We start from the raw sequence: 55,232 nt of genomic DNA on the forward strand, positions 1-55,232 counted from the left end.
ATGGTGGCCGAGAAGGAGCGGGAACTCGCGGGGGGAAAGAAGGGCTGCAAGCCCGGGGCGAAGCGGGGAGGCTGCCGGCGGCGGAAGTAGCCGCGTTCCCCGGAGGAAGAACGAAGAGCGGCGGCGGGCCCTTCCGGGCCCGCCGCCGTTTTCTGCCCCGTCTGCAGCTCCCCGCCGGCCCCGGCGGAAAGCGGTTTCCCCTTCTGCTGCTTACAGCCCGGCCTGGTCCCGGAGCTTTTCCACCATGTCGAGGCGTTCCCAGGTGAACTCCGGCTCCGTCCGGCCGAAGTGGCCGTAGGCGGCCGTCTTCTTGAAGATGGGCCGGCGCAGATCCAGGTACTCGATGATGTCCTTGGGCTTGAAGCTGAAGTTGTCCTCGATGATCTGGACGATCCGGTCCTGGGGGATGGCCTCCGTCCCGAAGGTGCGGACGTTGATGGACAGGGGCCGGGGCACCCCGATGGCGTAGGCCACCTGCACCTCGCATTCGCGGGCGAGGCCCGCAGCCACGAGGTTCTTGGCCACGTAGCGGGCCATGTAGGAGGGGGCGCGGTCCACCTTGGTGGGGTCCTTGCCGGAGAAGGCGCCGCCGCCGTGGTGGCCGCGGCCGCCGTAGGTGTCCACGATGATCTTGCGGCCCGTCATGCCGCAGTCGCCGAGGGGGCCCCCCACGACGAACCGGCCGGTGCTGTTGACGAAGAACTCCGTCTCCGCCAGGTGCTCCGGGTCCACGACCTTCTTGACCACCTCCTCGATGACCGCCTCCTTGACCTCCTTTTCCGAGACCGTGGGTTCGTGCTGGGCGGCCACCACGATGGAGTGGGCGGCCACCGGCCGGCTGTCCAGGTACCGGATGGTAACCTGGGTCTTGCCGTCCGGTCGGAGGAAGGGGAGGACACCGGTCTTGCGGACCTCGGCCAGGCGCCGGGCCAGCCGGTGGGCGTACCAGATGGGCATGGGCATGAAGTCGGGGGTTTCGTCGCAGGCGTAGCCGAACATGAGCCCCTGGTCGCCGGCCCCGATGTCGCCGTTGCGGTCCACGCCCATGGCGATGTCGGGCGACTGCTTGTCCAGGCTGACGAGGACGGCGCAGGTCTCCCAGTCGAAGCCCATGGAGGAGTCGGTGTAGCCGATCTCCTTGATGGTGCCCCGGACCACCTTGGGCATGTCCACGTAACAGTCGGTGGTGATCTCGCCGGCGATGACGGCCATCCCGGTGGTCACGAGGGTCTCGCAGGCCACGCGGGCGTTCTTGTCCTGGGCGAGGATGGCGTCCAGGATGGCGTCGGAGATCTGGTCGGCCACCTTGTCCGGGTGGCCCTCCGTGACCGACTCGGACGTGAAGAGGAAGTTGGGCATCATGTCGTGACGGGCTCCTTTGGGGAAAAGAGATGTGCCCCGGCCTGTGGGCCGGCCGGGCCGCCTCGCATCGCAAAAGGCCGGGCGCCGCGAACGGCCGCCCCGGCCCGGCGTCCGGGAAGAGTCGAGGCTTCCCTGGGTCTCCCGCGGCTATGTATGGCGGAGAGGGTGGGATTCGAACCCACGGTGCGCTTTTGGGCGCACACTCACTTAGCAGGCGAGCACCTTCGGCCTCTCGGTCACCTCTCCGTCCCGTTCGATGTCTGTGGCGGAGGGAGTAGGATTCGAACCCACGGTGCCTTGCGGCACAGCGGTTTTCAAGACCGCCGCCTTAGACCACTCGGCCATCCCTCCGCACGGGCCGCCCGGGCGGCGCCGAGTACTGAAACTACCTTGAGCGGGTTCCGCCTGTCAAGGTGGGCGTCCGCGCGGTCCCGCCCTATTTCAGCTGGGATCGGAGTGCCTCCCGCTGCATCACCCCGGCGTGGAAGCGCCCGTCCAGGAAGATGTAGGTCGGCGTCCCGGTGATGCCCTTTTCCCGGAGGAATCCGATGGTCGCCTCCACCTTCTGCTTCCCGCCGGGGCACTGGTTGTCGGAGCGGTAGCCCTTTTCCAGGCCCTCGAGGCCCTTCTTGTCGCACAGGATGGAGACGGCCTGCTCCTTGGCTCCCTTGTGGAAGGAGAGCGGGAAGAAGAGCACCCGGACCTCCACCTCGCCCGCCGCCGCCATCTCCTTCAGGATGGCCTCGGCCCGCTTGCAGTAGGGGCACTGGGGGTCGGTGACCAGGTAGAGGGCCGGGGCGCCGGCCTTCCCGAAGCGGAAGCCCACGAGTTCCTCGAGGCGCTTCATCTCGCCGGGGCCGAAGCGGTTGAGGTCATTCACGGCGGTCCGGGTGAGGTTCTCCCCGGTGGCGGTGTCGTAGATCTGGCCCGAGATGAGGTGCCGGCCGGCGCTGTCGATGTAGAGGACCCGCTTGGCGCCGTTCAGGCTCACCCGGAGCTCGCAGAGGCCCTCCACGGGACCGGCGGTGATGGAGAGGAGGGTCATGGGACGATTGAAGGCCTTCTGGAGGCTGTCTCGGACCGCGGCCGGCTGCGGGCAGAGGGTCTCGGCGGCGGCCGGGGCCGCGATGCAGCAGGCGGCCAGGGCGAGGACGGCGAGGCGGTGGAGTTTCATGGGGTGTCCCTCCTTTTTTGGGGGTGGTGTCACCGCGCCGGCGGGCGGCCGCCGGGACTAGTCCCCGGCGGTGCCCTCGGGCCACCAGGCGGGGCCGAGGCGGCGGGCCACGTTCAGGGCGCCGGGGAGGACCAGGGTGTTGTCGATGCCGATGGTCACGAGGAACCGCTGGATCTCGTAGGACCGGGTGCCGGCGTTGCAGACCAGGATGAGGCGCCGGTCGCGGGGGACCTCGTCGCGGCGGGGCCGGACCTCGTCGTAGGGGATGTTCATCCACCGGTCCGGGAACCGCTTCAGGAAGGGCTCGGCCTCCCGGGGATGGCGGAGATCCAGGACGAGCCACTCGGGGTGCCGGGCGGGATCGTCCATCCAGTCGAGGAATTCCGCCATCTCCACCGTGGCGATGCGGCCGGAGACCACGTTGTCGAGGATGTTGGCCGCGGTGTTCAGGACGTCCACCGCCGTGGAGAAGGGCGGCGCGTAGGCCAGCTCCATGGTACCGAAGTCGTCCACCGTGGGCCGGCGGGGGAGGAGCGCCGCCGCGGCGTCGATCCGGGCCATGAGCCCGTCGCCCATGGCCCCGACGCCCTGGACGCCCAGGACCCGCCGGCTGCGCCGGTCGGCCACCATCTGGAGGAACATGAGGGCCTGGGTGGGGAAGAAGTGGGCCCGGTCGGACATGACCGCCATACCCTCGGCGGCGTCGAAGCCCTCGGCCCGGGCCACCTCCGTGCTGAGGCCCGTGGCCCCCACGCAGATGTCGAAGACCTTCATGATGAAGGTCCCCACCACGCCGTCGAAGGTGCTGGGGATCCCGGCCAGGTTGTCCGCCACCACCCGTCCCTGCCGGTTGGCCACGGAGCCCAGGGGGGCGTAGGCCTTCTTGCCGGTGACGAGGTGCAGGGTCTCCACGCAGTCGCCGGCGGCGTAGATGTCGGGGTCCGAGGTCTGCATCCGGCGGTTGACCACGATGGCCCCCATGGGCGAACAGAGGAGCCCCGCCTCCCGGGCGAGTTCCCCTCGGGGCCGAACCCCCGCCGACATGATGACGAGGTCGGCCTCGAGGGTGCGGTTCGGGGTCACCACGCGGCGGACGCGGCCGCCGTCGCCCTCGATGCGCTGGGCGCCCTCGCCGGTGAAGACCTGGACGCCGTGCTCGCGCAGGTGGTGCTCCACCATGCGGGCCAGGGTCCGGTCCACCAGGCGCGGCAGCACCTGGGGCATGAACTCGATGATGGTGGTCTCGACGCCCCAGAGGTCGGTGAGGGCCTCGGCCATCTCGATGCCGATGGCGCCGCCGCCGATGACCACCGCCTTCTCCACCTGGCCCCTGGCGATGCGCTCCTTGATGGCGATGGCCTTGTGGAGGCTGCTGATGGTGAAGACGCCGTCCAGGTCACGCCCCTCCACGGGGAGCACATTGGGCCGGCTGCCCGTGGCGAGCACCAGCTTGTCGTAGGGGAGGACGCCGGTCTCCCCGGTCTGGACGTCCTGGATATGGACCTGCTTCTCCTTCCGGTCGACGGCGGTGACGCGGGTCAGGATGCGGACGTCGTCGATGCCCTTGGCGTCCCGGAAGAACCGGGCGTCGCGGAGCACGTGGAAGCTGGTCTCGCGGAGTTCCTTCTCGTCGGTGACGTCGCCGGAGACGTAGTAGGGGATGCCGCACCCCCCGTAGGAGATGAGGTCGTCCTGGTCGATGAGGGTGATGTGGGCGTCGGGGAGCAGGCGCCGGGCCCGGCAGGCGACCTTGGGGCCGGCGGCGACGGCGCCCACGACGACGATGCGCTGGGGCATGGAACGGACTCCTTTCTCGCAGCTGCCTGCGGTGTCACGTGGGTCGGGGCCCGGCGGCGGGCCGGGGCGTAGGTTAGCACAAGGGGCGGGGGGTGAAAAGGCCGTGCGCCGCGGCGAGGGGGCGGCGGCGCTAGCGGCCGGCGGCCCCCCCGGGGCCGGGCCCCGCCCGGGCCGTCCCGCGCAGGAGCTCCGCCAGGGGGCGCGTCGGGAGCCGGAGGAAGGGGGCCGGGTCGAAGCACGCCGCCCCCGGCGCGAGGTGGTTGGGTTCGAGGCGGTGGAGATCCACCTCCACCCGGAGGCCGCGGCCGGGGAGTTCCAGGCGCCAGCTCCGGGGATACGGCCCGATCCCGGGAAGCGGCTCCGGGTCCCCGAAGTCGGCCCGGAGGCCCGGCAGGCGGAGGGCCGTCACCATGCCGGCCCCGTCCACGGCGGCGAGTCCCCCGGGTCCGGAGAGCGGGAGCGCCAGGCAGGCGGCCGCGGCGCCGGCGGACCCCTCGGGGCAGGGGACGGCCTCCGGCGCCTGGCCGCGCCAGAGGAGCGCCGGGTGGACCAGGGCCGCGAGGAGATCGCGGAGCACGCCCGGCCGGGCGCCGTCCGGGAGGCCGGTGTAGACGGCCCCCTCGCCGGGCAGGAAGAGCCAGGCCGACCCGCGGGCCACCAGGAGGTCGAAGGCGGTGCCGCCGAAGGGACCGACCCCCGTGAGCCGGAGTTCCTCCACGCGCCCGGCCGCCGAGGCCCACCGGAGGACGCCCTTGAAGGCGGGCAGGCGCCGCCCGCCGACCCGGACCCGGAAGCGGCCCTCGGCCTCGAGGCTGGCGAGCCGCCGGCCCGAAAGGCGCAGGGCGGCGAGGGCGGATGCGCGGTCCGGCGCCGGCGGGGCCTGGCCCGGGCGCACCGCGCACCCGCCCGCGGCGGCCAGCAGGCACAGGAGGGCGAGGGCCGGGACGCGTGGCAGGCCGAAGGACATGCAGGTAGAATAGTGCAGGATGGCCGTTTCGGCCACGAATCCGCGCGCCGCCCGGCGCCCGTCCTTCTCCGGAGGCCCCGTGACCCAGGACATCGCCCAGGCCCTGGCCTACCAGGTGAAGCAGGAGATCGCCCAGCAGTACTTCGGCTTCCGGAAGGTCATCGAGCGGGACCGGCAGCGCCTCGAGGACTGGATCCGCCGCTTGAACCGCGACTACGAGGAGAAGGTGGGGCGCGACCTGGCCCGGATGTACACCCTCCTCCAGCGGCCGGAGCTCATCGACCGGTTCCTGGCGCTGGCGGGGTTCGAGGACCGGCCCTTCTACGATCCCTACGTGGCCGGGTCGCCCACCATCCGGCGGCGGCTGCTCCGGCGGATCCACCGCCACGGCTGGACGGACCGGGGGCGGTTCTGGCACCTGGTGGAGGAGAGCTACCGGCGCCTCTTCCGCGACGTCTACGCCTACCACGACGACTGGGAGGCGGCCCGGGAGGAGGCGGCGGTCATCAACGAGGAGATCCGGAAGTTCACGGAGAAGTTCGCCCTGGACGAGATCGTGGCCTTCATCCAGGAGCTGGACCGGCGCACCGAGGCCGTCTCGGTGCTCGGCGGGGAGACGGCCGCGGGGTCCGTGGAGGCGCTCCAGGAGAAGATGGCGCTGGCACCTCTTCCGCCCCTGGAGGAACGGGCGCCCCGGCTGCCCTACCTCCCGGCGCCGGACCGGATCCGGGACGACCTGAAGGCCCTGGCCTACGAGGCCTTCGCCGCCCAGGAGCCGGGCTTCCGCCGGCTGCTCCGGGAGGACGAGGAGGCATGAAGACCATGGGAGACCTGAGCGCGGCCTGGGAACGGGTCCGCGTGGAACTGGGGGCGGCCAGCTACGACATCCTCATCGGCCCGGGGCTCCTGGCCGAGGTGGGGGGCGACCTCCGCGAGCGGCCCCTCGGCCATCGCTACGTGGTCGTCACCGACGAGACGGTGGCCGACTACCTGGGGGCCGACCTCGAGCGGCTCCTCCGGGACGAGGGGCTCCGGGTGGACCTCCTGTCGTTCCCCGCCGGGGAGGCCTCGAAGCACATGGGCACGGTGGTGGACCTGGCCCGGCGCATGGTGGCCCTCGGCTGCGACCGCCGGAGCGTCGTCCTGGCCCTCGGCGGCGGCGTGGTGGGGGACGTGGCCGGGTTCCTCGCCTCCATCTACATGCGGGGCGTGCCCTGCATCCAGCTCCCCACCACGCTGCTCGCCCAGGTGGACAGCTCCGTGGGCGGAAAGACCGGGGTGGATCTGCCCGAGGGGAAGAACCTGGTGGGCACCTTCTACCAGCCCCGGCGGGTCTACGCCGACATCGGGGCCTTGGCGAGTCTCCCCCCGGCCGAGCTCCGAAACGGCCTCGCCGAGGTGGTGAAGTACGGCATGATCCGCAGCCCGGAGCTCTTCGCCCTCCTCGAGGCGCGGGGCCGTGAGATCCTCGATCTCGAGCCCGAGACGGTGGCCGAGGTGGTGGCCCGCTCCTGCCGCATCAAGGCCGAGGTGGTGGCGGCCGACGAGCGGGAGGGCGGTCTCCGGCGCATCCTGAACTTCGGCCACACCGTGGGCCACGCCGTGGAGGCGGCCTCGGACTACCGGCTGCCCCACGGCTCCGCGGTGGCCGTGGGCATGGCGGTGATCGCCCGCCTCTCCGTGGAGATGGGGCTCATGCCCCCGGCGGACGAGGCCCGGCTGCTCGCCCTCCTCGACGCCCTGGGGCTGCCCCGCCGGGTGCCCGACGGGATCGAGACCGGGCACCTCCTGGAGCTCCTCCGGCACGACAAGAAGGCCGATGCCGGCCGGGTTCACTTTGTGCTCTCGGAGGGGATCGGCGCCACCCGGATCACGCCGGAGGTGGACGAGGCGGCGCTGGCGGGTGCCGTGGACGCCACCCGCTCGGCCCCCTGATCCGCCGCCTCCGCCCGGAAGAAGGGGCCCGGGGGTGAGCCGGTCACGGTCCAGGCGGTGCCGTCCCACCGGGCGGTGACCGTCCCGTTCCGGTCGGTGCGGAGTACCGGGATCCCGGCCCGCCGGTACCGGGCCAGGACCTCCGGGGCGGGGTGGCCGAAGGCGTTCCGCCAGCCGGCCGAGCAGACGGCGACCCGGGGGCGGACGCGGGCCAGGAAGGCCGGGCTGCTGGCGGAGCGGCTTCCGTGGTGGGGCATCACCAGGATGTCCGCGGGAGGAAGCCCCGATTCGACGAGGCACGCCTCCCGCCGCCGGTCGATGTCGCCCGGAAGGAGCAGGGAGGCCGGGCCCGCCTGCACCCGGAGGACCAGGGAACGGGCGTTCCGGCCGCCCCGTCGGCTGCAGCCCCCGGCCGGGAGGACTTCCACCTCGGCCCCGCCGAGGGTGACCCGTCCCGGCCGTCGCCACACCCGGACGGGGACCTTCCGGGCCGCCGCCGCCTCCATGAGGAGCCGCCAGGTCTCGTCCCGGGATCGGTCCCCGTTGGCCCAGATCTCCCCCACATCGAACTGTTCCACCAGGGCCGGGAGCCCGCCCACGTGGTCCGCCTCCGGGTGCGAGGCCACCAGGACGTCGATCCGCGTCCGGCCGAGGGTGCGGAGGAAGGGGGCCACCACCCGGGCCCCCATGTCGTAGGCCGTCCCGCGCCGGCCGCCCCCGTCCACCACCACGACCTTCCCGCCGGGCAGTTCCACCACCTGGCTGGTCCCCTGGCCCACGTCCAGGACGTGGAGGACGAGGTCGCGCCCGGCCGGGTTCGGGGCGCCCGCGGCCCAGCCGGCGGCGAGGAGGAGGGCGCCGGCCAGGGAGATCGCGCCCCGCCGCCGCGCGCCCCGGCCGAGGGCCACGAGCCCCGCCGCCAGGAGGGCGGCGTAGGCCGTGACGGGGAGGATACCCGGCCGGGGGATCCAGGCGGCGGCCCCCGGCAGGGCGGCGGCCCGTTCCACCAGAGCGGCGACGGCGGAGAGCACCGGGGCGAGGCCCTTCCATGCGAGGGCCGCCGCGCCCGGCGCCACGGGCCACAGGAGGGCGGCGAGGAGGAGGGCCGGGAGCACGAGGCCGCCCACCACCGGGACCGCCGCCAGGTTGGCCGCGAGGCCCAGGGGGGAGAAGCGCTGGAAGTGCCAGGCCACCAGGGGGGCCGTGGCCGCCGTGGCCACCAGGGTGACCAGGACGCAGGCCCGGGCCCGCCGCCGGAACCATCCCGGGGTCTCGTCCGCGTCGCCGCCGGCGCCTCCAAGGAGCGGCGCGGCCAGCACCAGGAAGAAGACCGCGGCGAAGGAGAGCTGGAAGGAGACGTCGAAGAGGTAGCAGGGGTCGAGGAGGAGCAGCCCCCAGCCGGCCAGGGCCAGGGCGTTCAGGGGGGCCTGGGGCCGGTCGGCCAGGAGCGCCGTCCCGAAGGCCCCCACCATGAGGAGGGCCCGGAGGGCCGAGGGGCTGAAGCCGGCGAGACCCGCGTAGGCGGCCGCCGCCGCCAGGGCCGCCGCCGTCGCCGTCTTCCGGAGGTGGAGATGCTCCAGGCACCAGCGGGAGCGCCGGAGGCACCAGGCGAGCCCCCCGCCCGCGAAGAGCGCCACCATGGCGAGGTGCAGGCCCGAGACCGCGAGCAGGTGCCCGATGCCGGTCCGGGCGAAGGCCTCCCGGACCGCCGGCTCGAGCTCGGCCTTCTCCCCCAGGGTCATGGCCACGGCGAGGCCCCTGGCGGGCTGCGGGAGCCGGGCCCGGAGGGCGCCGAGGAGGCGGGCCCGGGTCCGTTCGAGCCGGAGGCGGGCCCGGGAGATCGCCCCGGAGGGGGCGGGGGCGGCCGCCCGGAGGAGGCGCAGGGGATGATCCACGAAGCCGGCCACCCGGACGTCCCGGGTCGCCCACCGGTTCTCCCGGTCGAAGGCCCCGGGCGCCCGGTGGTTGCGGATGGGCTTGAGCCGGCAGGCGAAGCGGATCCAGGCGCCCGGTTCGAGGTCCTCCGGCGCCAGCCCCCGCACCGCGAGGGCCAGCCGCCCGTGGAGGGGCCGGTCACCGGCGGGGTCGTGGAGCGCGGCCACGGCCACGAGGGCGAGGACCCCGTCCTCCGTGGCCACGGGGGCCCGAAGGACCTGGCCCGTGAGGACGTGGCGGCCGGGACGGGCCGAGAGGGCCACGAGGTCCGCCGAGGCCGCCCGGAGGGTGTCCAGCCGGTGATTCCAGGCGGCCTGGCCGAGGGCCGTGAAGAGGAGCACGGCAGCCGCGGCGGCGGGGAGGCGCCGATCGGCCGGCCCGAACCCCCGGGCGAGGGCGGCGAGCTCCGCCCCCCCGCCGATCCCGGCGGCGAGGGCCCACGCCCCGGCTCCCGGCCAGGACCGGCCGAGGGCGATGCCCAGGGCGAAGGCGGCCAGCGGGAGGAGCAGCCGCCCCGGGTCAGTCGTCCTCAAGGACGCGGACCCGCCGGACCTCCAGGGGGCGCGCCCGCCCGCCGCCCCCGGGGCGCGGGTCGCCCTCCAGCCGGTCGAGGAGGCGCAGGATGATGTCGATGCCGGCGAGGTTCACGCCGAGGTCCTTCCGCAGCCGCCGGATCCGGTGGAGCCGCCGAAGCGCCGCCTCGTCGAGGAGACACCGGCCCCCCACCCGGCGTACCTCCACCAGCCCCTCCCGGATGCAGCAGCGGACGAAGCCCGGGCTCAGGCCCACCTCCCGGCAGGCGATCTTCAGGGTGTAGGTGGTCGACACGGGGGCTTCACCTCGCGATGCCGATCTTCCGGCATGCGCCGCCACCGGCGCATGCCGGGCCGCTCGCTCAGGCTTCGGGGCCTCGTGACGGCGGGTCCATCCAGCTTAATCGCACTTGGAGAATCCGCAAGCGCGGCAGAGCAGGCACCCGCTCTCGGGTTCGAGCACCGATCCGCACTCGGGGCAGGCGAGGAGCGCGGTCTCCTTCTCCCGGGTCTCCACGTTGGCGATGCGCCCGAGCACCTTGGCCATGGCGTCCGGGCAGGACAGGAGCTGTTGCCCCTCCTGCCAGCTGGGCGACGGGCACCGGATGCCGGCCAGTTGCTTCACGATGGACTGGACGCGGATCCCGGACCGGAGGGCCAGGGAGATGAGGCGGCTTTCGGCCTCGATCTGGCACGCGGCGCACCCGCCGGCCTTGCCCATCTGGGCGAAGACCTCGCAGAGGTCCTGGTCGTCCCAGTTGACGGTGACATAGAGGTTGCCGCACCCGGTCCGCATCCGTTCCGTGACCCCCCGGGTCCGGAGCGGGCGGGGGCGGGGGGCGATCTTTCCGCCCGGGGCGGCGGCCGCGTCCGCGGTCTCCTTGGCCGTCTCCTTCTTCTTGAGGTTCAGGACCTGGACCGGCCGGCTCCCGTAGCGGTAGATGGTGAGGCCCTTGAGCCCCTGGCGCCAGGCGAGGAGGTAGGCCTTGCGGATGTCGTCCTTCGTGGCCGACTCGGGGAAGTTGATGGTCTTGGAGACGGCGTTGTCGGTGTGGCGCTGGAAGGCGGCCTGGACCGCGATGTGGTCCTCCGGGGCCACGTCCATGGAGGTGACGAAGATCCGCTGGATCTCCTCCGGGACCTCGTCCATGCCCTGGACCGAGCCCCGCTCGGCGATGCGCTCGAGGAGGGCCTCGGAGTAGGCCCCGGCCTTTTCCATGGCCTGTACGAAGAGCGGGTGGGCCTCCACCAGCTCCGTCCCGTCGAGCACCTTGCGGACGTAGCTCACGGAGAAGAGGGGCTCGATGCCGCTCGAGGCCCCGGCGATGATGCTGATGGTGCCCGTGGGGGCGATGGTGGTGGTGGTGGCGTTGCGCATGTAGGGGGTCTCGGGGGTGTCGTAGACGCTGCCCTTGTAGGCGGGGAAGTTGCCGCGCCGTTCGGCCAGCTCCGCCGAGGCGGCCTTGGACTCGCGGTTGATGAAGCCCATGACCTCCTCGGCCACCGTCCCGGCCTGGGCCGAGTTGTACGGGATGCCGAGCTGGATGAGGAGATCGGCGAAGCCCATGACCCCGAGGCCGATCTTGCGGGTGCGGAGGGTCATCTCCCGGATCTGCTCCAGGGGGAAGCGGTTGAGATCGATGACGTTGTCGAGGAAGTGGACCGCCCCGTGGACGGCCTCGCGCAGGGCGGGGTAGTCGATGGCCCCATCCACCACGAAGCGCCCGAGGTTGATGGAACCGAGGTTGCACGACTCGTAGGGGAGCAGCGGCTGCTCGCCGCAGGGGTTGGTGCTCTCGATCTCCCCGAGGTGGGGGGTGGGGTTGGCCTGGTTGATCCGGTCGAGGTAGACGATGCCCGGCTCCCCGCTGGCCCAGGCGGATTCCACGATGGTGTCGAAGACCCGGGTCGCCGGGATCCGGGCCACCTCCTGGCCCGTGGCGGGGTTGACCAGGCCGTAGTCTTCCTCGCGTTCCACCGCCTCCATGAAACGCTCGGTGAGGGCCACGGAGATGTTGAAGTTGTTGAGGCGGTCGGTCTGGGTCTTGGCGGTGATGAAGGCCTCGATGTCGGGGTGGTCCACCCGGAGGATGCCCATGTTGGCCCCCCGCCGGGTGCCGCCCTGCTTGATGGTCTCCGTGGCCACGTCGAAGATGGTCATGAAGGAGATGGGCCCGCTGGCCACGCCGTGGGTGGTCTGGACGCGGTCGCCCTCCGGGCGGATGCGGGAGAAGGAGAAGCCCGTTCCGCCGCCGCTCTTGTGGATCATGGCGGTGTGCTTCACCGCGTCGAAGATGCTCTCGATGGAGTCGTGGATGGGGAGCACGAAGCAGGCGGAGAGCTGGCCCAGCTCGCGGCCCGCGTTCATGAGGGTGGGGGAGTTGGGGAGGAACTTGAAGTCCGTCATGAGGCCGTAGAAGAAGTCGGCCACCTCGTCCACGTCCACGTCGGGGTCGTAGCGGAGGTCCGCCTGGGCGATGGTCCGGGCCACGCGGCGGAACATGTCCTCCGGCCGCTCGACGACCTTCCCGCGATTGTCCTTCCGGAGGTAGCGCCGGGCGAGCACCACCAGGGCGTTCTCGCTGAGCGGGAGATCGGTCTTGGGCAGTTCGGAGTCGAGCTTGGTGGACGGCTTGTTGGATGTCATTTTCCCCCCTAAAGATGCGCTAAAAGACACAAGATGTAGTGGTTGGAGAAAACCTCTGCGCCCTATTTTGTGGAGGCAGGGACAGCCTGTCAAGGGCCAATTTACCTTCTCGATGTTCCGCGCGGGTTTGGGTCCCGGAGGGCCGGATCCAGGCGGGCCTGGAGGCGGAACCGGTGCCTCGGCGGGGGCGCGGGGGCGGCTCAGGCGGCCTCCTGCTCGAGGTCCAGCAGGAGGCGTTTCAGGCGCAGGCCGGCGGAGAAGCCCGTGAGGGCGCCGCCGGCCCCCACCACCCGGTGGCAGGGGACGACGAGGGGCAGGGGGTTGGCGGCCAGGGCCCGGCCCACGGCCCGGGGGGCGGTGCCGAGTTCCCCGGCCAGCGCCCCGTAGGTCCGGGTCCGCCCCCGGGGGATGGCCCGGGCGGCCGTCCAGACCCGGTGCTGGAAGGGGGTCCCGCCGGGGTCCAGGGGGAGTCCCCCGAAGGCGTCCGGGTCGCCGGCGAGCCACGCCGCCAGGCGGCGGGCGAGATCCCGGTCGCGGGGCGACCGCGGCGGCGGCCCCCCGGGCGCCAGTCGGAGCGCCAGCCGCGCCAGGGCCCCGCCGCGCCAGGCGGGGCGGACGAGGAGCCGGGCCCCGCCGAGGGGGAGGGAGACGGCATCGCCCCACTCGGCCCGGCGGGGCCGGGGTTCAGAACCGGTGTTCATGGCCGGTGAAGGTGATGTCGCGGCGGCGGGCCCCCTCACGGAGGCGGACGCCCCGGCCCGCCACGATGCGGCCGATCCGGTGGGGCGGGCGGCCGAGGGCCCGTGCGGCGGCGGCGCGGACCTCGCCTTCCCGCCCCGGGGGGACGGTCCAGAGGAGTTCGTAGTCCTCGCCGCCGGCGAGGGCCCAGTCCAGGGGACGGCGGTCCAGGCGGCGGGCGGCCCGGCGGAGGGCCCGGGAGAGGGGGAGGCGGGCGGCGTCCACCTCGGCCCCCACGCCCCCGGCCTCGCAGAGGTGGGCGAGGTCCGTGGCCAGGCCGTCCGAGAGGTCGATGGCCGCGGTGACCGCCCCGGTGGCGGCCAGCGCCCGGCCGAGGCCGAGGCGCGGCTCCGGATCGAGCTGGGCGCGGACGAGTCGCCGGAAGGCCGCCGGGCGGGGGCGGTGCGGGCAGAGGCCGGCCTCGAGGAGGGCGAGTCCGGCGGCGGCCTCTCCCAGGGGGCCGGAGCAGTAGACGATGTCCCCGGGCCGGGCGCCGGCCCGGCCCATGACGCGGCCGGGCTCCGCCTCCCCCGCGAGGGCGAGGGTGAGGACCAGGCCGCCGGGGCTCCGCACCGTGTCGCCGCCCGCGAGGGCCGCCCCGAACGCCTCGAGGCGCTCGGTGAGCCCGGCGAGGAAGGGATCCCAGAAGGCCGGGTCGAGGCCCGCCGGCACCGCCAGGGAGAGGAGCGCCCAGCGGGGCCGCCCCCCCATGGCGGCGATGTCGCTCAGGTTGACGGCGGCGGTCTTGCGGCCGAGGCGGAAGGGATCCGTGGTCTCCAGTCGGAAGTGGACCCCCTCGGCCAGGGTGTCGGTGGTCAGGAGCAGGACGTGCCCCGGGGTGGGCGCCCCCACGGCGCAGTCGTCACCGATGCCGGCGACCAGGCCGGCGGCGGCGCGTTCCGCCGCCCGGGCGATGCGGCGGATGAGGTCCCGTTCCAAGTCAGCAGATGTCCATCTCGCTGAAGAAGTAAGCGATCTCGGTGCGGGCGGTCTCGGGGGCGTCCGAGCCGTGGACGATGTTCTTTTCGATGTCCGAGGCGAAGTCCGCGCGGATGGTGCCCGGCTTGGCCTCCTTGTAGTTGGTGGCGCCCATGAGCTCCCGGTTCTTCCGGATGACGTCCTCCCCCTCGAGGACCATGACCACGATGGGGCCGGAGGACATGAAATCGGTGAGGCTCTCGAAGAAGGGCTTGCCGCGGTGGACGGCGTAGAAGCCCTCGGCCTCGGCCTTGGTGAGGCGGAGCATCTTCATGGCGGCGATCCGGATGCCGGCGGCCTCGAACCGCCGGATGATCTCTCCGATGAGCTTCTTCTCCACTCCGTCGGGCTTGATGATGGACAGGGTGCGTTCCATTGGAATCGTCTCCTTCGTGCAACGTGGAATCTGCGGCGGAGGCCGCCGGGCCGGCAGTTCCTGCCTGCCGGGACCGCTGACTATAGCTTGAAAGGAGGCGTTTTGAAACCCCGGCCCGGGGCGGCTGTCAACCGACGGCCGCCCCGTGCGTTGACGAGGACAGAAGCGAAACCTTCGAGTGAACCGAAAGGAGGACACGACATGGATCGCACCACACGGACGACACTCATGGCCTTCGTGATCGCCGGGCTGCTCGCCGGCCCCGCCCTCTCCGCCCGCGCGGCGGACGACGCCGGTGACCGGATCGACCGGCGCCTCGATGCCCGCGGCGATCGGATCGATCAGCGCCTCGATGCCCGCGGCGACCGGGTGGATGCCCGCCTCGACGAACGGGGGGACCGGATCGACCGGCGGCTCGACGAGCGGGCCGACCGGGCCCGGGAGAACGGCCGGGAAGGGCTGGCCAACCGCCTGGACCGCCGCGGTGACCGGATCGACCGGCGCCTCGATGCCCGCGGTGACCGGGTGGACCGGCGCTTGGACCGCCGTGGCGACCGGATCGACCGGCGGCTCGATGCCCGCGGCGACCGGGTGGAGCGCCGTTTCGACCGGCGGCACGAGCGGCGAGTGCGCCGCCGGATTCATCGGTGACACCCGCGGCGACGATGAGTAGGGTGGCGGGGGGGCGGCCGGGCCGCCCCCGCCGCCGCATGCCATGCAGGAGGCCTTTGGCGTGCCGGAGACGGGAGGTGCCGACCCGGATCGGCGGGCGGCCCTGGATCGGTTTCTCGGGGAGGTCCAGGTCCGGGCCTTTCGGATGGCGCACTTCGCCACGGGCGACCGGGAGGAGGCCCTGGACATCGTCCAGGACGCCATGTTCGCCCTGGTCCGGGGCTACGGCGGGCGCCCGCCGGCCGAGTGGCGGCCCCTCTTCTTTCGCGTGCTCCAGAACCGCATCCGCGACTGGCACCGGCGCACGGCGGTCCGGCGGCGCTGGCGGCGCTGGCTGCACGGCCCGGACCGGGAGGGCGAAGGGGCGGCCGCGGGGGATCCCCTCCAGGAGGTGGCGGACCCCGGCGGACGCGACCCGTCCGACGCCGCCGCCGACCGCGCCGCCCGGGACGCCCTGGAGCGGGCCATCCGGGAGCTGCCCCTCCGCCAGCAGCAGGCCTTCCTCTTGCGGGCCTGGGAGGGGCTCGGCGTGGCGGAGACCGCCGCCGCCATGGGCTGTTCCGAGGGGAGCGTGAAGACACACTATTCCAGGGCGGTTCACGCCCTCCGCCGCCGGCTGGAGGCATACCGGCCATGAAGGGGAACGAAACGGACCGGTTCGTCGAAAGGACCCGCCGCCTCCTGGACCAGGGGGCGCGCGACATCGACGCCGCCACCCTGGCCCGGCTCGACCGGGCCCGCCGCCGGGCCCTGGCCGGGGAACGGCCGGCCCGCCGGCTCCTCCTCGATCTCCGCCGCCTGTTCCCGGCGGCGGCCCTCCTGGGGGCCGCCGCGGCGGCCGCCCTGGCCCTGGTCCTCCGCGTGGAGACGCCCCGGACGGCCGCCCCGCTGGCGGCGGCCCTGGAAGACCTCGAGGTCGTGACGGCGCCGGAGCCCCTGGACTTCTACGCCGACCTCGACTTCTACGCGTGGATGGCGGCGGAGACGGACGATGCAGGCTAGGGCCTTCCTGGCACTCCTCTGCTTGCTGGCGGCGGGGTGGGGCCCCCGGGCCGCCGCCCGGGCCGCCGGGAGCGGCGGCGAGGGGGAGGCCCCCCCGGTGGAACTCCTGGAGTTTCTCGGGGAGTGGGAAACGGACGACGGGCAGTGGGTGGCGCCGGAGGACGTGGAGCGGATGGATCTGCCCGAAGACCATGGAGCATGGAGGGACAGCCATGAAGACCCCTCGGCTTCCTAGCGGCCTCCTGGCCGGCCTCCTGGCCGCCTGTTGGATCCTCGCCGCCCCGGGCGCGGCGGGGGCGGCGGGCGCGGTCTCGTGGGACCGGCTGGCCCCGGAGGAACAGCGGGTGCTGGCCCCCCTGGAGCAGCGTTGGGATCGCCTTCCGCCCGAGCGCCGGCAGCGGCTCCAGAAGGGTGCCCGCCGGTGGCTGCGGATGGGCCCGGAGGAGCGGCGCCGGGCCCGGGAGCGGCTCGAGCGCTGGCGGCGGCTTTCGCCCGAGGCGCGGCAGCGGATCCGCGAGCGGTTCCGGCGGTTCAAACGGCTGCCGCCCGAGGAGCGGCGGCGGCTGCTCCGCGCCCGGGAGCGTTTCCGGCGGCTCCCGCCGGAGCGGCGCCGCCAACTCCGCGAACGGTGGCTGCGGATGGGCCCGGAGGAGCGGCAGCGCATCCGGGAGCGCCTGCGCGGAGGCGGCTCCAGGTCTTTCGGCGGGCGGGGGCGGCCCTGAGGGCCCGGGGCTCAGGCGTAGTGGAGGGCGAGCCAGACCGTGGGTTCGCCGGGGTCGGTCCAGGTCACCCGGTGGCGCCGGCGGGCGGGGATGGTGACGTGCCCGCCGGGGCCGAGCTCCACGGGCGCGTCCACACCCTCGAACTCCAGCCGGGCCCGTCCCCGGATCACCATGACCCACTCGTGGGTGTCGGACTCGAGCCAGCGGCCCTCCGGGGTCGCCTGGCCCCGCGAGACGATCCGTTCCAGGCGGAACGCCCCGGTCTCCAGCAGGGTCTCGAAGGTCTCTCGGGAGAGGTCCGCCGGAAGCTCCGCCAGGAGGTCGCCGGGGCGGAGCTCCTCAAGCATCCGCCGGCGCTTTTCGGCCTGCACCTCGGCGAGCCGGGTGTGGAGCTGGTGGCGGATCTCGTAGTTGGCCACCACGATGTCCTTCACCAGTCGTTCGAAGGCGAGGTCGTCGGTCTTGACGATCTCGTCGTAGCGGGCGTTGATGAGGGATTGTTCCGTGTCGCGGGCGAACCGGAGCACCGCCTCCGGGTCGGCCCGTCCGCCGGCCACATCGTCGATGCGTGCCTTGAGGTCCGCCAGCATCCGGTCCAGGACCTTGGGCTGGAAGAAGACCCGGTGGCCCTCGTAGCGTTCCGGGTGCTCGGTGACGAGGCGGGCCATCTCCCCGATGTTCCGGGCGTGGCCCTGTTCCTGTGCCTCGAGGTCGGCCCAGAAGTCGCGCTCTTCGGGCCAGGCCGCGGCGCAGGCCTTGTAGAGGGCCGCCAGCGTCAGCTCCAGCTTGGCCATCATCTTGAATCCGTTGAGGAGGTTTTCGAGATCGGCGGGGTTCATGGCGTGGGCGTGTCTCCTCCCGGGGCGCCGCTCCCCTCCCGGCGGCGCTCTTTCCCTGTAGATCGGCCGTGGCGGGGGAAATCTTTACCCCTTTTGCGGGCGGGTTCAACCCGTGTACCCCGCCACCAGGCCGTGGGCCCAGTCCAGGACGGGCCGGACCCGCTCGGCCAGGCGGGCCCGGGCCTCCGGGTAGGCGAGCCACCGGAACTCGTCGTGTTCCGGGTGGCCCAGCTCGGGGTTGACCGGTAGGTGGACGTCGCCCGTCCTGGAGACGGCCAGGTAGTAGCGCGCCACCTTGCCCGGGCCGTAGGGCGGGGTCTCGCGGCAGGCCTCGCCCCAGGGGAATTCCAGGTCTTCCAGGCCGGTCTCTTCCCGGATCTCCCGCAGGGCCGCCTGGAAGGGGGTCTCCCCGGGTTCCACGAGGCCCTTCGGGAAGTCCCAGTAGCCGAAGGCGCGGAGGAGGAGGTAGCGGGGGCCGGCGCCGCCGGGCCGGACGATCACCGCCCCGGCGGAGAGGGAGCGGGCCCCTCCCGGAGACCGGCGGGCTGCGGAGCTGGACGGCATGGCGATACCTCGGGACGCGGCGTGCCGGCGCGGGCGCCAGCCGGCCCCTAGGATGCCACGGCCGCCGGGAAAGGCAAGCCCGGGCGACGAGGGGCGTCCCCGGCCCCGGCGAGTTGCCTTCCGGGGCCGCATTCTATACTCTTTTTGGGAGATCCGTGGAAATCCGCTCGGGGAGGCCGCCGTGACCGTACGAAAGATCAGCGCCGCCTACGCCGGCGGCACCGTGGGCGCCCTGGTGGGGAGCCTGCTCCTGTGGCTGCTCGGCAGCGCGGGGGTCACCGCCATGATGGGGGTGGCCATCCACCCCAGGCTGACCGCGGCCTGGCTCTACCCCCGCCTGGTGTGGGGCGGCCTCTGGGGGCTGCTCTTCCTGGTGCCTTTGCTCCGGGGGCGCCCGGTGGCCCGGGGCCTCGTCTTCGGCCTGGCCCCCAGTGCGGCCATGCTCGCCGTGGTGTTCCCCGGTACGGGCAAGGGCGTCCTCGGCGTGGGACTCGGCGCCCTCACCCCGCTCCTGGTCCTGGCCATGAACGCCGTCTGGGGGGTGACGGCCTCCCTGTGGGAGCGGAGCGGGTGACCGCGATCGATTGGCAGACCCTCCTGAGCCTGGTCCTCATCCTGGCCGGCGCCGGGGTCCTGTGCGCCGGGCTCTTCAAGCTCCGGGAGCTCTTCGACGCCGTCTCCTACGTGGCGGAGGGCCGCCGCAGGGGCGTGACCCGGTTCCTCCAGGCCTTCCGGGTCCTCGTGGTCTTCTTCCTGGCCGGATACCTGGCGGTGGCCCTGGCCTTCGCCCGGGAGCACCTGATCCTCGGGAAGGTCTTCGTGAGCCTGGTCTTCTTCCTCGGGGCCGTCTTCGTCTTCCTGGCCCTGGTGCTCCACGCCCGGATGCTCGCCGAGTTCAAGTCCACCCTGCACGGGCTGGTCCCCATCTGCATGCGGTGCAAGAAGATCCGCCTGGAGGCGGCGGATCCCGCCGACCCCGCCTCGTGGACGGAGATCGAGTCCTACGTGTCGAAGCGGACGGAGGCCAGGTTCTCCCACGGTCTCTGCCCCGACTGCCTCGAGGAGATGCGGCGCCAGATCCCGGGGCGTTGAGGCCGCCCTCAGGGGCCGAAGAGATCGGGGATCTCGCCCTCCGGGGGGGCGGGCCCCGCCGCCCGCCCTTGGACCGCGGCCCGCGTCCAGTGGAACTTTCCGGCCACGGCCCCGTCGAGGCCGAGGGCCAGGGCCGCCGCCAGGAACCCCAAGTCACCGTAGAAGACGGTGCGGAAGGTCTCGTGGGCCGGCCCGGCCGCCCGGGAGAGGGCCTCGACCCGCTCCGAAAGGTCCAGGAGGGTCTCGTCGCCGGGGAGCGTGCCCGCCGCCGCGCGGACCTCCCGGCAGTACGGGACGTGGAAGCCCGTCACGGCCCGGGGCAGATGCACCCCCAGCCGGGCCCACTGCGCCCGGAGGCCCTCCCGGGCGGCGCGGTCGGCCTCGGCCAACCGACGGTACCTTCCCGGGGACCAGAGGCCGTAGGCCCGGCAGCCGAAGAAGCGGGCCTCGTAGACCAGGCAGGCGCCGTCTTCGAGGAAGGGACAGCCGGGGATCTCCACCGCGTTCCGGAAGAACCACTCCACGAGCCGCCGGGTGACCCGCCGCCGGGTCCCGCCGGGCAGTGCCGCCAGGCGGTCCAGGACGGCCAGGGCCTCGATGAGGGTGGCCGCCGGCAGGAGGGCGCAGCAACGGGCCCGGCGGCGGCAGCGGGTGGCGGGCAACTCCGCGTAGAGGGCGGCGAGCTCCGCCAGCCGAAGGGCCGCCTCCCGCCGCAGGCGGCGGAGGGCATCGGCGGAGAGCACCGGGGGGACGCCCCCCGGCGCGGTCACCGGGCCGCCTCCCCGGCGGCCGCCGCGGCCAGGGGCAGCCGGAGGACGAAGGCCGTTCCTTCTCCCGGCGCGTTCTCCACCTCGACGCGGCCGCCGTGGTCCTCCACGATCTTCCGGCAGATGGAGAGGCCGAGCCCGGTGCCCTGGCGCCCGGCGCCGCTGAAGAAGGGTTCGAAGATCCGCTCCAGGTGATCCGGCGGTATCCCCGCCCCCGTGTCCGCCATCCGGATCTCCACCCCCGGCTGGCCCCCGATGTCGCAGGGACGCGTGGCCACCGTGAGCCGGCCGCCCCCCGGCATGGCCTCCAGGGCGTTTCGGACCAGGTGGTCGAGGGCGTTTCGGATCTGGGGGCCGTCCAGCTCCGCGGGCGGCAGGCGGCCGAAGTCCGTGGTCACCTCGATGCCCTGGTCGGAGAGGGCGGGCCCGAATTCCTCCAGCGATTCCCGGGCCAGGGCGTTCAGGTCCAGGGGGGCCTTCTCCAGCGGGGTGGTCCGCGTGTAGACGGCCAGGGCCTCGATGAGGGCCTCCAGGCGGGAGGCCTCCTCCAGGATGACCCGGGTGTAGTCCTTCTCCCGGGTCGCGTCGGGGAAGGCGCGGTGGAGGCGCCGGGCGAGGCCCCCGAGGGCGGTCACGGGGTTTCGGATCTCGTGGGCCACGTTGAAGGCCAGGCGGCCCAGGGCCGAGAGCTTTTCCGAGCGCGCGAGGCGATCCCGGAGCTCGGCCTTCTCGCGTTCCACCCGGTGGTGTTCCACGATGCCCGCCAGGGCGTCGGCCACGGAGCGCAGGAAGGCCTCTTCCCTCGGGTCGCGGCAGTGGCCGGCCGGCAACGTGACCGTGAGCACCCCCACGGCCGTGCCGCCGCACCGGATGGGCAGGCAGTAGTGGCCGTGTGGGGCGAGGCCGGGGCAGGGGCCCACGGCCTGGTCGCCCGGGCACTCGCCGAAGACGACCCGGTCCTCGGCGGCGGCCCGGCCGCAGAGACAGCGATCCAGCGGAATCTCCGCGCAGCGCGCCGCGGCCTCCGCGGGGAGGCCCCTCTGGGCCTTGAGCACCAGGGGCCCGGTGGGCGACTCCGCCAGGAAGACGGCGGCGCGCCCCTCCTCGGCCATGGCGGGCAGGGTGAGGATCCGCTCCAGGGCGTAGTCGAGCTGGGAGGCGAGGGAGGCCGGCCTCAGGGAGTGGGCGAGGATGTCGCTCACCACCCGCTGGTACCGGTAGGCGCGCTCGAGGGCGGCCTCGGCCGCCCGGCGCTCCGTCACGTCCCGGACGTCGATGAGGACCCGGGTCCCTTCCTCGGTCTCCACCGGGTTGAGGCTGATGTCCACCGGGAACTCGCGGCCGTCCTTGGTGAGCCCCACGGTCTTGATGCCGGCCTCCATGGGGACGTGGGCGGGGGCCTCGAGGAAGGCCCGGACGCGGCGCCGGTGGCCGTTCCGGTACCGCTCGGGGATGAGCCGCTCCACGTCGGCGCCCAGGAGTTCCTCCCGGGTGTAGCCGAAGAGCATCTCCATCCGGGCGTTGACGTAGGCGAGGCGCCCGCGCCGGTCCACCAGGGCCATGGCGTCGGGGGCGCGGTCGATGAGGTCGCGGAAACGTCGTTCCGCCTGCTGCCGGCGGGTGATCTCGGCTTCCAGCGGGCCCATGGCCGTCACCCGCAGGACGAGCCACAGCATTCCGGCGAAGAGCGCCGCCACCAGGAGGGATCGGAGCCCGAGGTGGAGGGCGAACCGGGAGAGCTCGGCCCGGAGGCCCGCAAGGTCCCGTTGCATCTCCAGGCGGACCAGCGTGCGGTCCCCGTCGCGGACCTCGTGGTCCAGGCGGAGGGTGGGCCGGTCCGGGGGGAGGGGCTTTTGGACCCGGGCGAGGACGAAGCCGTCCGGGGCCACGGCGGACAGGGCCGCGATGTCGTCGTGCTCCAAGGCCCAGCGCTCGAGGAGCCGGGCGGCGTTTTCGGTGTCGCTTCGAAGGAGGGCCTCCCGGGTCGCCGTCCCCATGAGGGCGACCTCCCGGGCGGCGTCCCGGCGGGCCTCGGCGATGAGGAGCCGGTGCCGATGGACCAGCAGGGCGGCGTCCACGGCGGCCAGGAAGGCGAGGAGCAGCGCAAGGCACGCCGCCATGCTCCCCTTGTAGCGGAACCTCGGCCGCCCGGCCCGGCGCCGTTCCCTTCCCGTGGACCGCTCTCGGTGCCGCCCCGCGGCCATGGGATCAGGGACGGGGCCCGGGGCCCGGGGGGAGGTAGCCCTCGAGGCGGGCGAGGACCTCGGGGGCGTTCCAGTGGCGCGGCCCGATGGCCTTCTCGCGGAGGATGCCGTCGGGGCCCACGATGTAGGTCTCGGGGACGCCGGTGATGCCGTAGGCGGCGGCCGCCGCCCCGCCGGGATCCTCCAGGATCGGGAAGGCGCAGCCCACGAGCCGGAGGAGCCGGCGGGCCCGGGCCGGGTCGTCGTTCACCACCACGGTCAGCATGGTGAAGGGCCGCCCCTCCATGGCGCGGCGAAGTCCCTCCAGGGACGGCAGCTCGCTGCGGCAGGGCGGGCACCACGTGGCCCAGAAGTTCAGGAAGACCACCCGGCCCCGGAAGTCCTCGAGGCGCCGGGCCCGGCCGTTCTCGTCCAGGAGGGTGAAGGCGGGGGCGGGCCGGCCCACCCTGGCGCCGGCGGGCGGGGCCTGGCGGCAGCCGCCGGCCGCAAGCACCACGGCGGCGAGGAGCATCGGGAAGAGGCGGTGGGGGTGAAGGGTCGCGTGCATGGCCGTCGGCCCGGGTGACACCAGGCCTTTCGGCACGGAGGATACCACGTCCCGGCCGCGGGGAACAGGGGCGGCTCAGGCCTCCTCGCCGCCTCGTTCCAGGAGGAAGAGGTCCGTCACGTGGTCGAGGACCTCCTGGCGGCGCCGGGGGGAAAGGCCGCGGAAGAGGCGGAGGAGCCGGGCCTCGCGGCGGTCGAGCCCGCCGTAGGGCGAAGCGGCCGGTCCCTCCCGCACCCCGGCCGGTTCTCCGTCGCCGGCCGGGGGCGCTTCGTGGAACATCGGCCCGTCGCCGGAGACGAGGTAGCCGCGGTTGATCCGATACCGGATCTCCAGGAGCTGGAGGACGGCCGAGCTGGGGCGTGCCTTCCCTTTCTCGATGTCTGAAATATAACTTCCTGATATACCTATAGGTTCAGCAAACTTCCGCTGGGTGAGGCCCAGGGTCTTCCGGATGCGGCGAAGGCGGCCGCCGAGGCCGGTTGTCGGATCTTCCGAAAAAGAGGTTGACATGATCGGCTTGTCCGAATTAGTCTAGACGGCGAAGACGACTCGTTGGAGTTTTTGGCCGAAATCGCCCGTCTCGTGACCCGGTCGTGGATCGTTTTATCAACCGGTCCTCGAAAAGGCAACGTGCGGGGTCTTGACGGGAGAGCGCAGGGGGGGTGGGGCACGGTGCGGCCGGGAAGGGATGCACCGCCGCCCGGCCACCGGGGCCGGGGGCGGCAGGGGCGGTGCCGGGACGGGTGCCCGGGGGCCTCTGGGCGGTGCCGGGGAGCCCTGGGGCTGCCGCCGGACCCGGAGGACCTGGACGATCCCGTGGCGCTGGCGGCCTACCTGGAGGGCCTGCGGGCCCATCGCCGTGCCCTGGTGTTCTACGAGGCGGCGGTGCGGCGCCTGCTTCGGCTCGGGCAGGGGCGCTGAGCCGGGCCCCGGGGTTTCCTCCCCGGTTCTTCCCCGCCTCCCGGCCGGCGGCCCCGCCCGGGTCAGGCCGGGCGCCCCACGGGGATCACGGCCACGGGCTCGTGGGGGGGCGGAAGGCCGAGGACGGCCTGGACCTCGGCGTCCCGGAAGGCGCCGACGAGGGTGCCGCCGAGGCCGAGGGCGACGGCCGCGAGGAGCAGGCCCTGGGCGGCGCAGCCCGCTTCAACGAGGGCGTAGCGGATGCCCCGGGTGCCGTACTTGCCGGTGATCCGGGCATACTCCACGGTGAACACGAAGGCGGCGGGGGCCTCCGCCATCCACCACTGGCCCAGGGAGGCGGCGGCGAGGTCCCGGCGGCGGTCGCCCGCCGCCACGCGGGAGATCTCGTGGCCCTGGGGGCGGTAGCGGTAGACCCCGGCCGGGAGGCCGGCCACGCCGCCCTCCCCGGAGACGGCGTAGACGTCCAGGGGGTGGAGGGCCCCGCCGGAGGGCGCGGTTCGGTAGGCGGGGCCGGGGCCGGTGATCCCCTGGGCCGCCCAGAGCAGCTGCGAGAGGGCGGCCGGCGGGAGCGGGCCGGGGGCGAAGGCCCGGACGGAGCGGCGGGCGGCCAGGGCCTGCGCGAGGGAGGCTCCGCCGGAAAGCTCCGGCGGCGGGAGGGCCAGGGTCGTTGTCATGGGGGCCCTTGCGGCGGCGGGGCTGGAATGGGAACCGGGAGGTGGCCGGGCGGGCCGTTCCCCGGCCGGTCCTTTTTCTTTTTTATACGGCCGCGTGACCCCGGTGGCAACCGGCGCCGGGAGGGGGAGGGGCCGCTTCCTTGCGCCGCCGGCCAAGCGATCCCCCGCTGTCGCGGTCTCTTGCCAGGATTCCCGGCCGCGGCGGTGCCTTCGGTATGCCCCGGCTCCCGGGGGTCCTTGCGCCGTGCAGGTGGCGGTGGGGGCCGATCCGTCCTATCCTTGAACCACAATCTTTCATTGCCTCGCCTCCCCCCCGTTCCGGGGGAGGCGGGGCAACGGGGTCCCGGGGCCGCGCGCGGCATGCCGGGGAACCGGAAAGGAGCCGCACATGGTCGAGGGAAAGGCGCCGCCCCGGAAGGAGAAGCCCGATCCGGCCCGCATGGCGGTCCTGCGGTCGCTCCCCCTGGAGATCAAGCAGCAGATCACCGGCGAGGAGGCCCAGGCCTTCCTCTACGGGGAACCCCTCCCCGAGAGCCTGATGGAGAAGCTCGGGCCCTACCTGGTGGACGAGGATTGACGGCCGCTCCCCGGGCCCGGGCCGGGCGGGTGCCGCCTCAGCCGTGATGGGGCCGCGCCCGCACCTTGGTGATGGCGAGGTCCACCGCCTCCCGGACGGCCTTCTCCCACCGCTGGACCTCCTCGTCGGTGCGGAAGAGGTCCGTGGCCATGGAGGCGGCGTAGCGGGGCTTCAGGTGGTTGAGGGCGAGGGCCGTGACGTCCAGGAGGCAGTCCCGGCAGGCGCAGGGAAGGCGCCCCTCGCCCTGGAGGCGGGTGACGAGTTCCATGACCTTCTCCTCGTTTTCGTTGACGAGCTGGTCCCGGAGGTCGTAGATTGTCTCTGCCATTTTGGACCCTTTCCGTTCGGTGATCTCTCTTTCCTTGTCGGCCGGCGGGCCGCTCTCCTGTAGCGGGACGCCGGGGGGAGGGTTCCGCGCCGTGGTGGTCGAGGTTCCCTGGCAGCGGCTGAGCCCCGAGGCCCTCAATGGGCTCCTGGAGGAGGTCGCCACCCGGGACGGCACCGACTACGGCGCCAGGGAGGTGACCCTCGGGGAGAAGGTGGCGGCCCTTCGCCGCCGCCTCGAGGAAGGGGCCGCGGTGGTGGTCTTCGACGAGGCCACCGGGACGGCGAACATCGTTTCCCGGGAGCAGCTCGCCGCCCGGCGGCCGCGTCCGGCCGGGCGTCGGGGCGGGCTGAACCCGGGACCGGAGGCGGGGCCGCGGAGATGAAGAAGAGAGAGAAACGGGGGCGGGGCCCGGCGCCCACCCCCTTCCTGCTCACCGATTACGACCTTTACCTCCACATGGAGGGGACCTTCCTCCGGGCCTGGGAGAAGCTGGGCGCCCATCCCGGGGAGGTGGACGGCACCCGGGGCACGTGGTTCGCCGTCTGGGCCCCCAACGCCGAGCGGGTCTTCGTGGTGGGCGACTTCAACGGCTGGCGGGAGGGGGCCCACGAGCTCCGCTGCCGGGGCGGCTCCGGCGTGTGGGAGGCCTTCGTCCCCGGGGTCGAGAAGGGCGCCCTCTACAAGTTCGTCATCCGCTCCCGCTACAACGGTTACCGGGCCGAGAAGGCGGACCCCTACGGCTTCTTCTTCGAGCTCCGGCCCCGGTCGGCCTCCATCGTCTGGGACCTCGGCGGCCACGAGTGGGGCGACGGGGAATGGATGGCGGCCCGCCGGGAGAGAAACGCCCTCGACGCCCCCATCTCCATCTACGAGGTCCACCTCGGCTCCTGGATGCGGGCGCCGGAGGAAGGGGGGCGCTGGCTCACCTACCGAGAGCTCGCCCCGCGCCTTGCGGCCTACGCCCGCGACATGGGCTTCACCCACGTGGAGCTGCTCCCGGTGATGGAGCACCCCCTGGACGCCTCGTGGGGCTACCAGGTCCTGGGCTACTTCGCCCCCACCAGCCGCTTCGGCACCCCGCAGGACTTCATGTTCCTCGTGGACACCCTGCACCGGGCGGGCATCGGCGTCATCCTCGACTGGGTCCCGGCCCATTTCCCCACCGACGGCCACGGCCTCGCCTTCTTCGACGGCACCCACCTCTACGAGCACGCCGACCCCCGCCAGCGGGAACACAAGGACTGGGGGACCTTCATCTTCAACTACGGGCGGCGCGAGGTGGCGGGCTTCCTCCTCTCCAACGCCCTCTTCTGGCTGGATGTCTACCACGTCGACGGGCTCCGGGTGGACGCCGTGGCCTCCATGCTCTACCTGGACTACTCCCGGGAGGAGGGGGAGTGGATCCCCAACGCCTACGGCGGGCGGGAGAACCTCGACGCGGTGGCCTTCATCCGGCGCTTCAACGAGATGGTCTACCGGGAGCAGCCCGGCGCCTTCACCGTGGCGGAGGAGTCCACCGCCTGGCCCATGGTCTCGCGGCCCACCTACCTCGGGGGGCTCGGCTTCGGCTACAAGTGGAACATGGGGTGGATGCACGACACCCTGCTCTACATGTCCAAGGACCCGGTGCACCGCAAATACCACCACAACAACCTGACCTTCAGCCTCCTCTACGCCTTCCACGAGAACTTCATCCTGCCCTTTTCCCACGACGAGGTGGTCCACGGCAAGGGCGCCATGCTGGCGAAGATGCCGGGCGACCTCTGGCAGCGCTTCGCCAACCTCCGCCTCCTCTACGGCTACATGTACGCCCATCCCGGCAAGAAGCTCCTCTTCATGGGGTGCGAGATCGGCCAGTGGAACGAGTGGAACCACGATGCCAGCCTCGACTGGCATCTCCTCGACTACCCCCTCCACCAGGGGCTCCAGAGCTGGGTCCGGGACCTGAACCACCTGCTGCGCCGGGTGCCCGCCCTCCACGAGGTGGACTTCGAGCCCTCGGGCTTTTCCTGGATCGACTGCAGCGACAGCCAGCAGAGCGTCTTGGCCTTCCTCCGGCGGGGCCGGCGGCCGGAGGAGGTGGTGCTGGCGGTCTGCAACTTCACGCCGGTCCCCCGGCACGGCTACCGGCTGGGGGTCCCCGCGCCGGGCCCCTGGCGCGAGGTCCTCAACAGCGACGCCGAGTGCTACGGGGGCAGCGGCCAGGGGAACATGGGCGGCGTCGAGGCCGAGCCCGTCCCCTCCCACGGCCATCCCTGGTCCGTGGTCCTCACGCTGCCGCCGCTCGGTGCGCTCTTCTTCCGGCCGGGCGCGTAACGGCCGCCGTGGATCCGAATCTCCTCCGGGACCTCTCCGACCTCTGCGGCATCGAGCCCGGCTACCACGACATCTGGGGGCGGTGGCACGAGACGCCGGACCGGACCCGGCTCGGGATCCTCGCCGCCATGGGGATCGACACCTCGGACGAGGCCGCCCTGCGCCGGGCGGCCGCCGATCGTGCCGCCCGTCCCTTCCGCCGGGGCCTCGACCCCGTGGCCGTGGTCCGGGCGGGCGAGCGGCCCCGCCTGGAACTCCGGCTCCCCGAGTCGGCCCTCGGCACCGCCTACGAGTGGGTGCTCGTCGAGGAGGGCGGCCGGGTGCGCGGCGGCCGGATCCACCCCCTGGACCTGGAGGTGGTGGAGCGGGTGGAGACGGACGGGCGGACCTGGGCCCGGTGCCGGTTCCGGCTCCCCGCGCTGGCCGGGCCGGGCCGGCACCGGCTGGAACTCCGGCCGCTCGGGGCCCTGGCCCCGCGGCCGGCCCCGCTCTGCCTGGTGGTCACCCCCGGGGCCTGCCTCGGGCCGGAAGCGGTGGTGGGCGGCGACCGGGTCTGGGGCCTCGCGGTCCAGCTCTACGGCCTCCGGAGCCGGCGGAACTGGGGGATCGGCGACTTCACGGACCTCGCCGCCGTGGTGGAGTGGGCCGCCGGGGCCGGGGCCGACCTCGTGGGGCTCAACCCCCTGGGGCTCCTCTTCCCGGCCGAACCCGAGCGCGCCAGCCCCTACAGTCCCTCCCACCGGGGGCTCCTGAACCCGCTCTACATCGACGTGGAGGCCGTGGAGGAGCTCGCCGAGTGCGCCGAGGCCCGCGGGCTGGTCTCTTCCCCCGCCTTCCGGGGGGAGATCGACGCCCTGCGCCGGGCCGAGTTCGTGGACTACGCCGGGGTGGCCCGGGCGAAGTTCCGGGTGCTCGAACGCCTGTGGGCGCACTTTCGCCGCCGGCACCTCGATCCGCCGAGCGCCCGGGGCCGCGAGTTCTTCGCCTTCTGCGCGGCCGGGGGCGACGAACTGCTCAAGGCCGGGCTCTTCGAGGCCCTGGCCGCCCATCTGTCCGCCGCCTCCTGGCGGGCCTGGCCGCCGGGCTTCCGTTCGCCGGATGCCGAGGGGGCGCAGGCGTTCCTCGAGCGGCACCCCGACCGGGTGGCCTTCCACCTCTACCTCCAGTGGCTGGCGGAGCGGCAGCTTGCCGCCGTGCGCCGCCGGGCCCGGGCGGCGGGCCTCCGGCTCGGCCTCTACCTCGATCTCCCCGTGGGCGTGGACGGCGGCGGGGCCGAGGCCTGGGGGGACGGGTCATGCTGCGTCCCGGGGGTGGGGGTGGGCGCCCCGCCGGACGACTTCAACCCCGGGGGACAGGGCTGGGGGGTGGTCCCCTTCGACCCGGCGGCCCTCCGGGAGGCCGGCCACGGCCCCTTCGCCCGGGTGACCGGGGCGAACCTCCGGCGGGGGGGTGTCCTCCGGGTGGACCACGTCATGGGGCTCATGCGCCTCTTCTGGGTGCCGGAGGGGCTTGCCCCCGCCGAGGGGGCCTACGTCCGCTATCCCTTCCGCGAGCTGCTGGGGGTCCTGGCCCTCGAGAGCCGCCGCCACGGCTGCGTGGTGGTGGGGGAAGACCTCGGGACCGTCCCGGACGAGGTCCGGGCGGCGCTGGGACCCGCCGGGGTCCTCTCCTACCGGGTGCTCTATTTCGAACGTGAAGGGGACGGCGCCTTCAAGGCCCCCGGGGCCTACCCGGCCGGCGCCCTGGCCGTGGTCTCCACCCACGATCTCCCCACCCTCCGGGGCTGGTGGACGGGCCGCGACATCGCGCTCCGGGAGCGGCTCGGGCTCTTCCCGGACCCGGGCCTGCACGCCGCCCAGGCCGCGGCCCGGTCCGCGGACCGGCACCGGCTGCTGGAGGCCTTGCGGCGGGAGGGCCTGGCCCCGGATGGCGCCGCGGCGACGGAGGAGGTCCCTCCCTGGCTGGCCGTGGCCGTTCACCGGTACCTCGCCCGGTCCGCGGCCCGGGTCTTCATGGTGCAGTTGGAAGACCTGGCGGGCCAGGAGGACCAGGCGAACCTGCCCGGCACCCCCGACCGGGCACCCAACTGGCGGCGCAAGCTCCCCGTGGACCTCGAGGCGCTCCGGGACGATCCCGGCGTCCGGGCGCTGCTCGAGGCCGTGGACCGGGAGCGGCGGGCCACCTAGGGCCGCGCGGGTTCATGCCGGGTCCGCCGGCTCGATGCAGGCCGGGACGTCGTTGGAGGGGTCGTTGACGAGGCGCGGGGCGGGCCGGATCTCCCAGCCCGTATCCAGGGGAGAGGCCAGGAGGGTCGAGAGCCGTTCCGGCGGCGCGGCGGGGTCGAGCCAGGCGGCGTAGTCCTCCGGGCGGATCACCACCGGCATGCGGTGATGGATGCCGGCCAGGACGCCCCGGGCGGCGGTGGTCACCAGGACGCAGGCCGGGCCCTCCCCCGCCTTCCCGGGCTCCCAGAGCCCGGCCACGGCGAAGGGGCCGCCGTCCGGGCGCCGGGCGAGGAAGGGCCGCCGCTGCGCCCCCTCGCCCGACCACTCGAAGAAGCCGTCGGCGGGCACGAGGCACCGCCGGTGCCGGAAGGCCGCCCGGAAGGCCGGCCGCCGGTCCAGGCCTTCGGCCCGGGCGTTGATGAGGCGCCGGCCGCCGCGGGCCCATGCCGGCCGGAGGCCCCACCCGAGGGTCACCAGGCGCGGCCCCGGGCACACCACCGGGACCGGCTGAGACGGCGCGACGTTGTAGCGCGGCGAGAGCTCCGGCGTCTCCCGGAGCCCGAAATGGCGGGCCAGGAGGGGCGGGGGCGTGGTGAGGGTGAAGCGGGCGCACATGGTCGGGGCGTTCCTTGGCCGGGCGGGCGATGGCGCCGCGCCGGCTGGCCGAGACATCTTACCCGGATCGGCGCCGGGCCGCCCTCCTGCGGGGCCCGGGCGGCCCGCCGGCCCTCCGCCCTTGCGGGGCGCCCGGCCGGCGCGCATAATCGACAGGGCGGCCCGTGCCGGGCCGCCCGGACGGGAGCGGTGCCATGGGCCTTCGCGCCATGAGATCCCTCTTCGAGCCCTCGGCCGTGGCGGTCCTCGGCATCGGGGAGGGTGCGGCCGACCCGGGCCGGCGCGTGGTGGAGAATCTCGCGGCCTCCGGGTTCAAGGGGGCCGTCTATCCCGTGCGGCCGGGCGGGGGCGAGGTGGGGGGGGTCCCGGCGGCCGCGGATCTCCGCGAGATCCCGGGGCCCGTGGACCTTGCCGTGCTCGCCGGGCCGCCTCCGTCGCTTTCGGGGGACATCGAGGCCTGCGGGGCCGCCGGGGTGGGGGGCGTCCTGGTCCTCGCCCCGGACGTCCGGGACCGGGTCCCGGACCCGGAGGCCCTCTGCGCCGATATCCGCCGGCGGTGCGCCCGGCACGGCATGCGGTGCATGGGGCCCAACTCCCTGGGGTTCATCCGCCCGCGCCTGGGGCTCCACGTGAGCCCGGCCGCGCCCCGGGCCGTCCCCGGTCACCTCGCCGTCATCTCCCAGAGCAGCACCCTGGCCGCCGCCCTCCTCGACCACGCCGCCGCCCGCCACGTGGGCTTCAGCACCTTCGTGAGCCTCGGTGCCCAGATGGACGTGGACTTCGCGGACCTCGTGGACTTTCTCGGGGTGGACGCCGAGACCCGCTGCATCGCCCTCTACCTCGAGTCCGTCACCGACGGCCGCCGGTTCATCCGGGCCGCCCGCTCCTTCGCCCGGACGAAGCCCCTCATCGTGGTCAAGGGCGGGCGGACGGAGGCCGCCGCCCGGATGGCCTTCACCCACGCCGGCACCCTGGCCGGGGAGGATCGGGTCTACGACGCCGTCTTCCGCCGGTGCGGCATGATCCGGGTGGACGAGGTCCTGGACCTCTTCCACGTCGCCGAGGCCCTGGCCAAGCAGGCCCCGCCCCCGGGCGGGCGGCTCGCCATCGTGACCAACGGCGGCGGCGGCGCGGTGCTCGCCACCGACGCCCTGGCCCCCGGCGACGGGACGCTGGCGGAGCTGGCGCCGGAGACCCTGGACGGGATCCGCCGGGTGATGCCCCTCCACTGGCGGGCCGGGAACCCGGTGGACCTCCTCTCCGACGCCCCGGCGGAGCGGTACGCGGCGGCGGTGGCGGCCTGTCTCGCCGACCCCGGCTGCGACGGGGTGCTGGTGGTCCTGGCCCCCCATCCCGCGGCCGACCCCGTGGCCGCGGCCGGGGCCGTGGCCGAGGTGGTCGGCCGGCGCGGGCGAAAGGTCCTGCTCGCGTGCTGGATGGGCGGCGAGGCGGCGGCCGAGGGGCGCCGCGTGCTGGCCCGGGCCGGGGTCCCCGCCTTCGAGGCACCGGAGCCGGCGGTCCGGACCTTCCGGTACCTGGTCCGGTACCGGGAGAACATCCGGCTCCTCTACGAGACCCCGGCGAACCTCCTCGAGGACTTCCGGCCGGACCAGGAGGCCGCCGCCGCCGTCTTCGAGGCGGCCCGGAGAGAGGGGCGGACGGTGCTCACCGAGATCGAGGGCAAGCGGGTCCTTTCGGCCTACGGGATCCCCTGCCGCCGGACCCTCCTCGCCCGCACCCCGGACGAGGCCCTGGCCGCGGCCCGGCGGCTCGGCTTCCCCGTGGCCATGAAGGTGATCTCGCCCGAGGTGGTCCGGAAGGTGGAGGTGGGAGGGCGGCGGCTCCACGTCCGGGAAGGGGAGGTGGAACGGGTCTTCGAGGAGATCCGCGGGGCGCTGGCCCAGGCGGCCCCCGGGGCGCCCTTCCTGGGGGTGGCCGTCCAGTCCATGACCCGCCCGCCGGGGCAGGCCCTGGCCTTCGGGGCCCGGAAGGATCCCACCTTCGGGACCGTCATCGTCTTCGGCGCCGGGGCCGACGCGCTGCCCGCGGTCCGCGACTGCGCCGTGGGGCTGCCGCCCCTCAACCAGACCCTGGCCCGGCGCCTCCTCGAGCAGACGCGGACCTGGCGCTTCCTGGAGGGATGCCGCCACCCGGCCCTGGACCTCGCCTTCCTCGAGGTGGTGCTCCTGCGGTTTTCGCATCTCGTGACGGACTTTGCCTGCATCCGCGAGGTGGAGGTGAACCCCTTCTACCTCCGGGAGCGGGAGGGGGTCTGCCTGGACGTCCGGATGGTGCTGGAGGCCGAGTCCCCTCCACGGGGCCGGCCCGGGGGCTGCCCGCCGCACCTTTCGGTCTGCCCCTATCCCTGCCACCTCACCGGAACGGGACGCCTCGCGGGCGGGCGGCCCTATACCGTGCGGCCCATTCGGCCCGAGGACGAGCCCCTGATGCAGGAACTCTTCCAGACCTTCTCCCCGAGGACCGTGCTCATGCGGTTCTTCCAGCCGCTGGCCGAGATCACCCACGAGGAGATGATCCGCTACTGCCACGTGGACTACGACCGCGAGATCGCCCTGGTGGCCGCCGTGCGGGACGGGGGGCGGGAGCGGCTCATCGGCGTGGGCCGCCTCGTGGTGCTCCCCGACGGGGAGACCGCGGAGTATGCCGTGGTGGTGGGGGACCCGTGGCAGCGGCAGGGGGTCGGCCGGCACCTCACCGCCAGGTGTCTCGACATCGCCCGGGACCAGGGCCTGGCCCGGGTCCGGGTGGAGGTGCTCCCCGGAAACCGCGCCATGATCTCACTGGCTTCGGGGTTCGGTTTCCGGCGCGTCCCCACGGGCGACCCGGACCTCGTCCGCCTGGAACTCGACCTCCGCGGGGAGGCGGAGGCGTGACCGGAGGCCCGCCCCGTTTCCGGCCCCTCGCCGTGGTGAACGATGCCCGGTGCCTCGCCCACGACACCGGGCCGGACCACCCGGAGGCCCCGGCCCGGGTCGCGGCGATCCTCGACCGCCTGGCGGCGGGGCCGCTCTCCGGCGTCCTGCGCCGGGTGCGACCGCGGCGCGCCGGGGTGGAGGACCTCCTGGCCGTCCACGACGAGGGATACCTCCTCCGGTTCGAGGAGGCGTGTCTGTCCGGGGCCTCGTACCTCGACCACACGGACAACCGGTTGTGCTATGATTCCTACGAGGCGGCTCTGGTGGCGGCCGGAGCGGGTCTCACCGGGGTGGACCTCATCGAGGGGAACGTCTCTCCCCTGGTCTTCTGCGCGGTCCGCCCCCCCGGACACCATGCGGAACGGGCCATGCCCCTCGGCTTCTGCTTCCTGAACAACGCGGCGGTGGCTGCGGCCTACTGGCGGCGGCACCACGGGCGCCGGATCTTTATCTTCGACTTCGACGCCCACCACGGAAACGGCATCCAGGAGGCCTTCGACGAGGAGCCGGACGTGTTCTACTCCAGCATCCACGAGCATCCCACCTACAGCTTCCCCGGGACGGGCTACGCGGAGGACCGGGGCACCGGGCCGGGCCGGGGGGCCACCCTGAACGTACCGCTCCCCCCCGGGGCCGGGGCGGCCGATGTGGCCCGGGCCCTCGAGTCGCAGGTGGGGCCGGCGGTGGCGGCCTTCCGCCCCGACGCCTTCCTGGTGGCGGCGGGTTTCGACGGCCACGCGGCGGACGACATGTCGGGGCTCGCCTACGACACCGGCCTCTTCGGAACCCTGGGGCTCCACGTGGCGGCCTGGGCGGCGCGGTGGGCCGGCGGCCGGGTCCTGTGCCTCCTCGAGGGAGGCTATCACCTCGAGGCCCTCGCCGCCGGGGCGGAGGCGTTTCTGGCGGGACTGGCTCTGGAGGCCGGCTGAGGCCCGGGCGGAGGAGGTGGCGGATGTCCATGTACGTGGCGGACCACATGACCCGTGACCCCGTGGCGGTGGGGCCCGATCTCTCCATCGCCGAGGCCAGGTCCATCCTCGCCTCCCGGGACTTCCGCCACCTCCCGGTGGTGGAGGCCGGGGGGCGGCTGGTGGGCGTGGTCACCGACCGGGACCTGCGCTCGGCCTATCCCTCCACGGTGCTTCCCGAAGACCGGCGGCGGGCGGCCCTGGCCGAGGTGGAACGCACCCCGGTCCGGCGGGTCATGAGCCCCGATCCCGCCGTTCTTTCCCCCCTCTCCACCCTGGACGACGCCCTGGTCCTGCTCGACCGGCTCCGCGTGGGTGCCCTCCCGGTGGTGGAGATCGGGGGGCGGCTGGTGGGGATCCTCTCCATCCGGGACCTCATCCGGGCCTACGGGCGGCTCTTCGGCCTGGGCGAGAAGGGCGGGGCCCTGGTGGCCGTCCGCGACACGGGGGAGGCGGACCTCCTCACCCGCATCGTGCACGTCCTCGAGCGGGAAGGGGTCTCCTTCACGCGGCTCGTCCGCCCGGGGCCGGAGGCCGGGCGGGGGCGCGTCTACGTCCGGGTCCGCACCTTGAACCTCAGGGCCGTCCACGCGGCCCTGGCCGCCGCCGGGCTCGAGGTGGTGACGGAGGGGCGGCCGGATGTCCCCTGAGGCGCGGCGGAATCTCGAACCCCTCATGGCGCCTCGGGCCATCGCGGTGATCGGGGCCTCGCGGGACCCGGCCAAGCTGGGCCACGCCGTCGTCCGGAACATCCTGGAGAGCGGGTTCCCGGGCGAGGTCTATCCGGTCAACCCCAAGGCGGGGGAGATCCTCGGCCGCCGGGTCTTCGCCGACATCGGGTCGGTCCCCGGCCCGGTGGACCTCGCCGTGGTCACCACCCCGGCGGTCACGGTGCTCGGGATCCTGGAGGCCTGCGGGAAGAAGGGCGTGGGGGCGGCGGTGGTGATCTCGGCCGGTTTCCGGGAGACGGGCCACGAGGGGCTCGAGGCCGAGCACCGGATGCGGGAGATCGCCCGGGCCTACGGCATGGTGGTGGTGGGGCCGAACTGCCTCGGGGTCATCGATACCCTCGCCCCGTACAACGCCTCCTTCGCCGCGGGGATGCCGCGGAAGGGGCACATCGCCTTCATGTCCCAGTCCGGGGCCCTCTGCACCGCGGTGCTCGACATGTCCCTGGGGCGCGGGGTGGGCTTTTCGCGCTTCGTGAGCCTGGGGAACAAGGCGGATCTCGACGAGGTGGACTTCATCGAGGCCTGGGCGCGGGACGGGGCCACCCGGGTGGTCATGGCCTATCTGGAGGGGATCGGCGACGGGCGCCGCTTCGTGGAGGCGGCGCGTCGGCTCACCCGGGAAAAGCCCTTCGTCGCGGTGAAGTCCGGGACCACCGCCGCCGGCTCCCGGGCCGTCAGCTCCCACACCGGGACCCTGGCCGGCAGCGAGCGGGCCTACGAGGCGGCCTTCCGGCAGGCGGGGATCGTGCGCGCCGCCTCGGTGGAGGATCTCTTCGACGTGGCCGTGGCCTTTTCCCGGCAGCCGCTCCCCGGGACCGGGGGCGTGGCGGTGGTGACCAACGCCGGCGGGCCGGGGATCATGGCCACGGACGCCGCCGAGCGGGCGGGGCTCGCCCTGGCGGCCCTCGCGCCCGCCACCATGGAGGCGCTTTCGGCGGCGCTGCCCCCCGCCGCCAGCGTCCTGAACCCCGTGGACGTCCTCGGCGACGCCACGGCGGAACGCTACCGGCGGGCCCTCGAGATCGTGGCCGCCGATCCCGGGGTGGGGGCCCTCCTGGTGATCCTCTCTCCCCAGGTGATGACCCGGGCCGCGGAGACGGCCGAGGCGGTGGCGGACGTCGCCGAGCGGTCCGGGAAGACCGTCCTCGCCTGCTTCATGGGGGAGGCCCACGTGCGGGAGGGGGTGGAACTGCTCGCCCGGCGCGGGGTCCCGAACTACCCGGTGCCCGAGCGGGCGGTGCGGGTCCTCCGGGCCATGGCGGACCAGGCCCGTCGGCGGGCGGCGCCGGAGCCGCGGATCCAGCGCTTCGACATCGACCCGGCGGCGGTGGCCGCCGTGCTGGACCGGGCCCGGGCGGCGGGCCGGCTCGAGATAGGGGAGGCCGAGGCCCGGGCGGTGATGGAGGCCTGCGGGATCCCGGTGCCGCCCTCGCGGCTGTGTGCCACGGCCGACGAGGCCGTGGCCTTCGCCGAGTCGGTCGGCTACCCGGTGGTGATGAAGATCGCCTCCCCGGACATCCTCCACAAGAGCGACGTGGGCGGGGTGCGGCTCGGAGTGGCCGACGCCGGCGACGTGCGCGACACCTTCGACCTCCTCACCCTTCGCACCATGCGTCGTTTCCCCCGGGCGGAGATCTGGGGCTGCCTCGTCCAGAAGGAGGTCCGCGGCGGGCGCGAGGTGATCGTGGGCATGAACCGCGACCCGCAGTTCGGCCCCCTGGTCATGTTCGGCCTCGGGGGGATCTACGTGGAGGTCCTCCGGGACGTGGTCTTCCGCCTCGCCCCGTTCTCCCGGGAGGAGGCCGAGGCCATGGTGGGCGAGATCCGGTCGGCGGCCCTGCTCCACGGGGTGCGGGGCGAGCCCCCGAGGGACATGGGGGCCTTGGTGGAGGCCCTGCTCCGGGTCTCCCAGCTGGTGACCGACTTCGAGGAGATCGTGGAGATGGACATCAACCCCCTGGTGGTGTTCGAGGAGGGCCGCGGGGTGGCGGGGATCGACATGCGCCTCGTGATCTCGGGCGAGAAAGGGAGGAATCGATGAGCCGGAAGCTGTACGTGGTGTCCACCCAGAACGACGCCGGGAAGAGCCTCCTCTGCGCCGGGCTGATCCGCCGGTTCCGGGTCGACGGCCGCGCCGTGGGGTACTTCAAGCCCGTGGGGACGGAGGCGGCCCCGGCCGGCCCCGTGGACGTGGACGAGGACGCGGTGTTCTTCCGCGGTCTCTTCGACCTCCCCGACGCCCTGGAGGACCTTTCCCCGGTGCTGCTCGACGGCCGCCGCGTGGAGCGGATCCTGGCCGGCGAGGTCCTGGACGGGGCGGGCCGGGTCCGGGCCGCCGGCGAACGGGTGGCCCGGGGACGGGACCTGGTGGTGGCGGAAGGGGGCGGCAGCCTCCGGGAGGGGTGGGTGGCGGATCTCTCCCCGGTCCAGGTGGCCGAGCTCCTCGAGGCCCGGGTGCTCGCCGTGGTGCCCTACCTCTCGGAGCTCCAGGTGGTGGACGACCTCGTGACCGCCCGGGTCCGGTTCGGCCCGTCCCTGGCCGGGGCCGTGGTGAACCGGGTGCCCGGCCACCGGCGGCCCCTGGTGGCGGAGCGGATGCGGCCCTTCCTCGCGGAGCGGGGCATCCGGCTCTTCGCCGTCCTGCCCCGGGACCGCCTGCTCCAGGCGGTGAGCGTGGGCGAGATCCTCGAGGGGCTCGGCGGGCGGGTCCTCTGCGCCCGGGACCACATGGACGCCCTGGTGGAGCACCTCATGGTGGGGGCCATGAGCGCGGAGAGCGCCCTGGCCTACTTCCGCCGCCGGCCGAACAAGGCGGTCATCACCGGGGGCGACCGGCCCGACATCCAGCTCGCCGCCATCGAGACCTCCACCCGGTGCCTGGTGCTCACCGGGAACCTCCACCCCCCGGCTCCCATCCTCGGCAAGGCCGAGCAGGCGGGCATTCCCATCCTCCTCACCCCGCACGACACCCTCACCGCCGTGGAGATCATCGAGTCCTTCTTCGGCAAGGGCCGCTGGCACCAGGCGGAGAAGGTCCAGCGGATGGAGGAACTCCTCGCCGGCGAGCTGGACTTCGACGCGCTCGCCGCCGCCCTGGAACCGGGAGGCGCCTAGGCGGCCCGCGGGGAGCCCGCTCGGAGGCCTCCGGTTGACGCCGGTCCTTGGAATGCCTACAAAGAAGACAGGTCGTCGCCGAAGCCGGCGCCGCCCGGTCGCCGTGGGGGAGGCGCCGGGCGGGCTCGTTCCCGCCCCGGAGAGAGGTGCCCGCCGTGAAGCACGTCCGCCCCGCCCTGTTGGTGCTCTTCCTCGTCTCGGTCCTCTTTCTTCCGTCTCCCCGGGCCCGGGCCGGGGAACGGCTCTTCCTGGTCCATGCCAAGACCGCCATGAAGCTCGACGACGCCCAGGTCTGCGCCGTCCCCAACGTGGTCATGGCGGCGCTGGCCAAGGGATACCGGGTGGTCGTGCTCTTCGACGCGAGCGGGGTGACCCTCGTCCGCCGGGGCGGCCTCTTCGGCGGCGACCGGACACCCCTCGACAAGGCGCGGCTCCCGGAGCGGGAGCGGCGCACCCTGGCCGCCCAGTTCGGCCTCGCCCCCGGGGACGTGCCCCGGGACTACGGGGCCTACTTCCACGAGCTCGCCCGCCGGGGGGTCCGGCTCGTGGCCAACCGGACCATGATGCTCCTCTACAAGATCGGCGAGGACGAGATCGACCCGGGGGTGAAACCCGTGAGCCTTTCGGAGATGGCCGCCCTCTTCGCGCAGGCCGACGTCTACGTGGCCTACTGAACGCGGCCGGCCCGGCGCCGGCCGACGACGAAGGAGAACGCCCATGGAAGAACGGACCGGTCTCGTCACCCTCTTGGGGAATCCCGTCACCCTGCTGGGGCCGGAGCTGCGGCCGGGGGACACCGCCCCGGACGCCGTCCTGGTGGACAACGACCTCAAAGAGGTGCGCCTGTCCAAATTCGCGGGCCGGGTGCGCGTCTTGGCCTCCGTGCCCTCCCTCGACACCCCGGTCTGCGCCATGGAGACCCGGCGGTTCAACGCCGAGGCCGGGGGGCTGGGCGAAGGCGTGGTGGTCCTCACGGTGAGCATGGACCTCCCCTTCGCCCAGAAGCGATGGTGCGGGGCCGCCGGGGTGGACCGTGTCGTCACCCTCTCGGATCACCGGGAGGCCGCCTTCGGGCTGGCCTACGGGGTCCTCATCAAGGAGGTCCGCCTGCTCGCCCGGGCCGTCTTCGTGGTGGATGCCGGGGGCACGATCCGCCACGTCCAGTTGGTGGAGGAGGTGGGGGAGGAACCGGACTACGAGGCCGTGCTCGCGGCGGCCCGGGCCCTGCTGTAGCCCGCGAGGTCAGAACGAAAGGGGGTTCACCATGGCCAGAGACGCCATCGACATGTTGTGCGCCGTGCTGGAGCTGGAAAAGAGGGAGCGGCGGTTCTACGAGGAGGCCGAGGCCGCCTGCCCAGATCCCGTGGGGAAGGAGGTCTTCCGGATGCTGCTCGCGGAGGAGGAGGACCATGCCGCCCATGTCGAGGCCCTGCGCCGCCGGTTCGAGACCGGGGAGGGCTGGAGCGAGGCCTGCCTCCTCGAGGGCCCGTCCGCGGATGCCGCCGCGGCCGTCCGGCATGTGGCCGAGCGGCATGCCGAGGCCCTCAGGCGCGGCATGGACAAGGTGGCGGCCCTGGGGGTGGGCATCGAGATGGAGGCGGCCAGTGCGGCCTTCTACGAAGGGCTCCTCGAGAAGGCCAAGGATCCCTTCGAGCGGCGGTTCCTCGAGGAGATGGCCCGGGCGGAGCGCCGCCACCACCTGATCCTCACCGACCTCCAGTACTACTACGAGGACCCGGAGGGCTACTTCATGGAGAAGGAGCACAGGGGGCTCGATGGCGCCTGAAACCGCTGGCGGGGCCGAACGCCCCGAGGTGAACGTCCTCGTCGGCGGAGAGGCGGGCCAGGGCCTCGTCACCGTGGGGCGGCTGCTCGCCAAGTCCCTGGTCCGCTCCGGCTACCACATCCTGGTCACGCAGGACTACCAGTCCCGGATCCGGGGCGGGCACAACACCTTCGGGGTCCGGGCGGGGGTGGCGCCGGTCCGGGCGCCCGCGGAGGGCGTGGACCTTCTGGTCGCCCTGGACGGGGCCACCGTGGCCCTGCACCGGCCGGAACTCCGGCCCGGCGGCCTGGTGGTGGCGGATGCCGCCGCCGGGGTGCAGGTGGAGCCGGGGCTCGAGGTGCCTTTCGCGGAGCTCGCCCCGGCCCAGGCCGCCAACGTGGCGGCCCTCGGGGTGGCCGCGGCGGTGCTCGGGCTCGATCTCGAGGTGGTGGCGGGGGCGGTCTCGGATCTCTTCGGCGCGAAACACCCGGAGGCCGCGGAGGCCAACCGGCGGGCCCTGGCCGCCGCCCACGCCTGGGCGGTGGAGCGGGGGGCGGCGGGGGCCGTCCGGCTCGCTCCGCCCGAGCCCGCCCCGGATCGCCTCATGCTGAACGGCAACGAGGCCATCGCCTACGGGGCCCTCTCCGCCGGCCTCCGGTTCCTCGCCTTCTACCCCATGACCCCCTCCACCTCGGTGGCGCTCACGGTGGCCGCCCATGCCCGGGACCTCGGGGTGATGGTGGAACAGGCCGAGGACGAGATCGCCGCGGTCAACATGGCCATCGGCGCCTCCTTCGCCGGTGCACCGGCCATGGTGACCACGTCCGGTGGCGGCTTCGCCCTCATGGAGGAAGGGGTCAGCCTCGCCGCCATGACCGAGACGCCCCTCGTGGTGGTGGTGGCCCAGCGGCCGGGACCGGCCACGGGCCTTCCGACCCGCACGGAGCAGGGCGACCTGGACCTGGTGCTGCACGCCGGGCACGGGGAGTTCCCGAGGGCGATCCTCGCCCCCGGGACGGTGGAGGAGTGTTTCGAGCTCACCCACAAGGCCTTCCACCTGGCGGAACTGGCCCAGGGGCCGGTCTTCGTCCTCACCGACCAGTTCCTGGCCGACTCCGACCGGGCGGTGGCGCCCTTCGACCTCGCCGCCCTCCGGCCGGTGGAGCCGGGGGCCGGGGTCATGCCGCCCGGCGGGTCGTACCGGCGGTACGAGGTGACCGAGAACGGGGTCTCGCCCCGGCTGCTGCCCGGGCTCACGCCGGCCCTCGTGGTGGCGGACAGCGACGAGCACACCCCGGACGGTCACATCACCGAGGATCTCGGCGTCCGGGTGCGGATGGTGGACAAGCGGCTCCGGAAGGCCGGGCTCCTTCGGGCCGAGACGGTGCCCCCCGAGTACCAGGGGCCGGAGGATCCGGATCTCCTGCTGGTGGCCTGGGGTTCCACCGGGGGCGCCGCGGTGGAGGCGGCCGAGGCCCTCACCGCCGGGGGGCGGCCCGCCGCGGTGCTGCGGTTTCGCCAGGTGTGGCCCCTGGTCCCGGAACAGTTCTCGGACCGGTGCCGCCGGGCGCGGGAGGTTATCTGCGTGGAAGGCAACGCCACCGGCCAGTTCGAGCGCCTGCTCCGGTGCGAGGCGGGGGTCCGGGTGTCCCGGAGCGTCCGGCGTTACGACGGGCGGCCCGTGACGCCCGGCTACATCCTGCGGGCCCTGGGGGCCTGAGGGGGGAGCGGCATGGTAAGCGTCGAGGACTACGGGAAATACGAGACGGCCTGGTGCCCCGGCTGCGGCAACTTCGGGATCCTCAACGCGGTGAAGGCGGCGCTCGCCGGGGCGGGGATCGCCCCCCACCAGGTGCTTTTCGTCTCGGGGATCGGGCAGGCCGCCAAGACCCCGCACTACCTGAACGCCAACGTCTTCAACGGCCTCCACGGGCGGCACCTCCCCGTGGCCACCGGGGCCAAGCTCGCCAACCGGGATCTCGTGGTCATCGCCGAGAGCGGTGACGGCTGCACCTACGGCGAGGGGGGGAACCACTTTCTCGCGGCCGTCCGCCGGAACGTGGACATCACCCTCCTGGTGCACGACAACCGGGTCTACGGGCTCACCAAGGGGCAGGCCAGCCCCACCACCGACGAGGGCGTGGTCACCAAGGCGCAGCCCTTCGGGACCGCCTCGGCGCCGTTCAACCCGCTGGCCGTGGCGGTGGCCCTGGGGGCGGGCTTCGTGGCCCGGGGCTACGCGGGGGACGTGGACCACCTGGCCGGGCTCATCCAGGCGGCCGTCTCCCATCCCGGCTTCGCCCTGGTGGACATCCTCCAGCCCTGCGTCTCGTTCAACCCCGTCAACACCTACGAGTGGTACCGGGAGCGGGTCTACCCCGTTCCGGACGATCACGACCCGGCGGACGCCGAGGCGGCCATGCGCCTGGCCCGGCAGTGGGGCGACCGGATCCCCCTCGGTGTCCTCTACCGCAACGACCGGCCCACCTTCGAGGCGCACTTTCCCATCCTGGAGGACGGGCCGCTGGTCGGCCGGCGGCCGGACTACGAGGCGCTCGGGGCGGCCCTGGCCGCCCGCCGGTAAGCCGCGGCCTCTCCGGGGCGCCGGTCAGGTTCTTCCCGTGAAGGGGAGGTACGTCACGGCCCGGAGCCGGATGAGCCGGGCGGCGAGGTCTTCCACCTCCGGCCAGGCCAGGCCCGCTTCTTCCCCGATCTGCGAGAGGGTGCGCCGTCCGTCCATGAGGGCCCAGGCGGCGGCCGCGCCCGGTTCCGGGCACTGCCGGAGGAGCGGGAGCGGCACCAGTTCCGGCCGCGGGCGGAAGGGGTCGTCCGGCCCCGCGGGGAGGTCCGGGTCGCCGAAGTAGGCGAAGAGGGGGGGCTCGGCCCCGTACTTCGCGCGGCACACGTAGCGGTAGGCCGAGAAGGCCGCCTCGATCCCCTGGCCCAGGGCCACCGCCGCCGAGAAGGGCGGGCCGGTGCAGTCGCCGGCGGCGAAGAGACCCGGCCGCCGCGTGCGGCCCCTCGAGTCGGCGCGGACGAAGCCGGCGGGCCCGGCAGGCTGCCCGGGGAGCCGGTCCGCCCTCCGGCATTCCAGGCTGTTGAATTCCACCACGACGAGGTCGGTCTCGAGGACCTGGACCCGTCCCTCGGCATCGCGGTAGCAGAGGCCCGAGACGCGGCCGCCGCCCTCGAGCCCGGCCAGGCGCCCCGCGTGGAGCGGGAGCCCGCCGGCTTCGGGCGGATCTTCCCCGGCCGCGGGCACGAAGAGCCGCGTGCGGGGGTTCATGGCCCGGAGCCTGGGCCAGAGGCGTGAGACTTCCATGCTCCCCAGCACCACCGGGGCCCGCGCCCGGGAGAGGTGTTCCTCGAGGCGGGCGAAGACCAGCCTGCGGCTGCCGAAGGTGGCGGTCACCCCGCGTTCCCAGAAGTCGGCGAGGTTCCGGAGATCCATCATCCCCGTGGCGAGGATCACCGAGAGGGCGCGGAGGACGCGGCCGTCTTCCAGCCGGAGGCGCCAGGTGCCGCGTCTCCGGTGGAGGGCGGTCACCCGGGCGGCGATCCTCGGGGCGGGCCAGCGGGCGAGGTCCGCCGTGAGCCGTTCCACCAGGCCGCCGGAGGGAAAGGCCAGCGAGGGGCCGGTGAGGATGCTGTTGCCCAGGGCGGCGAGGCCCCCTGCGGGCCCGGAATTGACCAGGGCAACGGAGACCGGGACGGCGGGGTGGGTCTTCTGCCACCGGAGGCGGACGGCGGCCGCCAGCCCGGCCGGCCCGGCGCCGACCACTGCGACGTCCACGTCCCACCCCCCCGCCGGGGGCCAGGAGAGCTCGGGGAAGGAGGAGGGGGTCATGAGGTGCTCCACATGCGGGTGCCGAGTGGCAGGGGTTCGATGTGATGACACGACGGGGGCCAAGGGCGATGGATGTTCGGGGGTCGTTTTTTGTGGCTTTGTGTTCGGCTGCCGGCGTTTTCGGGTGCGAAGGACGGCCCGGGGAGTCTGGCCAGAGGATCTTCGATGGCGACTTGCATCTTGGCGGCAAGGATCGGAAGGCCACGGGCCAGCATTTCAGATACAGATATGGGTGTTGCCTCCATAGAGGAACACTCAACCGTCGTCCCGACCCGCTAGGACCTCTTTGAGCACGGCGAGGTAACGTGTGGCGTTGCGCTCCTCGCTGAATTCGCTTACGGCGCGGACGCGGCCCCTTTCTCCCATGGCCCGGCACAGGTCCCGATCCACGGCCAGTCTGCGGCAGGCCTCGACAAAGGCGCCGACGTCGCCGGTGGGGCAGAGGATGCCGGTTGCGCCGTCGACGACCAACTCGGGGATAGCGGTATTGTCAGAGGCGACCACGGGTTTCCCGCAGGCCATGGCCTCCAGGGCCACGTAGCCGAATCCCTCGAAACGGGTGGGGAAAAGCAGGGCATCGCATCCCCGGTACTCCCGGAGTAGTTCCGCCTCGGAAAGTCTGCCCAGGGGCACCATGTTCTTCGGCCATGTGCCCTTGTTGCTGGATCGGAGGCCGGCGGTGAACCTAAGCTGGAAGTCGTCTCCGAGCTCGGCCATGATCGGGGCCAGGAGATCGGCCCCCTTGCGGCGGATGAGATTGCCGACGAAAAGCAGACGGAAGGGCCGCTCCTCTGTTCGGGCCGAATGGTCTGCGGAAACGTCCTCTCGGGGCGTGAAGCGTTCGGTCGGAAGCCAGAGAGGAATAGCCAGGACCCCCCCTAAGCCGAAGGCTTGCCTCAGGCTGCTGGCGGTGTATTCGCTGACAGCCACCACCCGGTCCGCAGCCCTGAAGGAAGCGGCCTCGAACCGCCGGATCAGGGCGGTGTGGTAGATGTGCTGGGCCAGATTCTTGTAGGGTCTGAGTGCCGGGTCGAGGACACAGTGGTGTTCCACGACGACCAGGGGGATGCCGGGACGCTTGAAGGCAAAGGCGTTCCAGGAGTTTGCGAGCACAATATCGGTGTTCTTGGGGGGCGCCACCCGGGAGAGCAGGAAGGGGGCCTGCTCAAAAAGGTGGTCGAACCACGACACTTCGACATCCACCCCCAACCGCATGAGTGCTGGGGCCAAGCGCTCGACGAAGACGTCGGCTCCGCTTCCCGTCCGCAACGTCGGCAGCCAGAGTTTCATGTGGCTGCCCTCCGTGTTTCTGATGGCGTCGCCCCAGGTTGCCAAATGCCGATTCTTTGCGGATTTTTCCGTCGTTGCGACGTACTATTGGCCCGCCTCATGCGTTGCCATCTATTTGACCGTTTTTGCGGAGGCATCTATTATTTCTTGCGTGGACGAACGGGCAAAGGGAACGGCGCAAGTCCGAAGGCTGCCAGAGGCGAAATGCTCCGATATTTAATGGCCCTGAAAAGAGCCCTGGCGCTCAAGACGAGGCTCTTACCCAGCAGGGCCCGAAAAACGTCCCAAAAGCCATCAGACAGGCAAAAAGAGAGGCGCCAATGAGCCCTGGCCATGTTGTATTCATAAAAGAAGGATCCCTTCCTTGTCGCGGCACTGCCCGCATGCTCAACGATCACCTCCTTGGCGAGGATGATCGGGACATTTTCCCGGGCCGCACGAAAACAATACTCTAAATCTTCCCCATACATGAAAAACGATTCGTCAAAGTAGCCGACCTTCTCCAAGAGATCTCGATCGAAGGCAAGGGCGCAACCGGTCAGATAAAAGAGGAAACCTTTTCCTTGCCACCAAGGCCTCTCGGTGATCAGGCCGAGATACTTGTGGTAATACCTCCCCCGGCAGACCTCTCCGCCCCAGGCAATGGCCGGCGCGATGAGACTCCCGGGGTGACGGGCAAAGGCGTCGGTGAGAACGGGCCCGGCGCCATCCAGCAGTACGGCATCATTGTTCAAGACCAGGAACCTGGAAAAACCATCGGAAAGCGCTTCGCGCAAGCCTAGATTGACGCCGGCGGCGAATCCGAGGTTCTCCGGCGGGGAAAGCAATATGACGCCTTTATCTTCCCGGTACTTGTCCTGGAGTTTTTCTTTTTCTTTGAGGTCGGCTGAATTGTCGACGAGGTAGATGTTTGCTTCCAAGCTTCTTTTGACGGAATTCACGCAGGCGAAGGTGGCTTCGCTTCCAAAATAATTAAGAATAATTACAGCGGTACTCGATTTATTAATCACGTTAAGGTTTCATGAATCTAAGGTAACGGGATATCTTTTTATAGAAAGAGTAAAATATATATGTAATAGGATAGCATTCCTTTATTATATTGCTTGCTTCCAAACGAAATGCTTCGTCAACAATGCGTGAACTCATTCCCGAATCATTGAATATGGATACACATACCGGCACATAGACAAACTTTATATCCTTCTTGGCGTAAAGTCTCAAGTTGAGGGCATAGTCGGCCAAAACCTTGTACCTGGTTTCAAAAGAAAATTCCTTGAATGCGAAAGAAGGATAAAATATGGCTTGATGTGGAATGTTTTTTGTTATAAGTTTTATCAAGTTAAACTTACCACCATACGTCTTCCCGCTGCTGGAAAACTCTACGTTCCCGTAATATAGATTTTTCGGATTGTCCATTATCTCGGCGAATTGCCCGAGGCAGTCGAGAAGTATGTCATCGGCGCCGAGAAATAATATCCAATCCCCGGAAGCCTTCTTGACGCCCTTGTTCATGGCGTCATATATTCCTTCATCTTTTTCGCTTATCCAGTAGTCAATTCTGTTTTCATATTTCTTTATTATCTCTAATGTATTGTCTGTTGACTTTCCGTCAACAATAATGTATTCGATATTTTTGTAAGATTGATCTAAAACACTTTTTATGGTCTTTTCTATTGTTCGTCCGCCGTTATAAACGACCGTGATGATCGAGATCAGCGGTTTGACAGGCCAGCGGCTTTTTTTGCGTCGTCCGGTGACGTTGAGGCCGCCCTCTTTTCTGGCCTCGTCAGCTGGCGTAGAAACAGAAGCCACGGGAATTCCTTGGGACAGGATGTGTTGTCCTGGGGATTTTGCCATGCATTTTTGGTGATGTGCCTTTCGGTATTTCTCGAAGCCTGCATCTATCCGGGGTCGAGCAGCCCTACGCCGCGCCATGCCTGCCCTGCTCTTCCTGCGCCTGCTTATACCAATCTATATACCGCGGTATTATGACTTTTTCACTGAAGCGGCTCACAGCCGCCGCCCTGGCGTGCGTGCGTAACATCCGGTGGCGTTCCCGGTCGACGAGTACCCAGCTGATCCCTTCGGCCAAGTCTTCGGTGTCGAACGCCCGGGCGAGGTAACCCGTGCGCTTGTGTTCGACGATGTCTGGCAGGCCGCAGGTGTCGAAGGCCACAACGGGAGTGCCGCAGGCCAAGGATTCCACACCGGTATTGGGCAGGTTGTCTTGGCGTGACGGGATCACCAAGACATCAGCGGCGTTATAGAGCAAGCACAGGCTGATGTCATCATGCAAGTGGCCGATGTAATGAACAGGGAAGCCGGGTTCCGGAGGCCTGTCCGGGGCCGGTTGGCCGAACACCACCAAATGCAGCTTTTCCATCTTTTCATGGAGGTGCGCCAGGGCGTCGAGCAGCAGGTCGAACCCCTTACGCGGGTCACGCCCACCGTCCATGGAGCCGAACAGCACGAGCGGCGTGTCCGCCGGCAATCCCAAGAGTGACCGCGCCATCGCCTGGTCCAGCGGCCGCCAGCGGTCGATGTCGATGGGGTTGGGTACCACCGTCACCGGCCAACCATGCATCAGGGCGCTTTCGCGCACGCAATCAGCCAACCATCGGCTGGGCGTGGCGATGTGCAGCGGGCGGCGCCAGTGCGTGCGCTTTCGCCGCCAGGTCCAGCGGTTGAGGTCGAAACCGGATTCATGGGGCGGGCGATTGCCACGCCGGTATCCCTCGCGCCAGCGGCAGTCCTCTGTGTAATGCTCCGCCCCGCAGAAGGCCCACATGTCGTGCAATGTCCAGACGATGGGTTTCCGGATACGAGCGAGGTCCGGGATCGAGAGCATTTCGCCGCAGATCCAGTGCAGGTGGACGACGTCGGCGTCGCCGGAGTTGATTCGGTCTGGCCATCGCGAGGGGAGAATGGCGGGCGAATGTAAGACCGGGTTACCTGTCCTGAGGATTCCCGTGGCCAAGGCGCCTACACGCGGGCGGAGAGCCGCCAGAGTTTTTCTCCATGTGCCAAGCGGACCGCACACCGATGGTTCGTTCGAGTTGGCGTGATCCACGCATAAACGCGAGCGGAGGCCGTGCTTAAGCAAAGCATGATGGATTCGGTAGGCCGCGCGTGCTGCACCGCCGGAGAGGTCCGAGTAATTCAGGTGGTGAATGTTCATCCGGGTGATATCCACTTGGCGAGTCGGCCCAACTCCTGTCTTACGATGTTGAGAAGGGGGCCGATCCACTCTGAGACGCGTTCGGCGCGGCGGGCGGATTCCAGATCCAGTGTTGCATCCTTTCGAAAGACGAGTGCGTGTTCGGCTCCAGAGATACTTTCCACAAAGGCCAGCCCCATGGCTTGCATCACATGGGGAAATGTGAACCGCAAATGGAATGTCTTGGGCAGATGGCACTGGATGACCGGATAGAAGCAGTTGGCAAAAATCGCGGTTCCACCGGGGCGTAGCAACGAGCACAATTCAAAGGCCTTTTTTACCGGATCTTCGAGGTGTTCCAAGACGTCCTGGGCGATCACCAGGTCGGGCAGAGAAATTTCCGAAAGACTTGTGACAAATTTGATCCTACGTTCATTTTTCAGCATGAACAATGCCAGTGCCGAAGGATACGGCTCGACAATCACCACCTCGGTTTGAGGGTCGTGGTGCACAATTTCTTGAGCCAGAGCGCTCAAACCACCCCCATAATCTACCACTAATTTCACGCCAAGGTTGTGAATGTATTTTGCGATGGATTGGCGGTGCCCCCGAGATGTGGGGTCGGACTGCGTAAAAAGACCGTTCATTAACCAGACAGGGTGGCTGTAAAATGCATCAATTGGTTGCCCAGATAAGGGTCGAGAATTATCCAGGCTAAAGCTTTCCCAAATACGGTCTATCTCCTGCCAGACCCACTCAACGGAAGGGATCACCGTGGGGAGCGTCGCCAGATATTTTTTCGTCTGAATATCCAACCCTTCTTCAGGTATCCGTATGCCCCATATCTTCATGCGAACTTGAACCACCTGGATTTTACTTCTACCTCTTGCTTAGTCCTGGAATATTTCCAGGAATAATTTCTTTTATTTTTCTGGCAATTCGCTTTTTTAGTCTTATGCTTCCACTAAATATGTTTCTTTCTGTAAATTCCTCTGCAAAATGTAGTTTATAAAATCCGCTTGGGTGGCTAAGCGGAAAGTCCATAGGCTGAACGGGGAGACAATGGAATGGCCCTTTGGACCTACAATTGGTAGCATCGTGCCCCACACCAATATTTGTCACAAGGTTTTTGGATGGAATTATGGTCATCATGTTATTTATCTGCATCGATAGGAACATTTTGTAATCCCAGTGATTCTTTCTTCCTTCATACATGTCGTTAAATAATCGTTTCCAGTATTTCTTTTCCATCTTGCTTCTGAAAACATGGTCAAATCCATAAGTGAGGAATTCTGGCCAACTGGACATATCAAGGTCTACCAGCTGCCACGTCCTTTTCCATGTGGCCCACCCCCATATATGGTTATATTTTGAAAAATAATAGCTATAAGGGTAACTTTTCATGCCTGAAGTTATAAAGTTGTTTCCGCTGATCATCCCGATTCTGAGATCGTTTCTATATCTCTCCAGGAGTTCTTTGCAAAACATAAAGAATGATACGTCTGGAACGCAGTCATCTTCCAGTATGATCGCTTCGTCTACGTTTTGGAAAACCCAAGATATTCCATCGCTTGTGCATTTATAGCTTCCTTTGTTAGTTTCTGAGTAGTTTTTGTGCAGTTCACAATCCCAGTCTATAGAGTCGTCTATTATTTTTCGCGCTTTTGAGCAATTAACTACGTCTTCGTTATTGTCTTTTCGGGGCCCATCAGCCGTAACATATAGATATTTTGGCCTTACCTGTCTGAGGGCGTCTAATACCAATTTAATGGTTTCGGGCCTATTAAATATGTGTAATGAGACTGGCACATCAAATTCTTTCATTTATTGTAACCTTCTTGAATATTCTTTTTCGTGTTGCTTGTTTGCAATATCATTCAGATTTTATCGTTTGTTTGGTGACATTTTGCGGCTACTTTGCTTGCGCCTAGCGCCAAAAGGATCTGCAAGGGATTTTGCTTTTGTCGCATCGGTATGAATACTTGCGGGCAATATCTGACACTTCTTCCATTAGGCCGTCGTTTAAAGTTATTGGTTCTAGTCCGAGCTCTAAAAAGCGAGAATTCTCTACGTGCAGATCGTTTTCTTCGGCCTCATTTCTGGGGTTGGTGACATACTCTATTGGTACTCCTGTACGTTCAGATATCATCTTTGCCAAATCTCGAATACGGTGTGTTTCCGTCATCTGATTGAACACCTGAACACGTTCGCCTTCTTTGGGTGGGTTTTCAATTGCAATCTGGATGCATCGAACTGTATCTTGGATATGAATGAAGGCTCGAGTTTGTCCACCGGTACCATGAACCGTAAGTGGATAAGAAATGGCAGCCTGCATCAAAAAACGATTGAGAACCGTACCATAATCACCATCATAATCAAATCTATTGATGAGTCTTTCGTCAAGTTTTGTCTCTAATGTTTGGGTCCCCCATACGATGCCTTGGTGCAAATCCGTAATACGGATCCCGTCATTTTTGTTATAATAAGCAAAAAGTAATTGGTCTTGAGTTTTTGTTAAGTGATAGATGCTTCCTGGGTCAGGTGGATAAAGGATGTCCCTTTCGATTGTGCGTCCATCAGACTGAACTTGTATTTTGAGGTAACCCTCTGGTATTTTCATTCCTGCTGATCCATATCCATAAACTCCCATGGTTCCCAAGTGCACAACATGTATGTCCATATTGCTTTCCACTATTGCTGCTAGTATATTGTTAGTCGCGTTTATGTTATTGTTTACTGTGTAACGTTTGTGATAACTGCTCTTCATTGAGTATGGCGCTGATCTCTGTTCAGCAAAGTGGATGATGGTATCTGGGTGCCAATGAATGATCAAGTTCAGTAGCCGGTGGTAATGCTTTGCTACGTTAAAATTATAGAACTCAATTGTTTTTCCTGAAATTTCTTTCCATGTCTTAAGGCGTTCGCCTATTGGTCGAATTGGTGTCAGTGATTCACACTCAAGCTCAATGTCAATTTTTCTTCTCACCAAGTTGTCTACAATCGCTATCTCATGCCCTAAATGTGATAAGTGGAGTGCGGTGGGCCAGCCGCAAAAGCCATCGCCGCCGAGTACCAATATGCGCATATCAAACCTCCTCAGGATAGTTTGGGACTACACTCTGTGTCTCGGGGAAAGTGGTTCGCCCCGAAGCGAGCGATGTGCATCACAAGAAGTTCCTCATCTGTCATCTGACTAGGCAGCCGGATTGGCTCATTTGTCTCTTTTAGCTTCAGGAGGGTAAGGGGTGGATCTTTTCTAACAAACATTGTTCAAGAGAAAGGGAACACCATATATCCGTATATCTGTTTTTGCGGGACACATTCTCTGGGACAACTCAGGGACACGGGTTCCATGTAAAAAAATTTTGCTTTTGTGTCTGGTATATATTTTTTGATATTCATTTTTGTGTTCTGAAAAGAGCTCTTGTTATTCTACTTATTGATGTAATCAAATTCATTGAAGATGCTTTCATCCTAAACATTTTGCGTGTTTCTTTAAAGAGTAAGTCTGATAAGAAGGCAGAGGCTCCTTGTGATAAAAACGTCGCAACGGCGGCGCCGATTGCTGAATAGGATGGTATCAAAAAGAAATTTAAGCCGACGTTGCACAGCGCCCCCAAAAGAGTTTTTTGCAAAGTCAGAATTTGTTTTCCCTCGACAAGAAACCACCTGCTGCTTGCAACCCCCAGGAAGACAAAGACTGAAGCCCAGATATGAATCGCCAACACCGGAGCGGCCCCGTGATAAAGCCTTCCGTAAAGCAAGCCGGTCAAAGGCTCTGCCAAAAACGTCATCGGAAGCGCCACGCCGACACTCATCAAAGCCATGAGGTCGTAGAGTTTTTGCAGCCGGGAATAGTACTCTTCCTCGCCGATTTTTTTGGCTTCGATGATCGATGGAAAAACCGAAGATGCAACAGCCATTGGGATGAAATACCATACTTCGCTGATCCGGACGGCGGCGCTATAGATTCCAACCGCTTCGTCGCCAACCATCTGCCCCAGCATGACCTGGTCGATTCTCATGTAGATCATGACGGCTATGCTGGAAAGGACCAATGGCCAGCAGTCCTTCAACAGCATTTTGGCCCGCGCTGCATCGGCACGCAGACTGCTCAGGGGCGGTCCTCGCCAACCCATGGCCACAATCAGGAAAAACGCGACCAGAAACATCTCGGCAAAGGCGACCCAGACAAAAGCCAAGAGCGGCGCGCGGGCGAGAATGAACGCCGCCTTGGCGGCAGCGGAGAGGAGACAGATGCCGTTTTGCACCCAGACGGTGTACTTGGATTGAACCTGGGATTCGAACCAATAGACGGCGATCTCGCTCGCCTTGAAGAGCAGAGAGGACCCCAAGATGGCAACGATGAGCCTCGCAAGAGGGTCGTCCGCCCGTAGCCAGGTGATGGCGGCGAGAAGCGCGAGATAGGCGACGAGGCCGCTGACCATCTGCAGAACGGCCGCGGTGCCCAGGGTGAGCGGGGCGGATTCGGGTTCGCGCACGATGTCCCGCACAACGATGCCCTGAAGCCCCAGGGTGGCCACGGCGGCGAAGAGTCCCACGAAGGCTTGCGCGAAACTGAGAAGGCCGAATTGCGCCGGGCCCAGGTAGCGCGCCAGCCAGACCCCCACCAGCAGCCCCAGCCCCAAGCGCAAGAACTTGTCGAGAAAGAGCCAGCCGATATTGTCGACGATCTTGAGCAGTGCGGGGCGATGCTCGATGCGGTGCCGAATCGGGCCGGGGACGAGATGCAAGGCTTTTCCCCCTCCAGGTCATCTTTTTTCCCACAAGAGCAGCAAGGGCCGGTTCCTGATATGTCGGCCGAAGTCAGCCCATTCTTTTCCCGAGAGGACAAGCGTCCTTATCTTCCTCCCGATGTATTTCTCCGTCTTGGCCACCAGGTCGGCGAGGTTGTTCTGGTCCACCCGGCCCACGAGGAGCAGGTCGATGATGCCCGTGTCCTTGCCCTCCGCGTAGTCGTCGAGGAGGTAGGCCGCCTCGAGGTCGCCGAGGCGCTCGATGATGGAGTCGAGGATCCGGTCCATGCCGAAGGCCTTGCGCACCATGGAGTGGAGCTCGGCGAAGAGGGGATGCTTCCGGTTGGCCCGGTAGAAGACCTGGCGGCCGTTGCGCTCACCCTCGAGGAAACCCGCCGCCTGGAGCTGCTTGAGCTCCTCGCTGAGCTGGCCCGGGGAGAGGCCGAACTCCCCGGCGAGTTCCCGGAGGTAGGCCCGCTGGTCGGGATTCAGGAAGAGGCGCATCAGGATCTTGACCCGGGCCTTGGATGTGATGAGGTGCTGGAGCATCTGATTATGTTCTAAAAACAAGAACGATCATAGGGCGATCCGGCGGTGCTGTCAAGACCGTTGTGGGCCCCATGGACCACGGTTCCGGGGCTTTCCGGTGTGAAGGGCCGGCCCGGCGGCGGAGTATCTGGGCCGGAGCCGCGCCGGAACCCTTGTAAGGCTTATCGGCGCCTCGGCGGAAAAGTTCAATTTTTTTGATCGCAAAAGGGTCCGGCCCAGGCGCCGGGACAGGCGGGCGGCCTCAGGGGAGGGGCAGGAGGGCGGGGCGGGGGCCGGCCGGGCGGCTCAGGACCCAGGTGGTGGTGGCCCGCTGGATGAGGCGGGGCCAGAGGTGCTCCGGGGCCGGGTCGAAGACGTCCGCGGCCCGGGCCGGGAGGAGGTACCAGTCTCCGCGCCGGATCTCCGCCAGGAGCTGGCCCGGTGCCCAGCTCGCGCATCCGGCGTAGATCCGGAAGGGGGCGGCCGGTACGGCGTCGAGGACGGCAAGGCGGGTCCCGAGGGCGACACCCGGGCAGACCGGGTCGGCCCCGCCGGGCGGCGCATGGACCCGGAGAAGGAGGAAGAGGGAATTTCGAGCCACCGGGCCGCCGAGGAAGACGGTGCGGGCCTTCGTTCTGGCCGGCGGCAGCTTGGGCAGGACGCGCGCCAGGGGGACCCGGGTGGGCCGATTGAGGACGAGGCCCATGGTGCCCCGGGGGCCGTGTTTCACCAGGAGCACCACCGTCTCGGAGAAGTTCGGGTCGGCGAGCTGCCGCGCGGCCACGAGGAGCTTTCCGGCCGAGGGCCGGGTGTCCCGGCCGGGGAGCGGCGGCCCCGGCAGCCACGGGACGGCGGCCGCCGGCCCCCGCGCCGGCACCAGGGCGGCGAGGAGGCCCAGGAGGAATGCCCGGCGGACGGCGGGGGGGAACATCATCCGGTTTCCGGCCCGTGGCTCCCGGGCGCGGCGTCGAGCACCGAGCGCACCGTGGCGGCGAGGTCTTTCCGGGCGATGGGTTTCGGGACGAAGGCCCCGCCGGCCGCCCGGATGTCGTGGAGCACCAGGTAGGTGTCGGCGTAGCCGGACATGAAGACCACCTTGAGACCGGGCCAGCGAAGCCGGGCCTCCTCCGCCAGGTCCCGCCCGTTCATGCCCGGCATGACCACGTCGGTGAGGAGGAGATCGAAGGGGCCGTCTTCCCCCTCCATCAATGCCAGGGCCTCTTCGCCCGAGGCCGCCGCCCGCACCCGGTAACCGAGTCCGCCGAGGATCTCCGCGACGAGGTCCCGGATGCCCTCGTCGTCGTCCACCAGGAGGATCCGCTCGGTCCCGCCCCGGAGGGGACCGGCGATCTCCCCGTCGGTCTCCTCCTCCTCCTCCGCCTCCCGGGCGGCCGGGAGGTGGATCCGGAACCGGGTCCCCGTGGCCGGGGCGCTTTCCACCTCGATGTGTCCGTCGTGCTGCCTCACGATCCCGTACACCGTGGCGAGGCCGAGCCCCGTCCCCTTCTGCGGTCCCTTGGTGGTGAAGAAGGGTTCGAAGATGTGTGCCATCACGTCGCTGCTCATGCCGATCCCCGTGTCGCTCACGGTGAGCACCACGGCGGGCCCGGGGGCCATGCCGGCCGCGCACGG

Annotated in this window: 56 protein-coding genes and 2 tRNA genes (2 of these 58 running past the window's edge); 25 read left to right on the forward strand and 33 right to left on the reverse strand. The window is 70.0% G+C overall.

What is annotated here, in order from left to right; genetic code table 11:
* Positions 1-90: the 3' portion of a phosphoenolpyruvate synthase gene (gene ppsA / locus HCU62_RS09245; RefSeq protein WP_163298364.1), read on the forward strand. The gene continues 2,391 nt to the left of window position 1, outside the view; 90 of the gene's 2,481 nt are visible here — the last part of the coding sequence; its start codon lies off the left edge, out of view; its stop codon occupies positions 88-90.
* A gap of 120 nt (positions 91-210) precedes the next feature.
* Here ppsA and metK read toward each other — a convergent pair whose 3' ends face one another.
* The 6 genes from metK to HCU62_RS09275 all read right to left on the reverse strand — a co-directional run bounded on the left by metK (position 211) and on the right by HCU62_RS09275 (position 5,336).
* On the reverse strand, positions 211-1,362 hold the full coding sequence (gene metK / locus HCU62_RS09250; protein ID WP_246325421.1) for a methionine adenosyltransferase: 1,152 nt from the start codon (positions 1,360-1,362) through the stop codon (positions 211-213).
* Between the two features lie 154 nt (positions 1,363-1,516).
* A tRNA-Ser gene (locus tag HCU62_RS09255) sits at positions 1,517-1,608 on the reverse strand.
* A gap of 17 nt (positions 1,609-1,625) precedes the next feature.
* Positions 1,626-1,713 (reverse strand) — tRNA-Ser (locus HCU62_RS09260).
* Positions 1,714-1,798: 85 nt separating this feature from the next.
* Positions 1,799-2,536 (reverse strand): DsbC family protein, encoded by a 738-nt coding sequence (locus HCU62_RS09265; protein WP_163298363.1) that lies wholly within the window; start codon positions 2,534-2,536, stop codon positions 1,799-1,801.
* Positions 2,537-2,593: 57 nt separating this feature from the next.
* The gene (locus HCU62_RS09270) at positions 2,594-4,333 is read right to left on the reverse strand and encodes an FAD-dependent oxidoreductase (RefSeq protein ID WP_163298362.1); all 1,740 of its coding nucleotides are present in this window, start codon (positions 4,331-4,333) and stop codon (positions 2,594-2,596) included.
* Between the two features lie 130 nt (positions 4,334-4,463).
* Positions 4,464-5,336 carry a hypothetical protein gene (locus HCU62_RS09275; RefSeq protein WP_163298361.1) on the reverse strand — a complete coding sequence of 291 codons (873 nt, stop codon included), beginning with the start codon at positions 5,334-5,336 and terminating at the stop codon, positions 4,464-4,466.
* 43 nt (positions 5,337-5,379) lie between these two features.
* Here HCU62_RS09275 and HCU62_RS09280 point away from each other — a divergent pair, with 43 nt between their 5' ends.
* Both HCU62_RS09280 and aroB read left to right on the forward strand, forming a co-directional pair.
* Entirely contained in the window at positions 5,380-6,117 is a 738-nt protein-coding gene (locus HCU62_RS09280; protein WP_163298360.1) for a hypothetical protein, read from the forward strand.
* Positions 6,114-7,235, forward strand: a complete 1,122-nt coding sequence (aroB, locus tag HCU62_RS09285) for a 3-dehydroquinate synthase (protein ID WP_163298359.1) — start codon at positions 6,114-6,116, stop codon at positions 7,233-7,235. Before HCU62_RS09280 ends, aroB begins: the two co-directional genes overlap by 4 nt.
* Here aroB and HCU62_RS09290 read toward each other — a convergent pair.
* The 6 genes from HCU62_RS09290 to ndk all read right to left on the reverse strand — a co-directional run bounded on the left by HCU62_RS09290 (position 7,133) and on the right by ndk (position 14,442).
* Entirely contained in the window at positions 7,133-9,703 is a 2,571-nt protein-coding gene (locus HCU62_RS09290) for a DNA internalization-related competence protein ComEC/Rec2 (RefSeq protein WP_163298358.1), read from the reverse strand. The two genes, aroB and HCU62_RS09290, sit on opposite strands and share 103 nt — an antisense overlap.
* Positions 9,690-9,998, reverse strand: coding sequence for a chaperone modulator CbpM (locus HCU62_RS09295; RefSeq protein WP_163298357.1), 309 nt, complete (start codon positions 9,996-9,998; stop codon positions 9,690-9,692). The genes HCU62_RS09290 and HCU62_RS09295 overlap by 14 nt, the downstream gene beginning before the upstream one ends.
* Positions 9,999-10,103: 105 nt before the next feature.
* Positions 10,104-12,350 (reverse strand): vitamin B12-dependent ribonucleotide reductase, encoded by a 2,247-nt coding sequence (locus HCU62_RS09300; RefSeq protein ID WP_163298356.1) that lies wholly within the window; start codon positions 12,348-12,350, stop codon positions 10,104-10,106.
* Positions 12,351-12,550: 200 nt separating this feature from the next.
* Entirely contained in the window at positions 12,551-13,051 is a 501-nt protein-coding gene (locus HCU62_RS09305; RefSeq protein ID WP_163298355.1) for a methylated-DNA--[protein]-cysteine S-methyltransferase, read from the reverse strand.
* On the reverse strand, positions 13,035-14,027 hold the full coding sequence (gene thiL, locus HCU62_RS09310) for a thiamine-phosphate kinase (protein ID WP_169755584.1): 993 nt from the start codon (positions 14,025-14,027) through the stop codon (positions 13,035-13,037). Before thiL ends, HCU62_RS09305 begins: the two co-directional genes overlap by 17 nt.
* 1 nt (position 14,028) lies before the next feature.
* A complete protein-coding gene (gene ndk / locus HCU62_RS09315; RefSeq protein ID WP_163299034.1) occupies positions 14,029-14,442 on the reverse strand; it encodes a nucleoside-diphosphate kinase in 414 nt (137 codons plus the stop codon).
* Between the two features lie 201 nt (positions 14,443-14,643).
* Between ndk and HCU62_RS09320 the strand changes: the two genes are divergently transcribed.
* The 5 genes from HCU62_RS09320 (at position 14,644) to HCU62_RS09340 (ending at position 16,838) form a co-directional block, all read left to right on the forward strand.
* Entirely contained in the window at positions 14,644-15,093 is a 450-nt protein-coding gene (locus tag HCU62_RS09320; protein ID WP_163299033.1) for a hypothetical protein, read from the forward strand.
* Positions 15,094-15,157: 64 nt separating this feature from the next.
* Entirely contained in the window at positions 15,158-15,751 is a 594-nt protein-coding gene (locus tag HCU62_RS09325; RefSeq protein ID WP_163299032.1) for an RNA polymerase sigma factor, read from the forward strand.
* A complete protein-coding gene (locus HCU62_RS09330; protein WP_163299031.1) occupies positions 15,748-16,116 on the forward strand; it encodes a DUF3619 family protein in 369 nt (122 codons plus the stop codon). Before HCU62_RS09325 ends, HCU62_RS09330 begins: the two co-directional genes overlap by 4 nt.
* The gene (locus HCU62_RS09335) at positions 16,106-16,351 is read left to right on the forward strand and encodes a hypothetical protein (protein WP_163299030.1); all 246 of its coding nucleotides are present in this window, start codon (positions 16,106-16,108) and stop codon (positions 16,349-16,351) included. The genes HCU62_RS09330 and HCU62_RS09335 overlap by 11 nt, the downstream gene beginning before the upstream one ends.
* Positions 16,329-16,838, forward strand: a complete 510-nt coding sequence (locus HCU62_RS09340; RefSeq protein ID WP_163299029.1) for a DUF3106 domain-containing protein — start codon at positions 16,329-16,331, stop codon at positions 16,836-16,838. The genes HCU62_RS09335 and HCU62_RS09340 overlap by 23 nt, the downstream gene beginning before the upstream one ends.
* An 11-nt stretch (positions 16,839-16,849) precedes the next feature.
* Here HCU62_RS09340 and HCU62_RS12880 read toward each other — a convergent pair whose 3' ends face one another.
* Both HCU62_RS12880 and HCU62_RS09350 read right to left on the reverse strand, forming a co-directional pair.
* A complete protein-coding gene (locus tag HCU62_RS12880) occupies positions 16,850-17,677 on the reverse strand; it encodes a cupin domain-containing protein (protein WP_309474820.1) in 828 nt (275 codons plus the stop codon).
* A 105-nt stretch (positions 17,678-17,782) separates the two neighbouring features.
* Positions 17,783-18,241 (reverse strand): bis(5'-nucleosyl)-tetraphosphatase, encoded by a 459-nt coding sequence (locus HCU62_RS09350; protein ID WP_163299028.1) that lies wholly within the window; start codon positions 18,239-18,241, stop codon positions 17,783-17,785.
* Between the two features lie 181 nt (positions 18,242-18,422).
* Here HCU62_RS09350 and HCU62_RS09355 point away from each other — a divergent pair, with 181 nt between their 5' ends.
* Together HCU62_RS09355 and HCU62_RS09360 are read left to right on the forward strand one after the other, a co-directional pair.
* Positions 18,423-18,815, forward strand: a complete 393-nt coding sequence (locus tag HCU62_RS09355; protein WP_163299027.1) for a hypothetical protein — start codon at positions 18,423-18,425, stop codon at positions 18,813-18,815.
* Positions 18,812-19,333: a hypothetical protein gene (locus HCU62_RS09360; RefSeq protein WP_163299026.1), complete on the forward strand. Its 522-nt coding sequence runs from the start codon at positions 18,812-18,814 to the stop codon at positions 19,331-19,333. The genes HCU62_RS09355 and HCU62_RS09360 overlap by 4 nt, the downstream gene beginning before the upstream one ends.
* Before the next feature lie 8 nt (positions 19,334-19,341).
* Here the strand turns inward: HCU62_RS09360 and HCU62_RS09365 are convergent, their stop codons facing one another.
* The 4 genes from HCU62_RS09365 to HCU62_RS09380 all read right to left on the reverse strand — a co-directional run bounded on the left by HCU62_RS09365 (position 19,342) and on the right by HCU62_RS09380 (position 23,361).
* A complete protein-coding gene (locus tag HCU62_RS09365; protein WP_163299025.1) occupies positions 19,342-20,103 on the reverse strand; it encodes a YkgJ family cysteine cluster protein in 762 nt (253 codons plus the stop codon).
* The gene (locus HCU62_RS09370; protein WP_169755585.1) at positions 20,100-22,304 is read right to left on the reverse strand and encodes an ATP-binding protein; all 2,205 of its coding nucleotides are present in this window, start codon (positions 22,302-22,304) and stop codon (positions 20,100-20,102) included. The genes HCU62_RS09365 and HCU62_RS09370 overlap by 4 nt, the downstream gene beginning before the upstream one ends.
* Before the next feature lie 4 nt (positions 22,305-22,308).
* Positions 22,309-22,851 carry a TlpA family protein disulfide reductase gene (locus tag HCU62_RS09375; protein WP_163299023.1) on the reverse strand — a complete coding sequence of 181 codons (543 nt, stop codon included), beginning with the start codon at positions 22,849-22,851 and terminating at the stop codon, positions 22,309-22,311.
* Between the two features lie 75 nt (positions 22,852-22,926).
* Positions 22,927-23,361 (reverse strand): helix-turn-helix domain-containing protein, encoded by a 435-nt coding sequence (locus tag HCU62_RS09380; protein ID WP_163299022.1) that lies wholly within the window; start codon positions 23,359-23,361, stop codon positions 22,927-22,929.
* Positions 23,362-23,523: 162 nt separating this feature from the next.
* On the opposite strand from HCU62_RS09380, the gene HCU62_RS09385 reads away from it, so the two are divergent.
* The gene (locus HCU62_RS09385; RefSeq protein ID WP_169755586.1) at positions 23,524-23,772 is read left to right on the forward strand and encodes a hypothetical protein; all 249 of its coding nucleotides are present in this window, start codon (positions 23,524-23,526) and stop codon (positions 23,770-23,772) included.
* A gap of 62 nt (positions 23,773-23,834) precedes the next feature.
* On the opposite strand, the gene HCU62_RS09390 is transcribed toward HCU62_RS09385, so the two are convergent.
* Positions 23,835-24,446: a SagB/ThcOx family dehydrogenase gene (locus tag HCU62_RS09390; protein WP_163299478.1), complete on the reverse strand. Its 612-nt coding sequence runs from the start codon at positions 24,444-24,446 to the stop codon at positions 23,835-23,837.
* A 388-nt stretch (positions 24,447-24,834) separates the two neighbouring features.
* Here HCU62_RS09390 and HCU62_RS09395 point away from each other — a divergent pair, with 388 nt between their 5' ends.
* Positions 24,835-25,023, forward strand: coding sequence for a hypothetical protein (locus HCU62_RS09395; RefSeq protein WP_163299480.1), 189 nt, complete (start codon positions 24,835-24,837; stop codon positions 25,021-25,023).
* Positions 25,024-25,060: 37 nt separating this feature from the next.
* On the opposite strand, the gene HCU62_RS09400 is transcribed toward HCU62_RS09395, so the two are convergent.
* Positions 25,061-25,351: a late competence development ComFB family protein gene (locus HCU62_RS09400; protein WP_163299482.1), complete on the reverse strand. Its 291-nt coding sequence runs from the start codon at positions 25,349-25,351 to the stop codon at positions 25,061-25,063.
* A gap of 91 nt (positions 25,352-25,442) precedes the next feature.
* Between HCU62_RS09400 and HCU62_RS09405 the strand changes: the two genes are divergently transcribed.
* Genes HCU62_RS09405 through malQ form a run of 3 tightly spaced genes read left to right on the forward strand, consistent with a single transcriptional unit; the run spans position 25,443 to position 29,853 of the window.
* On the forward strand, positions 25,443-25,733 hold the full coding sequence (locus HCU62_RS09405; RefSeq protein WP_163299484.1) for a YheU family protein: 291 nt from the start codon (positions 25,443-25,445) through the stop codon (positions 25,731-25,733).
* Positions 25,730-27,667, forward strand: coding sequence for a 1,4-alpha-glucan branching protein GlgB (gene glgB, locus HCU62_RS09410; protein ID WP_163299486.1), 1,938 nt, complete (start codon positions 25,730-25,732; stop codon positions 27,665-27,667). The genes HCU62_RS09405 and glgB overlap by 4 nt, the downstream gene beginning before the upstream one ends.
* A gap of 8 nt (positions 27,668-27,675) precedes the next feature.
* Positions 27,676-29,853, forward strand: a complete 2,178-nt coding sequence (gene malQ, locus HCU62_RS09415; RefSeq protein ID WP_169755587.1) for a 4-alpha-glucanotransferase — start codon at positions 27,676-27,678, stop codon at positions 29,851-29,853.
* Positions 29,854-29,865: 12 nt separating this feature from the next.
* Here the strand turns inward: malQ and HCU62_RS09420 are convergent, their stop codons facing one another.
* Positions 29,866-30,507 carry an SOS response-associated peptidase gene (locus HCU62_RS09420; RefSeq protein ID WP_163299932.1) on the reverse strand — a complete coding sequence of 214 codons (642 nt, stop codon included), beginning with the start codon at positions 30,505-30,507 and terminating at the stop codon, positions 29,866-29,868.
* Between the two features lie 209 nt (positions 30,508-30,716).
* Between HCU62_RS09420 and HCU62_RS09425 the strand changes: the two genes are divergently transcribed.
* The 10 genes from HCU62_RS09425 (at position 30,717) to HCU62_RS09470 (ending at position 42,605) form a co-directional block, all read left to right on the forward strand.
* Positions 30,717-33,401 carry a bifunctional acetate--CoA ligase family protein/GNAT family N-acetyltransferase gene (locus HCU62_RS09425; RefSeq protein WP_169755588.1) on the forward strand — a complete coding sequence of 895 codons (2,685 nt, stop codon included), beginning with the start codon at positions 30,717-30,719 and terminating at the stop codon, positions 33,399-33,401.
* Positions 33,398-34,372, forward strand: coding sequence for an arginase family protein (locus HCU62_RS09430; RefSeq protein WP_169755589.1), 975 nt, complete (start codon positions 33,398-33,400; stop codon positions 34,370-34,372). The genes HCU62_RS09425 and HCU62_RS09430 overlap by 4 nt, the downstream gene beginning before the upstream one ends.
* Positions 34,373-34,395: 23 nt before the next feature.
* Positions 34,396-35,061: a CBS domain-containing protein gene (locus HCU62_RS09435; protein WP_246325422.1), complete on the forward strand. Its 666-nt coding sequence runs from the start codon at positions 34,396-34,398 to the stop codon at positions 35,059-35,061.
* A complete protein-coding gene (locus HCU62_RS09440) occupies positions 35,051-37,183 on the forward strand; it encodes an acetate--CoA ligase family protein (protein WP_163299385.1) in 2,133 nt (710 codons plus the stop codon). Before HCU62_RS09435 ends, HCU62_RS09440 begins: the two co-directional genes overlap by 11 nt.
* A complete protein-coding gene (locus HCU62_RS09445; RefSeq protein WP_169755590.1) occupies positions 37,180-38,256 on the forward strand; it encodes a phosphotransacetylase family protein in 1,077 nt (358 codons plus the stop codon). Before HCU62_RS09440 ends, HCU62_RS09445 begins: the two co-directional genes overlap by 4 nt.
* A 155-nt stretch (positions 38,257-38,411) precedes the next feature.
* The gene (locus tag HCU62_RS09450) at positions 38,412-38,930 is read left to right on the forward strand and encodes a DsrE family protein (protein WP_163298438.1); all 519 of its coding nucleotides are present in this window, start codon (positions 38,412-38,414) and stop codon (positions 38,928-38,930) included.
* A 43-nt stretch (positions 38,931-38,973) separates the two neighbouring features.
* The gene (gene tpx / locus HCU62_RS09455) at positions 38,974-39,489 is read left to right on the forward strand and encodes a thiol peroxidase (RefSeq protein ID WP_163298439.1); all 516 of its coding nucleotides are present in this window, start codon (positions 38,974-38,976) and stop codon (positions 39,487-39,489) included.
* A 31-nt stretch (positions 39,490-39,520) separates the two neighbouring features.
* On the forward strand, positions 39,521-40,042 hold the full coding sequence (locus HCU62_RS09460; protein ID WP_163298440.1) for a ferritin-like domain-containing protein: 522 nt from the start codon (positions 39,521-39,523) through the stop codon (positions 40,040-40,042).
* Complete coding sequence (locus tag HCU62_RS09465; RefSeq protein ID WP_163298441.1) at positions 40,032-41,741, forward strand: 2-oxoacid:acceptor oxidoreductase subunit alpha; 1,710 nt, start codon at positions 40,032-40,034, stop codon at positions 41,739-41,741. The genes HCU62_RS09460 and HCU62_RS09465 overlap by 11 nt, the downstream gene beginning before the upstream one ends.
* A gap of 12 nt (positions 41,742-41,753) precedes the next feature.
* A complete protein-coding gene (locus HCU62_RS09470) occupies positions 41,754-42,605 on the forward strand; it encodes a 2-oxoacid:ferredoxin oxidoreductase subunit beta (RefSeq protein ID WP_163298442.1) in 852 nt (283 codons plus the stop codon).
* A gap of 24 nt (positions 42,606-42,629) precedes the next feature.
* On the opposite strand, the gene HCU62_RS09475 is transcribed toward HCU62_RS09470, so the two are convergent.
* From HCU62_RS09475 to HCU62_RS09530, 12 genes are all read right to left on the reverse strand, one after another.
* Positions 42,630-43,868, reverse strand: a complete 1,239-nt coding sequence (locus tag HCU62_RS09475) for an NAD(P)/FAD-dependent oxidoreductase (protein ID WP_163298443.1) — start codon at positions 43,866-43,868, stop codon at positions 42,630-42,632.
* 255 nt (positions 43,869-44,123) lie between these two features.
* The gene (locus HCU62_RS09480) at positions 44,124-45,158 is read right to left on the reverse strand and encodes a glycosyltransferase family 4 protein (protein ID WP_163298444.1); all 1,035 of its coding nucleotides are present in this window, start codon (positions 45,156-45,158) and stop codon (positions 44,124-44,126) included.
* A 140-nt stretch (positions 45,159-45,298) separates the two neighbouring features.
* The gene (locus tag HCU62_RS09485) at positions 45,299-46,168 is read right to left on the reverse strand and encodes a glycosyltransferase (protein WP_163298445.1); all 870 of its coding nucleotides are present in this window, start codon (positions 46,166-46,168) and stop codon (positions 45,299-45,301) included.
* Position 46,169: 1 nt separating this feature from the next.
* Positions 46,170-47,093: a glycosyltransferase family 2 protein gene (locus HCU62_RS09490; protein WP_163298446.1), complete on the reverse strand. Its 924-nt coding sequence runs from the start codon at positions 47,091-47,093 to the stop codon at positions 46,170-46,172.
* Positions 47,080-48,336 carry a glycosyltransferase family 4 protein gene (locus HCU62_RS09495; protein WP_163298447.1) on the reverse strand — a complete coding sequence of 419 codons (1,257 nt, stop codon included), beginning with the start codon at positions 48,334-48,336 and terminating at the stop codon, positions 47,080-47,082. The genes HCU62_RS09490 and HCU62_RS09495 overlap by 14 nt, the downstream gene beginning before the upstream one ends.
* Positions 48,333-49,166, reverse strand: coding sequence for a class I SAM-dependent methyltransferase (locus tag HCU62_RS09500; RefSeq protein ID WP_163298448.1), 834 nt, complete (start codon positions 49,164-49,166; stop codon positions 48,333-48,335). Before HCU62_RS09500 ends, HCU62_RS09495 begins: the two co-directional genes overlap by 4 nt.
* Before the next feature lie 28 nt (positions 49,167-49,194).
* On the reverse strand, positions 49,195-50,139 hold the full coding sequence (locus HCU62_RS09505; protein WP_163298449.1) for a glycosyltransferase family 2 protein: 945 nt from the start codon (positions 50,137-50,139) through the stop codon (positions 49,195-49,197).
* 103 nt (positions 50,140-50,242) lie between these two features.
* Positions 50,243-51,400 carry an NAD-dependent epimerase/dehydratase family protein gene (locus HCU62_RS09510; RefSeq protein ID WP_163298450.1) on the reverse strand — a complete coding sequence of 386 codons (1,158 nt, stop codon included), beginning with the start codon at positions 51,398-51,400 and terminating at the stop codon, positions 50,243-50,245.
* Between the two features lie 313 nt (positions 51,401-51,713).
* Positions 51,714-53,069 (reverse strand): flippase, encoded by a 1,356-nt coding sequence (locus HCU62_RS09515; RefSeq protein ID WP_163298451.1) that lies wholly within the window; start codon positions 53,067-53,069, stop codon positions 51,714-51,716.
* A gap of 18 nt (positions 53,070-53,087) precedes the next feature.
* A complete protein-coding gene (locus HCU62_RS09520; RefSeq protein WP_163298452.1) occupies positions 53,088-53,621 on the reverse strand; it encodes a winged helix-turn-helix domain-containing protein in 534 nt (177 codons plus the stop codon).
* Positions 53,622-53,862: 241 nt separating this feature from the next.
* Positions 53,863-54,534, reverse strand: a complete 672-nt coding sequence (locus HCU62_RS09525; RefSeq protein ID WP_246325423.1) for a YqgE/AlgH family protein — start codon at positions 54,532-54,534, stop codon at positions 53,863-53,865.
* Positions 54,531-55,232, reverse strand: partial view of an ATP-binding protein gene (locus tag HCU62_RS09530; protein ID WP_163299043.1) — the 3' portion only. Its footprint extends 1,818 nt past the window's final position; only the last 702 of its 2,520 coding nucleotides appear in the window; the start codon falls outside the window, past its right edge; its stop codon occupies positions 54,531-54,533. Before HCU62_RS09530 ends, HCU62_RS09525 begins: the two co-directional genes overlap by 4 nt.

Origin of the sequence: Dissulfurirhabdus thermomarina (assembly GCF_012979235.1) — a bacterium.
GTDB classification, from domain to species: Bacteria; Desulfobacterota; Dissulfuribacteria; order Dissulfuribacterales; family Dissulfurirhabdaceae; genus Dissulfurirhabdus; species Dissulfurirhabdus thermomarina.

Coding starts and splice junctions, on each gene's coding strand:
- HCU62_RS09445 (WP_169755590.1), top strand. CDS start 37,180: ATGAGCCGGAAGCTGTACGTGGTGTCCACCCAGAACGACGCCGGGAAG.
- HCU62_RS09475 (WP_163298443.1), bottom strand. CDS start 43,868: ATGACCCCCTCCTCCTTCCCCGAGCTCTCCTGGCCCCCGGCGGGGGGG.
- ndk (WP_163299034.1), bottom strand. CDS start 14,442: ATGGAACGCACCCTGTCCATCATCAAGCCCGACGGAGTGGAGAAGAAG.
- aroB (WP_163298359.1), top strand. CDS start 6,114: ATGAAGACCATGGGAGACCTGAGCGCGGCCTGGGAACGGGTCCGCGTG.
- HCU62_RS09460 (WP_163298440.1), top strand. CDS start 39,521: ATGGCCAGAGACGCCATCGACATGTTGTGCGCCGTGCTGGAGCTGGAA.
- HCU62_RS09495 (WP_163298447.1), bottom strand. CDS start 48,336: ATGAACATTCACCACCTGAATTACTCGGACCTCTCCGGCGGTGCAGCA.
- HCU62_RS09520 (WP_163298452.1), bottom strand. CDS start 53,621: ATGCTCCAGCACCTCATCACATCCAAGGCCCGGGTCAAGATCCTGATG.
- HCU62_RS09425 (WP_169755588.1), top strand. CDS start 30,717: ATGAGATCCCTCTTCGAGCCCTCGGCCGTGGCGGTCCTCGGCATCGGG.
- HCU62_RS09525 (WP_246325423.1), bottom strand. CDS start 54,534: ATGATGTTCCCCCCCGCCGTCCGCCGGGCATTCCTCCTGGGCCTCCTC.
- HCU62_RS09505 (WP_163298449.1), bottom strand. CDS start 50,139: ATGAAAGAATTTGATGTGCCAGTCTCATTACACATATTTAATAGGCCC.
- HCU62_RS09380 (WP_163299022.1), bottom strand. CDS start 23,361: ATGTCAACCTCTTTTTCGGAAGATCCGACAACCGGCCTCGGCGGCCGC.
- HCU62_RS09480 (WP_163298444.1), bottom strand. CDS start 45,158: ATGAAACTCTGGCTGCCGACGTTGCGGACGGGAAGCGGAGCCGACGTC.
- HCU62_RS09305 (WP_163298355.1), bottom strand. CDS start 13,051: ATGAACACCGGTTCTGAACCCCGGCCCCGCCGGGCCGAGTGGGGCGAT.
- HCU62_RS09265 (WP_163298363.1), bottom strand. CDS start 2,536: ATGAAACTCCACCGCCTCGCCGTCCTCGCCCTGGCCGCCTGCTGCATC.
- HCU62_RS09465 (WP_163298441.1), top strand. CDS start 40,032: ATGGCGCCTGAAACCGCTGGCGGGGCCGAACGCCCCGAGGTGAACGTC.
- HCU62_RS09370 (WP_169755585.1), bottom strand. CDS start 22,304: ATGGCCGCGGGGCGGCACCGAGAGCGGTCCACGGGAAGGGAACGGCGC.
- HCU62_RS09420 (WP_163299932.1), bottom strand. CDS start 30,507: ATGTGCGCCCGCTTCACCCTCACCACGCCCCCGCCCCTCCTGGCCCGC.
- HCU62_RS09330 (WP_163299031.1), top strand. CDS start 15,748: ATGAAGGGGAACGAAACGGACCGGTTCGTCGAAAGGACCCGCCGCCTC.
- HCU62_RS09270 (WP_163298362.1), bottom strand. CDS start 4,333: ATGCCCCAGCGCATCGTCGTCGTGGGCGCCGTCGCCGCCGGCCCCAAG.
- metK (WP_246325421.1), bottom strand. CDS start 1,362: ATGATGCCCAACTTCCTCTTCACGTCCGAGTCGGTCACGGAGGGCCAC.
- HCU62_RS09300 (WP_163298356.1), bottom strand. CDS start 12,350: ATGACATCCAACAAGCCGTCCACCAAGCTCGACTCCGAACTGCCCAAG.
- HCU62_RS12880 (WP_309474820.1), bottom strand. CDS start 17,677: ATGAACCCCGCCGATCTCGAAAACCTCCTCAACGGATTCAAGATGATG.
- HCU62_RS09400 (WP_163299482.1), bottom strand. CDS start 25,351: ATGGCAGAGACAATCTACGACCTCCGGGACCAGCTCGTCAACGAAAAC.
- HCU62_RS09395 (WP_163299480.1), top strand. CDS start 24,835: ATGGTCGAGGGAAAGGCGCCGCCCCGGAAGGAGAAGCCCGATCCGGCC.
- HCU62_RS09440 (WP_163299385.1), top strand. CDS start 35,051: ATGTCCCCTGAGGCGCGGCGGAATCTCGAACCCCTCATGGCGCCTCGG.
- HCU62_RS09335 (WP_163299030.1), top strand. CDS start 16,106: ATGCAGGCTAGGGCCTTCCTGGCACTCCTCTGCTTGCTGGCGGCGGGG.
- HCU62_RS09390 (WP_163299478.1), bottom strand. CDS start 24,446: ATGACAACGACCCTGGCCCTCCCGCCGCCGGAGCTTTCCGGCGGAGCC.
- HCU62_RS09470 (WP_163298442.1), top strand. CDS start 41,754: ATGGTAAGCGTCGAGGACTACGGGAAATACGAGACGGCCTGGTGCCCC.
- HCU62_RS09435 (WP_246325422.1), top strand. CDS start 34,396: ATGTCCATGTACGTGGCGGACCACATGACCCGTGACCCCGTGGCGGTG.
- HCU62_RS09375 (WP_163299023.1), bottom strand. CDS start 22,851: ATGCACGCGACCCTTCACCCCCACCGCCTCTTCCCGATGCTCCTCGCC.
- HCU62_RS09500 (WP_163298448.1), bottom strand. CDS start 49,166: ATGAAGATATGGGGCATACGGATACCTGAAGAAGGGTTGGATATTCAG.
- HCU62_RS09325 (WP_163299032.1), top strand. CDS start 15,158: ATGCAGGAGGCCTTTGGCGTGCCGGAGACGGGAGGTGCCGACCCGGAT.
- tpx (WP_163298439.1), top strand. CDS start 38,974: ATGGAAGAACGGACCGGTCTCGTCACCCTCTTGGGGAATCCCGTCACC.
- HCU62_RS09340 (WP_163299029.1), top strand. CDS start 16,329: ATGAAGACCCCTCGGCTTCCTAGCGGCCTCCTGGCCGGCCTCCTGGCC.
- HCU62_RS09490 (WP_163298446.1), bottom strand. CDS start 47,093: ATGGCGCGGCGTAGGGCTGCTCGACCCCGGATAGATGCAGGCTTCGAG.
- HCU62_RS09350 (WP_163299028.1), bottom strand. CDS start 18,241: ATGCCGTCCAGCTCCGCAGCCCGCCGGTCTCCGGGAGGGGCCCGCTCC.
- HCU62_RS09510 (WP_163298450.1), bottom strand. CDS start 51,400: ATGCGCATATTGGTACTCGGCGGCGATGGCTTTTGCGGCTGGCCCACC.
- glgB (WP_163299486.1), top strand. CDS start 25,730: ATGAAGAAGAGAGAGAAACGGGGGCGGGGCCCGGCGCCCACCCCCTTC.
- HCU62_RS09320 (WP_163299033.1), top strand. CDS start 14,644: ATGGATCGCACCACACGGACGACACTCATGGCCTTCGTGATCGCCGGG.